Here is a 42490-nt window from a genome sequence, read left to right as displayed (position 1 = left end):
ACGACTTCTACTCGTCGGACTTCTACACCGACAAGCTGTTGCAGTACCTGCGCGAACGGGCGCCCGGCGACGACCGGCCCTTCTTCGCGTATCTGCCCTTCCAGGCGCCGCACTGGCCGCTGCACGCGCCGGACGAATCGATCGCGAAATACCGTGGCCGCTACGACGCCGGTCCGGACGCGCTTCGCGAAGAGCGGCTCGCGGCCCTCAAGCGGCTGGGTCTGTGCCCGCCCGACGTCGAGGCGCATCCGGTCGTCGCCGGGCGCCCGTTCGCGCAGGTACTGCAACAGCTTGTCGGTGTAGAAGTCCGACGAGTAGAAGTCGTCCCCGACCGTGACGAACTGGTCATCCTCGGTGTAAAGCGTTGGAATGGGCGAGAAGCCGTCTGCCGCCCGCCCCCCGTAATGGCTGGCCCCCGCGGGCAGCAGGGCAAACGAGCGCTCGAATCCGCGCGCCCACGGCGACGTCTCGATGGTTGCGCCCAGGTGCCACTTGCCCGACATGAGCGTCAGGTATCTGGCGTCGCGCAGCAGCTCGGGCAACGCCACCACCCGGTCGTTCAGATAGCCCTCATAGCCGGGAGCGCCGCGGAACGCCGGCCCGGCGACCTCCAGCATGGTGCCGATCCCGGCGATGTGGTGGTCCGTTCCCGTCAGCAGCATCGCCCGGGTGGGCGAGCAGGCCGGCGCGGAGTGGAAATCGGTGAACCGGATCCCCGCCTGGGCGAGCCGATCGAGATTGGGTGTCTCGATCTCGCCGCCGAACGCGCCGATATCAGAAAACCCGAGGTCGTCCGCCACGATCACGAGGAAGTTGGGCCTCTTCACGTTGAAGCATCCTGCCAGGTGCCGCCCCCGGGCGGAATGCTGACGCAACGGCACGTCGTTATTGTCGAGGCAGCGCTCCGCGCCTGCGACACTGCGACACCGGAAGGGCTTTGAGATGCTGGCACAGTTCGGGATGTCCATTCCGCTGGTCGCCGCCCCGATGGCGGGGGGCCCGACCACCCCTGCGATGGTGTCGGCCGCGACGCGCGCGGGCGGGCTGGGCATGCTCGCCGCGGGCTACAAGACCGTGGAGGCCGTCGAGGCCGAGCTCAAGCATGTTCGCGCCGAGGGAATCCCGTTTGGTATCAACCTCTTTGCGCCCAATCCCCTACCGGTCGATCCCGAGGCCTATCGGGCCTACGCCGCTATCGTTCAGCGGGACGCCGACCAGTTCGGTTTGACGCTGCCCCAGGAGCCCGCCGAGGACACCGACAAGTTCGACGAGAAGGTCGCGTTGCTGCTCGACGACCCGGTCCCCATGGTGTCGTTCACGTTCGGCATCCCGTCGGGCAGCGTGATCTCGGCGCTGCGCAAGGCGGGGACCATCGTCGTGCAGACGGTGACCACGCCCGAGGAGGCGGCACAGGCGCGCGACGCCGGGGCGGACATGCTCGCCGTTCAGGCGGCGGCCGCCGGCGGTCACTCGGGCACGCTCTCGCCGCGGAAGCCGCTGACGCCGGTACCGATCGCCGAGCTGGTCGAACGTATCGTCGCGACGGTGCCGCTGCCGGTGATCGCCGCCGGCGGGCTCGCCACGCCCGCCGCCGTAGCCGAGGTGATCCGCGCGGGGGCCGCGGCGGCCGCGGTCGGGACGGTCCTGCTGCGCGCCGACGAAAGCGGCGCATCGGCCACGCACCGGGCTGCCCTGACCGATCCCGCCTACAGCGAGACGGTGCTCACGCACGCCTTCACCGGCCGGCCCGCCCGCGGGCTGCGCAACTCGTTCATCGATGCCCACGAGGCCGAGGCGCCGCTGGGCTATCCCGCCATCCACTACCTCACCAGCCCGCTGCGCAAAGCCGCGGCCGCGGCGGGCAAGCCCGAGTATGTCCATCTGTGGGCGGGCACCGGGTACCGCAGTGCCACCGCCGAACCGACGTCCGACATCCTGCGGCGGCTGGCTTCCGACTTGTGACGCCGTCAGAACTCGAAGCGGTTCAGCACGTCGTACTTGCCGCCGGGTGATGCACACGTCAGCTTGTACATCCACCGCACCGGCGTCGATTCGATTTTCCGGTAGCCCGCGAGTGCGGGCGCCTGCTCGACCAACCGCAGCCTCGGGTTCCACGTCTCTAGCTGCCGCGCGTCGCGGATGCCCCACTTGATGATCCCCCTGGTGAAAAGCTTCGACAGCAGCGGCGCCAGAGCGGAGAGCGTGTCGAATTGCATTTCGCCACAATCGAATCGATCGGTCAGCCGCTGGAGCAGCTGTCGCACCTGTTGCTCGGTCAGATACATCAGCAGGCCCTCGGCGACCACCAGCGTGGGCCGGCCGGTCGGGATCTGCTCCAGCCACGTTGGATCGGTCACCGATGAGCCGATCATCCGGTAGCGCTCGGTGTCCTCGTAGAGTCGCCGCCGCAGTTCGATGACACCGGGTTGGTCGATGTCGAACCACGAAACGGAATGCGGCATGGCGAGCCGGAAGGCGCGGCCGTCCAGGCCGCAACCCAGGTGCAGGACCACCGCGTCGGGGTGGCGGCGCAAAAAGTCCGCGCACCAGTCGTCGAGCGCCTTGGCCCGCAACGCGACCAGGTATTGGTTCGACACCGGGAGCGAGCTGCGATGGATCCTCTTGAAGTCGTAGTCAATCCGGTCCACCGCATCCGCGGCCGCTTTGTCGCCCAAAACTGGTCGGTGGGAGCGGCTTTCGTAGGCGCGCAGGTACAGCGTGACGAGGTTCGTCCATTCCACGGAGCCCCAACGAACAGAGCTGAAGTCGACTTTGGCCGTAGTCATGGTTCAGAACGCCTCGGGATTGCGCTGCACTTCTTCCGGAACCGGGTGGCGGTAGAGGCGAGAGGCGTTCTCCCAAGTGAACTTGCGAATCACGTCCTCGGGCAGGCCACCGATTTGTTCGTGGACCGTCTGCTGGGTGTGTGGCCAGGTTGAGTCGCAATGCGGGTAGTCGGCTTCCAGCATGATGTTGTCCACGCCGATCCGGTCGCGCTGCACGAACGACGATTTGTCCTCCACCGCGCAGAACCAGAAGTTTCGCGTGAATACTTCGGCGGGAGTGAGGCTTTCGCCGAGCGCCTGCCACGTGCCGTACATCGCGTGGTAACTGAGCATGTGGTCGAGGCGATCCAGCAGGCCGGCGACCCAGCCTATTCCGCCTTCCGACAGACAGATCTTCAGGTTGGGAAACCTGCTGGGCAGCCCGGAATACAGCCAGTCGACCGCCGCCGAGATGGCGTAGGCGAAGAACAGCACCCCCTGCACGTCCGGCGGCGCATCGTCGGTGGTGGACGGCGAGGAGCCCGACGAGCCGATGTGCAGGTTCACGACGGTGTCCGTCTCGGCGCATGCCGCCATCATCGGGTCCCAATGCTTGGAGTGAATGCTCGGCAGTCCCAGCATCGCCGGGTTCTCGCTGAAGGTGATGGCGTGGAATCCACGCTCGGCGTTCTCGTAGATCATCTTCGCGCCCAGCTCGGGGTCCAGCAACCACGGCAGCTGGCATCCGATGATGCGCTCGGGATAAGAGCCCGCCCAGACCTCGAGGTGCCAATCGTTCCATGCGCGCACCGACGCCAGCGCCAGGTCGCGGTCGTTGGTCACCTGCTGCAGCCGCTGGCCGGCGAACCCGGGCAGGAAGGACGGGAAATTGAGCGAAGCGTAGATGCCGTTCAGGTCCATGTCCTTGACACGCTCGTGGATATCCCAAGCGCCCCTGCGCATTTCGTCGAAACGGACCGGCTCGAAGCCGTACTCCGCCACCGGTCGGCCCACCACGGCGTTGAACCCGACGTTGGGCAGTTCCCGACCGTCGTAGACCCAGGTCTGGCCCCCGCTCTCGGTCTCCACGACTCTGGGTGCGCGGTCGGCGAACCTGCGCGGCAGACGTCCGGCGAAGGTGTCCGGCGGCTCGACGATGTGGTCGTCGACCGAGATCAGCGTGTAGCGCCGGGGCGCGCGGGGCGGGTCCGGCAGGAACGTGACCGAGCGCTGCTCGCCGGTCTTCGCGGTGGTGAAGCTCAGATTGCCGGCCAGCTCGTCGATCGATTTCACTCGTCAATCTCCTTGCGCGGCTGTGTCGTTGAATGTCCGGTGACGGCTTTCATCGCGGACGCACACGCGACGACGCGGTTCACGTGAGCACGTCGCGGTCGGCCTTGATGGTCATCCTGGCCGCGCCCGCCCAGTACACGTCGGCGGCGCGTTCGACGAGCGAGCGCTGCATGCCCGCCATGTCGGACCACTTCATGGCCACAGGCTGGATGCCGGTGAGCAGCACGTCGTAGGCCAGCTTGCAGACCCGTTCGATCGACGCCGCTCGGTACACGGCCTCGGGCAGGTTGCGGCCCGTGGCGATCACCCCGTGGTTGGCAAGGATGGTCAGGTTCGCGGACCCGATGCGGGCCGCCAGTTCGGCCGCGCGGGCGGGGCTGTCGATCTCGCCGTCGTAGGTGTCCACCAGGCAAAGGTCATCGAGGAACAGCGAACCGGTCTGGTGCACCAATTCGGGCAGCCTGCCCAGCGCCGCGAGCACGCAGACGTAGTACGGATGATTGTGGATGACCACCCGGGCATCGTCGCGGACGCGGTGCAGCTCGGTGTGGATGTGGATGGCCGGAGTGACATCCCAACGACCGCGCAACACTTGGGCGTCGGCGTCGACCACGCAGATGTCGGACGCGGTGATCTCCTGCCACCACAACCCCCACGGATTGACGAACATCTCCATCCGTCCGTCCGGTTGCCAGGTGATGTGTCCCGCCATGTTCTCGGCGAACCCGATACCGGCCAGGTGGCGGAAGGCCACGGCGAGCGCCTGCTCCTCGGACAGCTCAACTCCGATCGGGGGGACCACCGATGGCGCCCAGACTTCCAGGCCGCCCCGGCGCGGGTGAGGAGCATTCGTCATCGGGCCTCCATTCTGGCTCGAATATCCTCGCGGAGCCGGCCTTTGGCAACCTTCCCGCCGGAAGATCGAGGCAGCTCGTCGACGACGATGAGCCGTTCGGGCAGCAGCTCCTTGGACACTCCCAGCGAGAGCAGGTGTTCGACCAGCTCGGACAGGTCCAGGGTGGCCGCGTCGACGAGTTCGACGTAAAGGCAGACCTTTTCGCCGAACACCGGATCGGGCATCGCCACGGCCGCGGCAACCGCGATGGCGGGGTGGGTCGTGACAGCGTCCTCGACCTGCGTCGCGCTGATGTTCTTGCCGCCCCGCAGGATGAAGTCGGAGGTTCGCCCGGTGACGGTCAGATAGCCGTCCGCGTCGATCTCGCAGATGTCACCCATCCGCATCCAGCCGTCCGGGGTGAACAACTTGTCGTGATCGGTCCCGCCCAGGTAGCCGAGGCTGGTTGCCGGGCCGCGGCAGGCCGGTTGGCCCTTGCCCGTCGCGGTCACGTCCCGGTCCCCGTCGAAGAGCCGGACCGCCATTTCGGGCACGATCCGCCCGCCGGTGCGCAGTCGGCGTTCCCGCGTGTCGTCGACGGTGGTGGCGCTCAGCATCCCGGTTTCGTTGGAGCCGTAGAACTGGAGGATCTTGGCGCCGGTGAGTTCCTCGAACTCTGCCGCCGGTCGGTACGGCAGCGCCTCACCACCGGTGAACACGACGCGCAGCGAACTCAGGTCGTGGTCGCGGGTCGCGGGGTCTGCCATCAGCATCGTCAATTGCGTACTGACACAGCATAATACGGTGGCACGATGCCTGGATATCGCCTCGCAAGTCGCCCCGGTGGTGAACCGGCCCAAGATGACCGCGGTGGCACCGAGGTAGATCGGCGTAGTGTGGCTGGTCCAAAGCCCGAAGCCGAACGGCGTCGGGATCACCGGCAAGAAAACGTCTTCCGGCGTCAGCAGCCCGTTGGCGACGGCCTTCTGGTGGAAGTAGTACCAGCGATTCTGAGTGTGCACCACGCACTTGGGCAGCCCGGTGGTCCCGGATGTTGAGTTGATGAGGAACACATCGTCGGGGCCGAGCCGGGACTCGCCGGTCAGCGCCCTGGGCGGCACCCGAACGTTCAGTCGTGGCGTTCCGGCTTCGGAGTCCACCACGAGGGTGGGCAATAAAAGCTCGTGGGCCACGGTCGCCGCTTCCCCGCCGCGCTGCTGGTCGCTGATCAGCATTTTCGGCTGGGCGCTGCTCACTATCGCCGCGACCTCACGAATGCCGGCGCGCGCGCCGACGCCGACGACGACCGCCCCGCACCGCTCGATCGCGACGAACAGCACGTGCAGGGCCGCGGAATCGCCGTGCCACACCGCTACCCGGTCGCCGGGCTCGACCCCCGCGCCGGCCAGCCTCCCGGCCAGCGCGCTTGCGGCACCGTCGAATTGGCGCCAGGTCAGCGACTCCCCCGGATAGTCGACATAGGCCAGCCGATCCGGTGACTGTTCGGCGTTGCGGCGCACCGCGTCCGACAACGTCGTGTCCGACCAGAACCCCGCGGCTCGAAACCGGGCCGAGTCCTCGGCAGCGAACGCCGGCGAGAACTCGATCTCCATCAGCCGATGATAGGAAAGCGGTCGGCGGCCTCGTCGGCTATGTCCCGCTAGGGGTTCTCCGGGGCCGGTGCGGGCGCGTCGTGTTGCGGATCGCTAACGGGACCCGGAGGACGGGGCCGCGGCTTATGGCAGTTGCGCGTGCAACCGCAGTTGAGGCCGATGATGCAGCCGCCCCCGCCGGCGGGTTGCACCGGCAGGGCGCCGCCCGGGGCCGGCGGGGGCGCCGGCGTCGTGTTGGACGAAGTAGTTGGTTTTGCCGCCCGGGTGACCGTGCCGGCGTCCGACCAGCCGAACGCCAAAACGAGTGCTGCGAAGACGCCGCAAACCGCGGCCACGGGCTGGGCTCGTCGAATCTTCACAATTTCTCCAGTGTGCTTTTTCCGCGGAGCAGGCGATTACCCGGTCGGACTAGGGATTTGGTGGCGTGGACGCGGGCGGGGCATGCTGTGGATCGCCCGCTACGGCCGGCGGACGTGGGTGTGGGGGCGATTGGCAGTGTTGAACACATCCGCAGTTGAGGCCGATGAAGCAGGGCGAGCTGGGCAGCCCGAGCGCACCAACGGTTCTTGTCATCGCCATCGCCGGGGTGACGCCGAATGGCGTGAAGACAAGCGCGGCCAGGCAGGCGCACAACGCCGTCGCCGTCCCGGTCCGCTTGTTTTTCATGCTTACCAGAGTAGTTAGTCGCCCCGCAACCCGCAGAACACGCGCGGGTTTCAAAGAACACTCCAAGAAGTCACCAAGAATCCTTCAAGCGTGGCCGTGGACGGTGAACGCGCTGAGCTCCCTTGGGATCGGTAGCAACCGGCCCGGGTTGCACTTGCCACACCACCGCTGCGCCCCGCAGCGACCGACACGGAGGTTCATGGCGGATGAAAAGCAAGGCCGTGGTGCTGCTGGCCGGCGGGATGCTTGCGCTGGTCCTGCTGACGCGTTATTTCGCGCTGAGCCGGGCCGGCGTGCCGTTGGGGTGGATGCTCTACCTCGGCCTGCCCATCACCGGCGCCGGCGTGCTGTTCGCCCTGCGGCTCATTGACCTGAGCTCGGGATGGACCGCCAAGGGCGGCTCGATGCCGCATACCGGCGGCATCCACGCTCACCCGGTCCCGCTCCCACGGCCCGAGCCGCCGCTCTACGACCGCCTCAAACAACTCGAGGACCTGCATGCCAGGGGCGCCATCACCGACACCGAATACAGCGCCCAGCGCCTACAGATCATCGCCAACATGTAGGTCGGGTGCCGCCCCGGTGCGTCTGGGCGCAGTCACCACGCGGACCGCGTAGATCGCGGCGCTGGCCCCGAACATCGCGGCGGTCAGCAGGAGCCAGCGGCCAAGAAAGGGATCCTGCGTCTGGCCGGTCGCGGCCGAATACGTGGCGGCACCCTGCTTGATGATGCCGGGCAGGAAGACCAGCAGCGTCAGGCCGGCGCCCAGCGCGGGCACCCGGATGTGATTGATGACGGGCACACCCCGCGGTGCGAGCCGGACGACGGACCGCGACAGCAGCCGGTCAAACAATGCGTAGATCGGAAACAACACCAGGTCGTGGGCGACGATGGCCGCCGCGAACCACACGATGATCGACTGCCACCACACCTGGGGGTTCCACAGCGCGACCGGTTTGATGGTGGCCACGACATACGCCAACAGCGCGAGCCCGGCGATCAAGGTCAGCAGATGCCACGGGCGAGAGCCATAGAGCCGTACGAAAGCCGCTCGGGCGCTACGCATTTGCGGCCGACCGGAAGGCTATCGACTCCACCCATTTGGTGTTGTGCACCCCAGGCAGCGCCGGCACGATGATCCGCGCCGGGAAGCCGTGGTCCGGCGACAGGTCGGCGCCGTTGACACGCAAAGCCAGCAGCGCATCGGGGTGCAGCACCTGGCTCCCCTGCAAGGTCGCGCTGCCGAATGCGCCGAAGCGCTCCAGCGACGAGACATGCGCCGACTCCGGCGCGGGAACGCCGGCGAGCCGGGCCAGGTCCGCCAGCCGCACCCCTGTCCAGGTCTGGGTGGTGGACCAGCCTTCCACGCAGGCGATCGGCAGCGTGGCGGTGTGCTGCGGCAAGGCCAGGAGGGCGGAGCGATCGAGCACGACGGCGTGGGATCCTCCACTCAGCGTGAGCCGCCAGCGTTCGCCGGTGTTTTCGGAGGAAATGCCGGCCACCGCCGCGGTCCGGTTGACCTCGAAGTCGGATGGTCCGTCGCCGCGGCTGCGCCCGCGCGGAAGCAGCAGGGCCGCGGGACGCGCGTGGCCACCGAGCGTCTGCCCCGCGGTGATGACCGCCATGAACACCGCGCCACCGCCCACCAGCGCGAGGGCACCGCGGCGGCTCATCGTCGCGGGCTCCGGGTCCGCGGCGACCAGCCCGTCCGGCTCCCACGGTTGCGCGCGAGTCTCGGCGCGCCCGGTGCGCAGCACCTCACGCGCCGAGATCGAGCGCAGGCCGGACCACATGGTCGGGATCTTGATCGCGATATGCACGACGAATCCGGCGATGAACACCCAGGCGCCGAAGTAATGCGCGGTGTAGAAGCTGAAACCGAAGATGTAGTCGTACTGGATGTTCAGCACGCCCGTGACGATCTCGAACAGGACGCCGCCGACCAGCATCAGCAACGAAAGCCGTTCCAGCAGTTGGGCTATCGATCGGGCGGGCGGCCACGCGAACAGTCGCGGGATCACCGACCACAGCTTGGCCAGCACCACCGGGATCAGGACCAGCCCGAGCCCGACGTGCAACCCCTGGGTCAGCCGGTACAACCATGACGGGTTGGTGGGCCAATCGAACGTCGGCAGCTTGAGCCAACCGACGTCACCCGGGATGGCTTGGCCGAACCGAGGTCCGTAGGCGATGTAGGAGAGCAGGCCGGTGATGATGACGATCGGCAGCGTGACCAGCAGCACCGAACCGAACACGGAGGTCAGCCACGGACCCCGAAGCGGGCTGCGCCACCGTTGTGCCTGCCTGACACCAGGCGGCGGGTGCTCGTCCAGCGACCTCCACAGCCGCGCGGGAAATCCGAAACCGGCGGAATCGGTCGCCGGCTCGGTCTCTTCGCTGTCGGACCCGCGGATGCCCTGCACCATCGATGATCATCCACGATCGGCCGACGGAACTGGTTCATATCGCGGATCAGCGCCGAGCGCGGGCCCTACACCCGGCGCCGCGCGTCAGTCCTTGCCGCGGGGTGGCGGCTGCACCTCGACGCCGCTGGAGTCGTGTTCGGGGCCCGCGGCCGGGTGTTCGGCCGGGACACGGTCGCGGAACCGGGTGCCTTCGCTGGGCCGCTCGGGGTCGGGCCGGTGCACGTTGCCGTGGTACGGGCCCGGCTTCGGCCGGGGCTTACCGCCCGGGAAGGCGAGCCGGAATATGCTGCGGTGCACCATTGCCCACTGCTTGCCGAACCGGCCGGAGTTGTACGGCAACTCGTAGCGCTCGCAGATCTCCTTGACCTGCGGGGCGATCTCCGAGTACCGACTGCTCGGCATGTCCGGGTAGAGGTGGTGCTCGACCTGATAACCGAGATTGCCGCTGATGATGTGGAACAGCGGGCTGCCATCGATGTTCGCGGCGCCGAGCAATTGGCGTACATACCAACCGCCGCGGCTTTCGTTCTCGACCTCTTCCTGCGTGAACGTGTACGTCTGATCGGGGAAGTGGCCGCAGAAGATGATCGCGTGCGCCCACACATTGCGGATGACGTTGGCCAGCGCGTCGGCGGTCAGGGTGCGCAGGTAGGTGCTTTCGACGCCGGGCGCGACTTTGTCGAGGAACTTCGCCGCGGCGCCGACGCGGCGGCCGCTGGACACCCTGCGGAGCCGCTTGGCGACGCGGGATTGCGCCGGCTGTTCGAGCCGTCCGCGCAGCGCCAGTTGGGTGAGTGCGAAGGCCCCGGCGCTGATGGCCGGCCACCCGAGGTAATCCTTGTAGATCTGGGCACGCGCTTTGACGCCGATGCCTCTGAGGTCCTTGCGCACCTCCGACCACGGCTTCTCGCGTTTGCGTATCGCGTCGATGTCCATGTCGTGGACGGCGACGCCCCACTCGAACAGCAGCGTCAGCAGCAGGTTGTAGATCGGTTGGCCCAGGTACCGCGGGGCCCACTTCTGGTTGGGGTCGATGCGCATGATCTCGTAGCCGAGATCCTTGTCCTTGCCTAGGATGTTCGTGAAGGTGTGGTGGATGTAGTTGTGGGAGTGCTTCCACGACTCGGCGGTCGACGCCGTGTCCCAGTCCCACACCGAGGAGTGGATGTCGGGATCGTTCATCCAATCCCACTGCCCGTGCATCACGTTGTGACCGATCTCCATGTTCTCCAAGATCTTGGCCATGGAGAGACAGGCGGTGCCCAGCAACCACGCGGTCTTCGAGCGTGAAGCCAGCAACAGCACCCGGCCGGCCACGACGATCTGACGTTGTGCCGAGATGACGTTCTTGATGTAACGCCGGTCGCGGTCGCCGAGATCGGCGAACACGTCGTCGTGGATCGCGTCGAATTCCTTCGCGAGCTTTTCGAGTTCTTGTTCCCCCAGTCGGGACAGCGGGCTCTCCCCGGCCTTCTGCACGGCAGTTGTCACGAGCCGCTCCTTTCGATCAGAGTTCGAGTTCGACGTCGCCCTCGGCGGTATTGATGCAGATCCGGACGTCCTGTTCGGTCGGTTCGATCACGTCGCCCGAGCGCAGGTCGCGCAGCTTGCCCGACTTCAGCGTGCCGACGCAGGTGTGGCAGATGCCGATCCGGCAACCGAACGCGAGGTTGAGGCCGGCCTTCTCCCCCGCCTCGAGAATCGATGTGCCGCCGTCACATTCGACTTCCTTGTCGCTGTCGAGGAAGCAGACCGTGCCGCCCTCGCCGGCGTTGGCGTCGCCGCCGATCTTCGGTTGGAACCGCTCGAAGTGCAGGCGTTCGCGATCCCCGTTCTCTTCCCAGTGCTCGATCAGGGCGTCGAGCATCTCGCCGGGACCCGAACAGAACGCCTCGCGCTCGCGCCAGTCGGGGCACAGGTCGTCGAGGTCCTCGGGGGTCAGTCGCCCCTGTTCGGAGGTGAGGCGCAGGTCCAGCCGCATCCCGTCGTGGCGGCCGGCGAGCTCTTCGAGCGCCTCGAGGAACATGGTCTGCTCACGAGTGCGCGCGGAGTGAATGACCACCACGTCGCCCATCTCGTTGCGGCTATCGAGGCTGCGCAGCATGCTGATGATCGGCGTGATGCCGCTGCCGGCGCTGATGAACAGCATCTTGTCCGGCACGGGCTCCGGCAGCGTGAAAACACCCTCGATCTCGCCGAGCCGCACCAGGTCGCCGGGCTGAATCTTGTGCACCAGATACGGCGACACGGCGCCGCCGTCGACCCGCTTGGGCGTGACACTGATAAGGCCGTCTTTGGGCACGGGATCCGAAGTCAGCGAGTACGCGCGCCAGTGGTAGACACCGTCGATGACCACGCCGAGCCGCACGTACTGACCGGGCTTGTGGCCCGGCCATTCGTATCCCGGGCGGATCAGAACGCTTGCCGCTTCCGAGCCCTGCTGCTCGATGGCTTCGACCTTCCCGCGCAGTTCCTTGGTGGTCCACAGCGGGTTGATCATCTCGAGGTAGTCGTCGGGCTGAAGCGGGCTGAACAAGCGCCGCACCGCCCGCAGGAACAACCGTCGTCCCCGCGGAACCTGGGGCTGGGCGCCTCGTTCAGCCATGCCGTCAGAGTACACAGTTGTACACTCACTTTAAACATCTGCTTCGAATTGCCTTGTAGTGCATTGTTCGACAGACATTCAATGGCCATAGATAGAACGCACGGCTGTTCACTATCACCGATCGCGGGATATCCGGAGCTGACGCCATGCGTACGTGTGACGTGCCCGGACCGCACGCCGCCCAAACATTTGTTCAGAGAATTCTCAGCCAGCCGCTCGGCAGCACCGCTCTTCGCCGACGCCTATTGTTCGAGGTGTGCTGATCGGCTTCCTCCTGGCGTTGGGTTGCTCGGTCTGTTACGGCACCGCATCGGTGTTGCAGGCGGCGGCGACGCGATCGGTGGAAGCCGGCAGCGGCTCGGGCGTCGATACCGTGCTGTTGATGCGCGCCGCCCGGCAGTGGCGATACCTCGTCGGCGTCGGCCTGGACGGCGTCGGCTTCCTCCTGCAAGTGGCGGCGTTGCGCCTGGTGCCGATCTACGTGGTCGCCGCGGCGTTGGCCGCCTCGATCGCCGTCACCGGGATCGCATCCGCCTGGCTGCTGTCGGCGCGGCTGTCTCCGTCCGAATGGACCGCGGTGGGCGTGGTCTGTGCGAGCCTCGTCGTGCTCGCACTCGCGGCCGGGCCCGGGCACTTTCGGCATGCCCCGGCCGGTCTCGGGTGGGCCCTGCTGGGCGTGGTGGCCGCGATATTCATCGCCGGCGCGGTGACGGGCCGGCTGCCGGACCGCCCGCGCGCGCTGTCGCTGGGGCTGGCGGCCGGGACCGGCTTCGGGGTCATTGAGGTCGGCGTGCGGTTGATCGACGTCATCGATCCGACCAAACGCGCCTTCTACACCAATCCGGCGCTCTACGCGGCGGCCGCGGGCGGGGCGGCCGGTTTCCTGCTGCTCACCTCCGCCCTGCACCGCGGGTCCGTGACCACCGCGGTCGCCGGGATGGTCGTCGGCGAAACCATCGCGCCCGCGTTCGTCGGGGCGGTGTGGCTGGGCGACAGCGCGCGCGACGGGCTCGGCTGGCTGGTCATCGCGGGCTTCGCGGTGGCCGTGTCGGCGACTCTCGTGCTGGCGCGGTTCGGGGAAGCGCCGCAGGAGGTTCCCGAATCGGCTCAGGCCGACGAAGCCGTCAGCTGACGGTAGGCCGTCCCCCGCGCCGGGCGCGCCCACAACACGCCACCCTCGGCGCTGATGCCCGCGGCCGCCAGTGCGCGCTTGAGGATCTTGTTCGTCGCCGTCGTCGGCAGCTCGGCGTTGATGCGCACGTACCGCGGCCAGGCCTTGGGCGACAGGTCTGGTTGCGCGGCGAGGAAGCTGGCGAAGGCGTCGGGCTCCAACCGTGCCTCGCCGCGCAGCACCAGCGCGGCCATCACCTGGTCACCCACCCGTTCGTCGGGCACCGCGTAGACCGCGACCTGGCTCACCTCCGGCAGGCGTTCCAGTATCCGCTCGATCGGCCCCGACGCGAGGTTCTCGCCGTCCACCCGCATCCAATCGGCGGTGCGGCCGGCCAGGTAGATCCAGCCCTCGGCGTCGCGGTAGGCCAGGTCGCCCGACCAGTACATGCCGTGCCGCATCCGCTGAGCGGTGGCGGCCGGGTCGTTGTAGTAGCCGACGAACGGGCCGGCGCCCTGGGTGTTGACGAGCTCGCCGACCGCGTCGTCGAAGTTCGTCAGCGCCCCGTGCTCGTCGAATTCCGCGACCGCGCACTCCCGCAACGTCGTCGGGTTGTAGATGCTTACTCCCGCATACGGTTTGCCGATCGATCCGGGCGGGGTGCCGTCCTCGCGGACGACGATGACCGCGAACTCGCTGGAACCGAAGCTGTCCACCACCCGGCAACCGAAACGCCTTGCGAATTCGGCGATGTCGCGGTCCGTCGCCTCGTTGCCGAACGCCACGCGCAGCGTGTTGTCGGCATCGTCCGGCCGCTCTGGGGTGGACAGGATCAACGCGAGGGGCTTGCCGACGTAGTTGAGGTAGGTCACGCGGTGGCGGCGCACGTCGTCGAGAAAGCGTGACGGCGAGAACCGGGCCGGGACCATGGTGGCGCCCGCACCGATCGCGACCGCCCACCCGGCGGCGATGCCGTTGGAGTGAAAGAGCGGCATCGACAGGTAGCAGACGTCGTCGGCGGTTATGTCGTACTGGAAGATCAGGCTGGCACCGCACATGACCGCCATCGCGTGCGCGAGCCGGACGACCTTCGGATCACCACTGGTCCCCGAGGTGAAGATCATCATGAAGGTGTCCCCGCCGGTGACCTCGCGGTGCGGAACCAGGGGCGGCGCGACGGCCACCAGTTCGGCGTAGCGCCGGCCCGTCACGTCCAGCACCTGAATCCCGTTGAGGTCCAGGCCATCCAGCAGTTCGCGGTGTTCCGGGTCGATGAGTAACAGTTGGCAGTCGGAGCGCCGGATGTCGGCGAGCAGCCCGGCCCCGCGCCGCGTGGTGTTGATCCCGCACAGCACATAGCCGCCCAGCGCGGCGGCGGCCATGGCGCGCAGCATCGCCGGGGAATTGGGCAGCAGGGCACCGACGTGCAGTGGACGCGCCGGGTCGGCGATCCCGATCAGCGCGGCGGCCTCCGCCTCGGCCTCGGCGAGGTGGTCGCGCCACGTCCAGGTGCGCTCGCCGGCGGCGACGGCCGGGGTGTCGTCGTCGCGACGTTGCCGCAGCAGCTGCTGAACGGTCTCGATCATCGCGTGGTCAGCACCAGCCCGGCGTAGTGGCGACGCGCCACATCTTCGCAGTGGCGCCGGTAGGTGCCGAACCCACCGGCGTACGGCATGAAAATCCGTTTCTTGCCTTCGATATTGGCGCCCAGGTACCACGACGATGCCGCTTTCGGGAAGAGCGTCCCCTCGGCCGCCTGCGCGACATGGTCGGTCCAGGCCTCGGCGGCGTCGCGGCGCGGCTCCACCTCCGTCACGCCGAGGCGGCGGGCCGTCAGCACCAGGCCGATGACCCAGTCGACCTGCACCTCGGCGTGCAGCACCATGTTGGCGAGCACCGAGGGGCTGCCAGGGCCGCTGATGGTGAACAGGTTCGGCAGGCCGGGCACCATGAGGCCGAGGAACGTCAGGGGTCCGTCGGCCCAGACGTCGCGCAGTCGGACCCCCGTGGGCCCCGCCGGGTCGATGCGGGTCAGCGCGCCGGTCAGCGCGTCGAAGCCGGTGGCGAAGATCAGCACATCGCAGGGATAGGTCGCCGCGCTGGTGCGCACGCCGTCGGCGGTGATCGCCTCGATGGGCTCGCGGCGCAGGTTCACCAGCGTGACGTTGTCGCGGTTGAACGCGGCGTAGTAGCCCCCGTCGGTGCAGATTCGCTTCGTCCCGATCGGGTGGTCGACGGGGATGAGGTCGGTAGCCACGACGGGGTCCGCGACGATTTCGCGGATGCGCTCCTCGGCGAACTCCCGGGCGATGTGGTTCGCGGCGAGGTCGGAATTCTGATCGGGAAACGTCTTCGCGAACAGCACGCCGCCCTCGCGCCAGCGGCGCCACAGCGCCTCGGCGCGTTCCTGCGGTTCGGTGTCGACCGCGTTCTTGTGGTACGTGCCGTGCGGGGTGCCCGAGGCCGCGTAGGCCGAGGCGCGGCGGCGCTCGGGATATTCCTCCCTGATCCGTTGCTGCTCCTGCGGAGTCCAGGGGCGGTTGGGCATCGGGATGCTGTAGTTCGCGGACCGCTGGAATACCACCAGCCGATCCGCCTGCGCGGCGACGATCGGGACCGCTTGAATACCAGAGGATCCCGTGCCGATCAGGCCCACCCGCTTGCCACGCAGGTCTGGGTCGTCGCGCGGCCACGCGGCGGTGAAGTACACCTCGCCCGCGAAATCGTCGACGCCGGGGATGTCGGGGCGGTTGACGGCCGACAGACAGCCCGTCGCGCAAATGAGGAATTGGGCGGTGTAGGTCTGTCCGTCCCGGGCGCGGACCCGCCACTGGCCTTCCTCGAATGCGGCGCCGACGACGTCGACGCCGAATCGGTAGTGGCGACGCAGATCGAACCGGTCCGCGACGTGTCGCAGGTAGGCGAGGATCTCCGGTTGGGCGGCGAAGCGTTCGGTCCACGTCCAGCTCTGTTGCAGGTCCTCGTCGAACGAGTAGGAATAGTCGACACTTTCGACGTCGCACCGGGCGCCCGGGTACCGGTTCCAGTACCAGGTGCCGCCCACGTCGGGCGCCGCCTCCAGGCCGATCACCGACAGGCCCGCCGACGCGGCCCGGTGCACGGCGTAGAGCCCGGCGAACCCCGCGCCGATGACCACCATGTCGGCTTGCGTCATGTCGACTCGCAGAGCGTGGGCTGGAGTAACTCCCGCAGGTCGGCGCAGATCAGGTCGCGCGCGGAGGCCGCCGGCGGGAAAGACGGGATGGTCAGGAAGCCGTGGAACAGGTCCGGGAAGTCGCGGTGCACCACGCGCACCCCCGCATCGCGCAACCGGCGCGCGTAGCCGCAACCTTCGCTGTGTAACGGATCGAGGCCCGCGGTGACGATCACCGCGGGCGGCAGGTCGGCATGCGACTCCGCGCGGGCCGGCGCCACCAGGTGCGGCTCGCCCAAAAGCGTTTGGGCGCCGAGGTATTGGCCCCAATACCACTGCATGGCGGCGCTGGTGAGGAAGTAGCCGGTGGCGCAGCGTCGATAGCTGTCGGTGTCAAAAGACGGATCGATGACCGGATAGATCAAGAGCTGCGCGGCCGGCCCGGCGACGGCACGTTCACGGCACAGGATGGCGGTTACCGCGGCGAGGTTGCCGCCGGCGCTGTCACCGGCGATGGCGGTCCGCGCCGGGTCGATGCCGAGCTCGGCCGCGTGGTCGACCACCCAGCAGAACGCCGCGAAGGCGTCCAGCGCGGCCGCGGGGGCCGGGTGTTCGGGCGCGAGGCGGTAGCCGACCGACACGACGACGGCCTGGGCGCCGCGGGCCAGTGCCCGGCAGAAGCCATCGTGGGACTCGATGTCGCACAAGACGAATCCACCGCCGTGGCAGAACACGACCGCGGCGCGGTCGTCCTGCGGCCCGCCGTGCGGGTAGTAGACCCGCGCGGGGATGGTGCCGGCGGGGCCCGGGATCGCCCGGTCCTCGGTGCGGTGGACGTCGTCGAGGTTGCCGACGGGCTGACGTCGCTGGGCGACCGCGGAGCGGGCCTGTTCGGCGGTCATCGTCTCGACGGGCGGGAATCCCGCGTCCAACTCACGCAGCATCGCCTGGACGCCGTCAAACGGATCGTCCATCTACACCTCCCGAGCTCCTCGTTGAGTCGGTCACGCCGGCCGGTACTTCAATAGGGTGATCCCGTCTTCGGGCAGATCGTAGAACACCGGCTCGACCCGCATGCCGATCTGGACATCGGCAGGGTCGACCTCCACCAGCTCGGTGCTGAACTTCGGTCCCGCGTCCCACCGCACGACGGCGAGCAGCTGCGGTAGCGAATCGGCCCAGGGCGGTCCGGTGGGCCTGCGCGCGACCGTGAACGTGTACAGCGTTCCGGCGCCGTCGATTTCGCGCCATTCCAGGTCGTCGGCCAATGTTCCCGGCGCAAGGGTGCGCGGGTAGAACACGTAGCGCCCCAGCGAGGGTGAGTACTGCACCAGGATGCGGTGCTGGGCCAGGGCGTCCCAGAACGGCCGCGACACCGGCGTCGGCTCGGGAACGGGGATGCTCATCGCTAGTCCCCCCGCATCAGCAGGGCGACCTGCTCGCTCATGATGCCGCCGTTGCCGGTGACGAAAGCGGTGTGGCAGTCGCACACCTGCGCATCGCCGGCCCGGCCCATCACCTGCCGGGCACCGTCGACGACGTGGTGCATGCCGCCGGCCATGCCGGCCTGGCCGAACGACAGTTGGCCGCCGGCGGTGTTGAGCGGAAAGTCGCCGCGGTAGGTCAGGTCGTGGCCGGCGATCCAGGACATCCCTTCGCCCTTGGCGCAGAAGCCGGCGTCCTCGAGGCTCATCAGCACGGTGATGGTGTAGCAGTCGTAGATCGACGCCATGTCCACCTCGGACCGGTTCAGGCCGGCCATCGCGAACGCCCGGTCGGCGGCGCGGGAGATCGGGGTGCGCAGCAAGTCCTCGGCATAGGTCGGGGTCTTGAAGGCGATGTGTTCGCCGAAGCCCTTGATCCACACCGGGCGGTGGCGGCCGCGCCGGGCGATGTCGGCGTTGGCGATGAGCACGCCCGCTCCCCCGTGCACCCGCATCACGGTTTCCAGCATGTGGATGGGGTCGGCGATCATCGGGCTGGCGAGAACGTCGTCGACCGTGATCGGGGTCCCGTGGAAGACGGCACCCGGGTGGGCGCACGCGTTGGTGCGCTGGTCGACGGCGATCTTGGCCACCGCGGCAGGGTCGTAACCGAACTCGGCCGCATAGCGCTGGGCGATCTGCGCATACGGCGCGTTCTGGCCGACGTTGCCGTACGGGATCTCGAATTCCGCTTGCGGCGATCCGTAGTTGTTCGATGACGCGCCATACCAGTTTGGTGTGGGTGGTGGCCGCTTTAATGATTGCGGCTGCGAAGCCGATCCGGGAACCACGGCAAGGGCCGCGTCGCAGATGCCGAGCTCCACGGCGGCCGCGGCCCGCCAGATCATGCCCGCCGCCGTGGCTCCGCCCAGGTCGACGCGCTCACCGAAATCGAGTGGCAGGCCGAGGTATTCGCACAGGGTGGCGGGCGCGAACATCGCCGACTCGGCGATGCCGTGGGTCAGCAGGCCGTTGACGCACGCGGCGTCCACGCCGGCGTCCTCGATCACCAATTTGGCCAGCAGCGCGTACTGGTCGAGGGTGAACAGCGGCGGGCCGGTGGGCCGCCGCTGCGCCGGCAACTCGGCGATGCCGACGATCGCGGCCTCGCCCCGCAGACCGGTCACTGATCGGCTCCCCGAGGCGTGCCGCGGCGTGGTAGTTCGACCGTCGCCGTGCCCGGCATCAGCACCGTCGCCTCGCGGCGGCCGGCGATGTCGAGGTCCACCAACCCGGCGCCTTCGTCGGAGAGGCGTTTGGCGGTGACCGTGCCGCCGAAGCTCAGGGGCTGGCCGGGATGGGCGACCGCGCGGTTCTGGACGGAGAAGGACACCAGCCGGCCACGCCCGCCGATCCAGTCCCCGATCGCCCGGCCGAGTAGCGCGGCCTGCAGCGGACCATGGACCAGCACGTCGTCGTAGCCTTCGACCGTGCGCGCCCAGTCCTTGTCGTAATGGATGCGGTGGCCGTTGTAGGTGGCGGCGCTGAAGAAGAACAGCTGCGTCTCGTCGACGGTCACGGTGAGTTCGGGCATCGCGTCACCCACCTCGACGTCCTCATAGAAAACTTGGCCGGCCATGAAGCTCCTAGGGACGCGCGATCATCGAAGTCGACGCTTCGGCGAGCAGGTCTCGATGCTGGTTGCGGTACACCGTCTGCCAGGTGACCAACACGAATCTGCCGGAGCGGCCCTGCTTTTCGACGATGGACTCGATGCTGCGCACCATTTCGACGTCGTCGCGGTGGTAGGCGGGCAGGTGGAAGGTGAAGCTTTCGCCACCGGCCATCCGCTTGGGGGCGCGGGGGAACGCGAGGCTGCCCGAGACCGCGCCCGAGGAGCCGTCGGGCCGCAGCGCCTCGAGATGCGCGACGCCGAGCACGGCGTACTGCAGAAAAAGCGGAGGGCAGATGATGTCGCGAAAGCCGTTGGCCCTGGCGTACTCCGGGTCGAACCACAAGGGGTTGTGGTCGCCGACCGCCGCCGCCCAGCGTTGCCAGTCGCGCCGATTGACCTCCCCCGTCGCGGTGGCGGCAACGGTGCCGACGCGCGACGCCGATTCGGCGTCGATCAAGCTGTCCTCACTCACCGGCTCTCTCCTGATTCCAAGGTCTCCTCCAGCCACGATGCGGCGACGTCCGCCCCGCCGCCCCACGTCGAGCCAAACCGGGCCCGCTCGGTCCACAGGTGCAGGTCGGTTTCGGTGACATACCCCATGCCGCCGTGCAATTGGTGCGCGTCCAACGTGATCAGCCGGGCCGCGGTGGCGGCGTGCATGCGCGCGATCGCGGTCTCCCGCGTCCCCGTGCGGCCGCGCCCGATCCAGAAGACGGCCGCATGCGCGGCCAACCGCGCCGCCGCCAGCGCGATGTGCATGTCGGCGACCAAGTGCTGGGCGGCCTGGAAAGAGGCGATGGGCCGGCCGAATTGGTGGCGCAGGGTCGTGTAGTCGACGGTGCGGTCGATGACCGCCTGCCCGACTCCCACCAGGTCCAGCGATCCCAATGCCACCGCCGCATTGGCCACCCGGCGCAGTTCCAATTCGGACACCTCACAGAGCTGCGCCTCGGCCGCGACCATGACGTCGTCGAAGCGCACGGCGAACGCCCGGCTCCCGCCGGCCACGGCGAGCGGTTCCACGGCCACCCCCGTCGCGTGGGCATCGACGACGAAGACACACGTACGGTCTTGCGCCGCAGCCGAAATCACGATCACGTCGGCGACGTCGGCGTCGGCGACGTAGTCCACGGTGCCGTTCAACCGCCATTGCCCCGACACGGGGTCGGCGCGCAGCGGCGCCGACACCACGGCGGCGTCGCGGGCGCTCCAGAGCGCCGTGGCCCCGCGGATGGTGCCGCGCCCCAGGGGCGGCAGCCAGGTGTCCTTGGCTTTCGGGGAGCCGAGCTGGTCCACCGCGAGCGCCGCTTGAATGCTGCTGTAAACCGTCGTCGGGCACAGCGCGCGACCGGCCTCGGTGTAGAAGACGGCGAGATCGTCGAGCGAGCCGCCCGAGCCGCCGTATTCCTCGGCGATGGCCAGCCCGAGGACGCCCGCGTCGGTCAGTGCCTTCCACAGCGCCGGGGTGTGGCGGTCCGCGTCCGGGTCGTTCAGCGCGCGTACCGACGACACGGGGCTCTCGGCCGCCAGCAGGGCGCGCAAGGAGGAGGCGAACTCGCGCTGTTCGGCGGTGGGTATCGCTTTCATGCGTCAGCGCCCATAGCTGGGCATCTTGTGCCCGCGCTGGGCGATGACGTCGCGGAGCACCTCGTTGGTGCCGCCGCCGAACCGCATCAGCGGCGCGGCCCGGTAGAGCCGCTCGAACTTGCCGCCCAGCGGGGACCCTTGGCTGCGGTGCGCCAACAAACCGTCCGGGCCAAGCAAATCGAGCGCGAGCAACGCGATGCGCTGGCGCAGTTCACTGGTGAAGACTTTCTCGACACTGACCTCCACCGAAGGGATGACGCCGCTGTCGAGCATGGACGCGGCCTCGTAACCCATCAGCGTGGCCACCGCCACGTCGGCCTCGGCCTCCGCGAGCCGGCGCCGCAGCGACGGGCTGTCGGCGGGCACCGTGCCGTCGCGACGCGGCGTTCGCGCCAGCTCACGCAGCTCCTCGACGGCGCGGCGCAGGTCGCCGGCGTTGGTCAGCGCCCCGCGTTCCAGGTCGAGCGCGCCGGTGATGTACGTCCAGCCGCGGTTGACCTCGCCCACCAGGTTGGTGACCGGCACCCGGACGTCGCGGAAGTGCACCTCGTTGGTGCGGTACCCCGACCACGCGTAGAGGGGGCGGATAGTCACGCCGGGGCTGTCGATTCCGACGATGATGACCGAGATGCCGCGGTGCCGAACGCCGTTGGGGTCGGTACGCACGCAGAGCCACTCGTGGGTGGCGCGCTGCGCGCCGCTGTTCCAGGTCTTCGTGCCGTTGATGACCCAGTCGTCGCCGTCGCGCACCGCGCTGGTGCGCAGGCTGGCCAGGTCGGTGCCGGCGTCGGGCTCGGAATAGCCCACGGCGCAGATCATTTCGCCCTTGGCGATCAGCGGCAGCCATTCGGACTTGTTCCGTTCGGTGCCGTGCCGCATGATCATCGGCGCGACGGACGTGACCGTCAGGTCGGGCCCGGGCACGCCCCAGTACTCGAACTCGCTCATCAGCAGATGCAGGTGGATGGCGCTCAGGCCAAGTCCGCCGTACTCGGCCGGCCAGTTCAGACCGAACCAGCCCTTCTCCCCGATCCTGCGGCGGAACCGCGCGACCTCGCCGTCGGGGAACTCCAGGTCGTGCTCGGCGAGTTCGGCCCGCAGCTCCGCGGTGACGTTGGCCTGGAGGAACTCGCGGACCTCGGCGAGCCAGGCGCGCTGCCCGCCGTCGAGTTCGAAATCCATTCCGGCGCCTGTGCCTTTCTGGGAAGCCTTTCCACCAAGCAGCGCCAGCGTAACTCCACGGCGAGATCGCGCCGGGGGTTTCGCGATCGGCGCGAGGCGCGATCGGGACGCTCCGGCTGTAAAGACGCTGTCAAACTCCCGTTAATTCGCGTCGTCGCCCTCGCAGATATGCGGAGGGGCTGCCAAGCTTTTTACATCGGCCGGTCGACGCTGACCAGGCACTCTGCCCAGCCGCAGCCTGAGGGAGAAGTCATGCCCACTGTTGAAACCCGCCTCCGCGAAGACATGCGCAACTATGCCGTCGAATTGCGGCAACTGGCGTACACCCTGCCGCTGGGTGTTGGCGAGCATGCGCTCCTGGAATTGTCCGACCGCATGCGGACCGCAGCGGAGCAGGTGATCCGCAAGGGAGCCTGATCGGGCCTCAGCCGGCGGAGCCTCAGCCGCCCTTGAGCCGGATCTTCCAGCGAACGAAGCTCAGATAGAACACGCTGATGACCACCAGCATGGCGATGTCGAACCACCATGCACCCGGCGTGTGCCGCCAGTGGGCATCTTTCGGGCTGAGCGGACCGGGCACCAATTTGGTCAGGTCGGCGGTGGAGGCCGACGCCGCGAAACCCCAGCGCGCCGGGGTCGCCCAGGACATCTGATCCAGCCCGAGCCGCCCGGTTACCGGGATCATGCCGCCGGAGAAAACCAGCTGCGACATGACCGCCACCACGAGGAGCGGCATGATCTGTTCGTTCGACTTGGCGATGGCCGACAGCGCCAGCCCGAGCATCGCCGAGGCCACGCACGTCAACGCGACGTCGGCGAACAGTTCCAGACCCGGCCGGCCCAGCGCCACCGCCCCCTGGGTCGGACCGCCCTTGCCGAGCAACACGATGATGGTCACGATCGCCGATTGGATGACCGCGAAAATCGTGTAAACGCAGACCTTCGCCATCAGGTAGGCACTGGTCGACAGGCCAACCGCCTGTTCGCGCAGGAAGATCGGGCGTTCGCCGATCAGGTCGCGAATGGTGAGCGCGGTCCCCATGAACACCGCGCCGACGTTGAGCAGCACCAGGATCTGGCCGGGCTCGTTGGGGGCCGCCCCCATCGGATTGGGGATGCCGAACCCGACGGTGCCGGGCACCGACATGGACAGCGAGCCCATGATGAACGGCAGCACGGCCAGGAAGACGAAGTAGCCGCGGTCGGAGAAGATCAGCCGGACCTGCCGCCTGGCGATCGTGGAGAACTGCCGGAACAGGCTGGTGTGCGACGGGTCGCCGAGATCGGCGGGCTGCTGCGCAGGGGGCGGTGGGGGCTGGGGGCCCGTGCGGGCGAGGTAGCGCGCCTTCGCCCCGTCGGGGTCGCCCGCGACCGTGCTGAAGATGTCGGCCCAATTCGTCGTGCCCATGGCCGACCCGATCTGGCTTGGCGGCCCGCAGAAGGCGGTCTTGCCTCCGGGCGCCAGCAGTAGGACCTGATCGCAGACGTCGAGATAGGTCAGCGAGTGGGTGACCACGAGCACGACACGTCCGGCGTCCGCGAGCTGCCGCAGCATGGTCATCACCTGGCGGTCCAGCGCCGGGTCCAGCCCCGAGGTCGGCTCGTCGAGGATCAGCAGCGACGGTCCGGTCAGCAGCTCGAGGGCGACCGAGGCTCGCTTGCGCTGGCCACCGGAGAGCTTGTCGACCCGAGTGTGCAGGTGCTGGGTCATCTCGAGTTCCTCGAGGACCCGGGCCACCACCTGAGCCCGGTCGTCCTTCGTGGTGTCCGGGGGCAGCCGCAGCTCGGCGGCGTACATCAACGCCTGCTGCACCGTCAGCTGCCCGTGCACCACGTCGTCCTGGGGGACCATGCCGATCCTGCTGCGCAGCGAGGCGTACTCGGCATGCACGTTGTGGCCCTCGAACGCGACCGTGCCCCTGGTCGGGTGCGTGTATCCCGCGACCAGCCTCGCGAACGTCGACTTGCCCGCACCCGAGGGGCCGATGACGGCCGTGAGCGTTCCGGGCTGCGCGCCCAGCGAGATGTCGTCCAGCAGCGTCTTGTTGTTCTCGATCGTCCAGCTCACGCCGCGCACGTCCAGACCCCCCGTGGGCGTGGCGGTCGCGCTCTCGTCGCGGCGGGCCAGCGTTCCGCCGGCGAAGACCAGGTCGATGTTGCCGATCGTGACGACGTCGCCGTCGCGAAGCACCGCCGAGTCGACCCGTGCGCCGTTGACGAAGGTGCCGTTGATGCTGCGGTTGTCGTGGATCTCGGTGCCGTGCGGCGTCGGGATCAGGGTGGCGTGGTGGCGGGACGCCAGAACTTCGGGAATGACGATGTCGTTGTCGTTCGCCCGGCCGATCTTGATCGCACCCGGCGTCGACTCCACCGCGGCTTTGCCGGGACGCAGGATCTTCATCATCGATGTCGCAAGGTTCGACGCATCCGCGCCGACGCGGCCGGTCTCCGGCCCCGCCGGGGGCTGGGCGTGGGCCGGGGGGACGTTCACCGGCGACGAGCGGTAAATGTGCGGGGCCTGTTGCGGTCCGCTGGGTGGTGCCGCGGGGTGGCCACCGGTCGGGTATCGGGGCTGCGGGGCGGACGGATAGCTCGGCATGGAACCGCTCGGCGGGTGGACCTGCTGCGGTCCGCTGGGCTGGTGCGTGGGCTGGCGGAAAGAGGCGGACGGCGACTGCTGGGGCTGGCCGGGCCAGTGCGCACCGGGCGGCTGGGTCTGGGACGCCCGGGGGTTCGCCACGCTGGCCGGGTTGACGATCGGTATCGACGTCGTCAGCGGGGGCCGCCCGGCCGAGCCCTGGTGGCGGCCGACCTCGAAGGTCAGCGCCGGACCGTCCGGATTGCCGATGTTGACACGCGTGCCGTCCTGGATGTCGACCATGGGCACGCGGTGATGGTTGACGAACAACCCGTTCAGGCTGCCGTTGTCGACGGCGATCCATCGGCCCTGGTCGAATCGGACGATCAGGTGGGTGCGGGAGATCAGGGGATGTGCCACGCGTACGTCGGCCCGAAGGTCACGCCCGATCGCAACATCGTTGCCTGCGGCGAACGTGCGCTCGGATCCCTCGTACCGCACGGTCAACACGGGCGGGGCTGGTCGGCTCATCAGGACCAACTGTATCGGCAGCCGCAAGAATCAGGACGCCGAATTTTGGCCGGGCCCCGGCACCAGCCACGACGCGACGTGTCGGCCTTCGTTTTCGCCCGGTGGGCGGCGGGTGACGCCGCGCCCAATCGCGAGAGCGACGATGGTATTCGGGTTGATGTTCCCGTCGCCGATGCCGCGGAGCAGCTGCGCGCCACGGCCGACGTTCCGCCCGCCGACGGTCCCTGGAGTCGCGTGCCGCTCGAGACGCCCTCGCCCGACTCCGAGGAGCAGCGCGAGACGCTGCTGATGGAGCCCGGCCCGAGGGCGCCGACAAGCAGGTGGGCGTGGCGCGCCATCGCCGAATCGGCCTGTGCCGCAGTTGATTTCGGGATTCTGCTAACCCGCCGCGGCGGTGGCCGTGTACAGGTTACGCCGCCACGGCTCCCGCACTGCGGTGACGTCCTTGATGAAATCCCCGATGTAGCGGATGGCCCGTCGCCCCTCGGGCAGGATGTCCGCCGCTAGCGGGAAATCGTGGATCTGTCCATCCCATAGGTGCAGATCGCACGGGATTCCGCTGGCTTCCAAGCGCTTTGCCATGACTTCGGCATCCGGCAGGAGCAGCTCGTCCGAGCTGGCGTGGATGGTCACCGGCGGCAACGACGAGAGATCGGCGTCGACCGGTGAGGCGACGGTGGAATCGCCGCGCCCCTCCAAAAGCTGCGCCTGGCTCAGGTATTGAGCGAACATCGACAAAGCCCCGCGGGTGAACATCGAACATTTACGCGCGTTGCGGTGCTTCAACTTTCGCACCGGGTCGGCGTCGGTGAACGGTGAGATCGTCGCGATCCCCGCCGGTCTCATCAGCTCACTGCTGATGGCCAGCAGCGTGGTCATGAACGCGAGATACCCCCCGGCGGAATCGCCGGCAACCACTACCTGGTCACCGTCGAAGCCGCGATCCTGCAGCCAGCGCAGACCGCTCATTCCATCGTCGATCGCATCGGTTATCTGATGCGTGGGCAGCTTTCGGTATCCGACCGTCAGCACCGCGGCGTCCGCGGCTTTCGAAAGACGCGTAACCACGGAGCGATGCGTGTTTAGTCCGCAGGTCAGGAACGCACCGCCATGCAGATAGAGGATCGCCCGATCGGTCGACGCGCCGGGTGCGCAAACCCACTCGGCGGCACAGTTTTCCAGCCGGACCGGTTCGATGTCCGCCGAGATGCCAAGACGCGGCGCCAATCCCGCCAGCCCGTCCACGTATTCGAACGGCCAGTGCAGGTTCGGCGTGAATGCCCACGCGCGCACGGTGTTCTTCACGATCAGCCGGCTGGCCAGCGAGACCGCAACCGACTGCGGACTGTGGCGATGGTGGACTCGCCTCTTCATTGCGCGACTTGGTAATACGCGACGTGGATCGGCGGTGCTAACCATGCAATCCCTCCTAAGTGGGGAGGGAGTACCCCTCCACGGCCCGGGAAAACTGCGGGTGAAGGGGGCGCGAATGTTGGGTACATCACGGTTTATCGGCGCGGCTGGATGGGTATAGGACAGACTTTCCGGCGGCTTGCCGCCCCTGGCCTGGTCGATTTCCGGCCGATATCCGCCCCGTCCGCCAAGATATGAGTGATGAGCGACGAAACGCGCGCTGAGCCGCTGCTCGGCGGCCGGGTGGCGGTGGTGACGGGCGGTGGCGGCGGCATCGGCGCGGCCACCGCGCGGGTGTTCGCTCGGCATGGCGCACACGTGGTCATCGTCGACATCGACGGCGAACTTGCCGCGGGCGCCGTCGACGACATCGCGGCCTCGGGTGGATCGGCCGTGGCGGTGGTCACCGACGTCCGTGATGCGGACGCGGTCGACGACCTGGCGCGATCGGTGTTGGACCGCTATGGCCGGGTGGACGTTCTGGTCAACAACGTTGGCCACTGGCTGCGCCATCCGGGAGATTTCGTCGACACCGACGCCCAGTTCTGGGACGAGCTGTACCGGATCAACCTGCACCACGTCTTCCTGGTCACCCACGCGTTCCTGCCGTCGATGGTGGCCCGGCGGGCCGGCGCGATCGTCAACGTTTCCTCCGTCGAGGGCCTGCGCGGCTACCCGGAGGATCCGGTCTATGCCGCTTTCAAGGCCGCCGTCATCCAGTTCACCCGCAGCCTTGCGGTTCAGGTGGGCCGGCACGGGGTGCGGGTCAACGCGATCGCTCCTGACGTCACCGAATCCCTCCAGGTGCCCTACTCCCGGTGGCTGTCGGCCGACGAGCAGACCCGGTGGCCGCAGTGGGTCCCGGTCGGCCGGATGGGTGTGCCCGAGGATCAGGCGCACGCCATCCTGTTTCTGGCTTCCGACCTGTCGGCCTTCGTCACCGGCCACACCATTCCGACCGACGGCGGTACCGGCGCGGCGGGCGGTTGGTTCCGCTCGTCGCGCCGGCCCGACCGCGAGTGGACGAATCGCCCCATCGCGCCCTGATATCGCGGGCGGTCCTCAGACCAGGCCCAGCGCGGCGTTCTCCGCCCGGATGCGCACCCTCAGCACGAGCGCGTTCGCGATGGTGAACGCGATTGCGGTCAGCCACGCCGAGTGAACCAGCGGCAGCGCCGCCACCTCCGCCGTCACGGCCGTGTAGTTGGGGTGGCGAACCCACCGATAGAGCCCGTCGCGAACCAGCGGAGCATCCGGGATCACGATGAGCCTTGGGTTCCAACGCCTGCCGAGGACGCTCACGCAGCGCCACCGCACCACTGTGCTGACAACTACGACCGCGAGCATGGGCCAGCCCAGCCACGCAATGAACGGCCGGTGGAGCGCCCAGGTTTCCACGACGCACGAAACCAGCAGCAGCGCATGCATGCTGACCATCGCCGGGTAGTGGTCCCGGCCGAACTCCTTGCCCCCGTGCGCGAGTGACCATTGGGTGTTTCGCTGCGATACCGCCAGCTCGACCAGGCGTTCGCCGCCGATCGCCAGAATCAACAGGTAGTAGTACACGGCCTCGCCCCTCACCATTGCAGCAGCAGCAGCTCGAAGCTGAAACCGGGACCCATCGCCAGCATGACCCCGAAGCTTCCTTCGGCCGGCGGCTCCGCGACCGTTCGGCGCAGCACGTCGAGCACGGATGCCGAGGAGATGTTGCCGTTGTCGCGCATGGAGTTTCGGCTGTGAATCAACGCCTCCGGCGGTAGCTCCAGCGCGTCCTCGATCGAGTCGAGGACTTTCGGACCGCCGGGATGACACACCCAGGCCGAGATGTCCGCGAGCGACAAGCCGTGGTCGGAAAGGAAACCGTCGACCTCTTCCCGTAAGTAGGTGTCGGCCATCTTCGGCACGTCGCGCGACATCACCAGTTGGAACCCGCTCGATCCCACGTTCCAACCCATGACGTCAACCGTCTCCGGAACCACGGCACTGCGGGTCCCGAGGACGCGCGGGGCTCGGCGGCCGTTGTGGCCCGCGGGAATCCGGTCGGCGCCCGTGGCGACCACGGCGGCGGCGCCGTCGCCGAACAACGACACACCGATGAGGGCGGGAATCGAGGTGTCGTCGCGCTGCAGCGTGAGGGAACACAACTCAACCGACAGGAGCACGGCCACGTGCCCGGGGTAGCCACGCAGATAGTCGTGCACGCGCGCCATCCCGGCGGCCCCGGCAACACAACCGAGGCCGAACAGCGGGACCCGTTTGATGTTGGGCCGCAGACCGATTCGGGTCATCAGTCGCGCGTCGATGGTGGGCACCGCGATGCCGGTGCTGGAAACCATCACGATGGTGTCCACCTCGTGCGGTTCGATGTCCGCCTCGGCCAACGCCGAACGAATCGCCCGTTCACCGAGGTCGACGGCGACCTCGAGATAGGCGTCGTTCGCTTCGGTGAAGCCACTCAGTCGTGGGTAACGCGAGAGCGGCAGCGCGAGGCTGCGGTGATCGACCCCCGTCGTCTGCGCGAAGCGCATAAACCGCGGGTCGGTGAATTCGGTTAGCTCGCGGGCGACTTCGTCCTGGTTGTAACGGTGCGAGGTGAAGGCCACCGCGGCGCCGGCGATGTGCGGCGCGCCGTGCCCACGCTGGACGGCCCGCGACGGGGATGTGAGATGCGATGTTGCAGTCATGCCTATGCCGACGACGGGCTCCGCTCGACGGTTCATCGGAGTGTCGCCCAGGTGAGATGAACCACAGTCCTGCGCTTAGCGTTAACCAACCGAGAGGGGGCCGGCGGCAGTGCGACTAGATTGTCTGCGCGGACCGGAATCGGGCTTGATCGTCGATGATCGTCACCGGGATGCCGTTGAGTGCGCCGTTGCCGGACGGTTCGTCGATAAACGTCGGCGGCGAAAGCACATTCGTGTTGGCGCCCGGCGAGTTGTTGGCCACCGCCATGCGGGTGCCCGGTTTGCCATGTCCCCACCCGTGCGGCATCGACACCACACCGGGTTTGATCGCGTCGGTGACCTCGACCGGCACTTTGATTTCTCCGGCGGCCGATTTCACGGTGACGACATCGCCGTCCTCGATGGCGCAGCGGGCCGCATCATCGGGGTGAATCAGCAACGTGCACCGGTCCTTTCCCTTCATCAGCGCGGGCACGTTGTGCAGCCAGGTGTTGTTCGAGCGCAGGTGTCGGCGGCTCACCAGAACGAGCGGCTCGGCCGGCCGCTCCATCCGGGCGGCCAGCCTGGGCAGGTCGTCGAGCAGGTACTGCGGGGCGAGCCGAATCTTCTTGTCGGGGGTGCCCAGGATGTCGGGCAGCTGCGGCACCATCGGGCCGAAGTCGATGCCGTTCGGGTTGGCCTTCAGTAGGTCCAGCGTGAGCCCGCCCGGGCTTTTCCCGTACTGGTCCCCGAACGGTCCGGTTCGCAGCGTGAGGTCCAGCATCCGCTCGGGCCCACCGTGGTCGTAGCGCTTGCGGATCTCCGCCCCGTCGAGGCCCTGGGTGAAGGCCAGGTAATCGAAGAACCCGTCGTCGATCGCGGCGACGTCGACATCTTCGGCCGGCGTGCCGGTGCACAGGCCGGTCAGCCGGATCAGGATCTCCCATTCGTGCGGGCGGTCTCCGGGATCGAACACGGGCGGCGAGTAATTGGCGATGCTGTGGATCGCGAACAGCAGGATGAGATCGTCGTGGTGCGGCTGCTCGAGTGGGGACAGCCCGGGCAGGATCACGTCGGCGTGCCGCGTCGTCTCGTTGAGCCAGAGGTCAACGGAGATCATCGCTTCCAGCATGGGCAGGACTTCGTCAAGCTTGTCGCCGCCGGGGGTGGACAACACCGGGTTGCCGGCGACGGTGATCAGGGCCTTGAGCTGCCCCTCGCCCGGGGTGGCGATCTCCTCGGCCATGCAGGACACCGGCGCCTGGCCGAGCACTTCCTTCGCCCCACGCACGCGGGTATGCCAGCGGCCGAACTCCGGGAGGCCACCCTCCAGGCCGGGCAGCGGCTGCGTGGTGATCGACCACGCCGCCGGCTTGGGGAACATCGCTCCCCCGGGAACGTCGAAATGACCGGTCAAGATGTTGATGACGTCGACCAGCCAGCTGGCTAGGCTCCCAAATTCTTGATTGCACAACCCGATTCGGCCGTACACCACCGACTTCTCGGTCCCGGCGAGTTCGCGGGCCAAGAGCCGGATGCGGTCCTCGTCGATGCCCGTGACCGCGCTGACACGCTCCGGCGGCCAATCCGCGGCGACCCGGCGCATGGTGTCGACACCGTCCACGTGCGGTCCGGGCCGGATGAGATCTTCGTCAAACAGCGTGTGCGCCACGGCCAATAGCAGCGCGGCGTCGGTGCCGGGCACGATGGGAAGCCACTCGTCGGCGCGCGCTGCCGTCTGTGTGCGCACCGGGTCGATCACGATCACCTTGCCTCGCTCGCGGATCGCCTCGATCAGACCCATCACGTCGGGAGCGGCCAGCAATGACCCCTGCGACGCGGCGGGGTTGGCGCCCATGATCACCATCAGGTCGGTGCGTTCGATGTCGGGCACCGGGAAGTTCCACCAGAGGCCATACATCAGGTGCGACGACAGGTTCTTGGGCCACTGGTCGACCGTCCCCGGCGAATACGTGATCGGCATGCCGGACATGCCCATCAGCACACCCGCATAGCGGGCCAGTGAGAACGAGTGCGCCAGTGGGTTGCCGGTATAGGCGGTGACCGCGCCGATTCCATACTTCTCGATCACCGGCGTCAGCAATTCGGTGCACCGGCGGAACGCCGCGTCCCAGCTGACCTCCTGCCACTGGCCGTCGACCTTGATCATGGGTCGGCGGATGCGGTCCGGGTCGTCGTGGAGCGCCGCAAGTGAGACACCCTTGGGGCAGATGTGTCCGCGGCTCCACACGTCGTCGCGATTTCCCCGGATGCTGGTGACCCTGCCGCCGTCGACCTGAATCTCCAAGCCGCACATGGCTTCACACAGGGGGCAGGTGCGCAGATGCCTGCCGTCTTCGCCCGTCGTCACCCCCCCACTGTATTCCGCTACCAGCCGTCGCGGAAGTGGCGATCCCGCTCTGGACGCCCGGCCGGGTTGACCGAGCGTAGGCGTCCCTTGAAACACATTTGAGTTTGACCAGTCAGCTGTACAAGCGCGACGCCGCGGCCCTAGCGTCGACGCAGTAGGTCTTCGGGAAGGGAGCTGGCTCGTTGAGCGACCCACGGCACCCGTCGGGCATCGATCATCTGCGCGATGAAGTCCTCAGCCGACTGGACGCGCAACCGTTCGAGGACTGGTCCCCCGCCCTGCTGCGGGCCCTGATCGCCGTCTTCGACCTGAACGGCGTGGTACCCGCCGTCCCCCAAGGCTTCCGGCCTTACATCGTGAGGTGACTTCTCGGAGCCGCTACCACAGGGTCACCAGCTGATCGACCGAATCCTTGGGCAGCTCTCCGTCCACCACCGCGGTGACGGTCGCGTTGTTCAACGTGATGGCCCCCTTGTGGTTGTCCAGGAACGCCGTGTCGGCGGCATCACGACCGGTGGCGATCCGCACCATCGACTGCCGCGGCGACAGGCACGTCGCGTCCACCACGCGCCAGGCGCCGTCGACGAACGCCTCGGCCACCGCGTGGAAATCCATCGGCTGACATCCCGGGGCGTAAACCGCCACGAGCCGGGCGGGGACGTTCAGCGCGCGCAGCAATGCGATCACCAGATGGGCGTAGTCACGGCATACACCGGCGCCCGCCAGCAACGTGTCGGTGGCGCCATCGATCGGATCGCTGGAGCCGGGAACGTAATTCAGCCGCGTGCCCACCCACGACGAGACCCTCTCGAGCAGCGTCTCCGAGGTCGCATATTGCTGGAATTCTGTGGCGGCGAAACCGAAGAACTTGTCGGCCTCTGCATACCGGCTCGGGCGCAGATAGGTGATCAAGTCGACGTCGCGGACCGGCGGGGGCTCAGCTTGTCCGGCCACCGTTGCCGAGTACGAAAGCGCGACGATCCCGCCTTCCGCCTCAATGGAATGGATCCGGGTGCCGTGCTCACCGACGATCTCGCGCGGCTCAATTGGCTTGCCGTCCAACGTGATCGCCAGCGATTCGGTCACGTCGATACCCGGCTGCCGGGCCACGGTGACCTGGAATTCCAGGGTCGTCGGCGCCGTCACCTCAAGTTCGATGTCCGCGCCGACGACACGTTTGAGATCGCGTGTTGTAATCAGTGCCCCCTGCATGCTCGCCACCTGCCTACGCTAGTCATCCAACACAAAGATCCGGCGATGCGCAGCGCGAGAGCGCTCCTGGCGAGGAGTCACGACGGTGCAGATGTGGGAATTGGTCGCCCGCGAGCGAATCCGCGACACTTTGGCCAGATACAACTGGTCCGGTGACGCGGGCCGCCTCGAGGATCTCGCGGAGACCTTCTGCGCAGACGGTGTCCTCGAGATCCGCGGCGTCGAGCCGCTGCGCGGCCGATCCGCGATCGTCGCGTTCCTCGGTGGCATCACCGGGAACGTCGCCGCCGGGGCCCGCGTCAAGCCCGTCGTCCGCCACAACGTCACCAACGTGCTGTTCACCGCGCTCCACGCCGATCGGGCGGAGGTCTCGTCCTACTTCACCGTGTACACCAACGCCGGCCTCGACCATTTCGGTCGTTATCGCGACACCCTGGTGCCCGACGGTGATGCCTGGCTGATCAGGCATCGCAAGGTGTCGACCGACTGGGCGGCGCCCGGGTCGACCATGGCAGGGCGGTCTCGCGAGGACTGAGCCCAGCGCCGAGATGAACGTCGGTGGCGATTTCGTTAAATGTCTCGCTCGAATGTTTGCCGCTGGGCGCTCAACGGCTACAGATAGAAACTAGACCTAGAGATCGCCGTCAACCGTGATTGCGTTCCCCCGTTGGGCCCGGGGCTGACCGCAGGTCACGTGACCAGCGGTCATGGCCGCACAATCGAGACGAGCGAAAATGCAGCGACTCAGTGGATTAGACGCGTTCTTTCTGTACCTGGAATCGCCGACGCAGCCGTTGAATGTTTGCTGCGTGCTGGAGTTGGACCCCGGTGACATGCCGGGCGGCTACACCTTCGGCCAATTTCGCGAGGCGCTGTCAGCGCGGGTGGACGCGGTGCCCGAATTCCGTCTCAAGCTGGCCGACAACCAGCTGAACTTCGACCACCCGGTGTGGGTGGACGACGACCGTTTCGACCTGGCGCGGCACCTGCATCGGGTTGCCCTCCCGGCGCCGGGGGGATCCCGGGAGTTAGCGGAGATCTGCGGACACGTCGCCGGGCTGGCGCTGGATCGCGATAGGCCGCTGTGGGAGATGTGGGTGATCGAGGGTCTGCAGGGCGGCGCGCTGTCGGTCGTCCTGAAGGCCCACCACGCCGTCGTCGACGGGATCGGCGGAGCGAACCTGTTGGCCCAGTTGTGCAGCACCGAGCCGGACGCTCCGCCCCCGGAACCCGCCGCCCGGGCGGGCGCGGCACATCCCCTTCAGATCGCGGCATCCGGCCTCATCGGGGCCGGGCTGCGGCCCTGGCGCCTGGCCAAAGTGGTGCCGGCAACCGCCCTGACATTGGCGCAGACGATTCTCCGCGCCCGCGGCGGCGGCCACACGATGGCCGCCCCATTCGCCGCACCGCCCACGGCGTTCAACGGTCCGTTCACCCGGCGCCGCAACGTCGCGTTCACGTCGCTTGACCTCGAGGACGTCAAGAAGGTCAAAAACAGGTTTGGAGTCACCATCAACGACGTGGTGACGGCGCTGTGCGCCGGGGCACTGCGACAGTTCTTCCTGGACCGCAACGAACTATCGGACAGCCCGATGGTGGCCAGCGTGCCGGTTTCGGTGCGAGGCAAATCCGACCGGCCGGGCCGCAACCAGACCACCTGGATGCTCTGCCGCCTCGAAACCCACATCGACGATCCGGCCGAGCGGCTGACCAGCATCGCGGAGCGCAACGCGGCGGCCAAGGACCACGCCGCCGCCATGGGGTCCAGCCTGCTGCAGGACTGGACGCAGGTGGCAGGCCAGACCATGTTCGGCGCGGCGATGAAGCTGCTGCCCCGTATCCCGTTGCCCGACAAGCCGCCGCACAACCTGGTGCTGTCCAACGTGCCCGGGCCGCAGGAACAGCTCTACTTCATGGGCTGCCGGGTCGACGCCATGTATCCGCTCGGCCCGATCATCGCCGGCGCGGGCCTCAACATCACCGTCATGTCCCTCAACGGCCGGCTCGGCGTCGGCCTCATCTCCTGCCCCGACCTGGTTGGCGATCTCTGGGACCTCGCCGACACGTTTCCGGCGGCGCTCAAAGAGCTGCTGAATTGCAGCGAATCGAGCCACCAGCAGAGCTGACCGCCACGGCATGGCAAGGTGGCACCCGTGGCAAACACCGTTACGCAGCAGGACCTGCGCGAAATCAGCACTCCCAAGGGCGCTTTGCGCTACTACGACTGCGGCCCGGAATCCGCTCCGGTGTTGCTGTTCCTGCACGGGTCGGGACCGGGCGTCACGGGGTGGCGCAACTTCCGCGGCATCCTGCCCGCTTTCGCCGAGCGGTTCCGCTGCCTGATCCTGGAGTTTCCCGGGTTCGGCGTCAGTGACGATTTCGGCGGCCACCCGATGGTCACCGCGTTCGGCACCGTCTCCCCGTTCCTGGAAGCGCTCGCTGTCCAGCGGGTGCACATCGTCGGGAACTCGATGGGTGGCGGCGTCGGCATCAACTTCGCCACCCATAACCCCGACCGCGTCGGCCGGTTGGTGACCATCGGCGGCATCGGGACCAACATCTTCAGCCCCAGCCCCAGCGAGGGCATCCGGCTGCTGCAGGAGTTCGTTGAGGACCCCACGCGCCAGCGGCTGGTGGACTGGCTCAAGTCGATGGTCTACGACCAGGCGCTGATCACCGAGGAACTCGTCGAGGAACGCTGGGGGCTCGCCACCGACCCGGACACGTTGGCCGCCGCGCGCCGGATGTACGGGAAGGCGGCCTTCTCCGCCATGAACGCGGCGATGGCCGCCTCCGACCGCCCGCTGCCCTGGGCCGTCATGCACAAACTGACCGCGCCGACCCTGCTGACGTGGGGACGCGACGACCGGGTGAGCCCGCCCGACATGGCGCTCATCCCGATGCGCACCATCCCCAATGCGGAGCTGCACATCTTCCCCAACTCCGGGCACTGGGCGATGATCGAGGCCCGCGAGGCCTTCGAGAGCACGGTGCTGGCGTTCCTGTCCCGGGGCTAGCGATCGCCGTCGGGCTCGGCCAGCCCCGTCAGGCCCGCGGTGAGCAGCGCGTGGGCGGCGGGATTGCCGTTCAGGACACGGGTGGTGCGCACGCCGATCCGCCATTGACCGTCTATCCGCTGCAGCGTGAAATGATTTGCGGCGCAACGCCATACGCGATATCCGTCACCGTCGCGAACCAGCACCAAGGACTCACACACCGCCACCGCCGAGTCGCCGGTGACCGTGACGACGCAGGGCCCGAGGAAATGGCCGCAGCCCTTGGCCACCAGGTTCTGGTGGGCCGACGAGCTCACCATGGCGTGCACGTCCGCCCGGCCCTCCATGCGCCAGCCGTCGACGTCGTAGATTCCGTCGTGTGCCCACAACCGCGCCGCCGCATCGGCATCCCCGGCGTCGACCGCCGGACCGTATGAGGCGATCAGCCGCGCGATATCGCGCTCGTCCTCGAGCCGGCGCAGCCGCGCGGACAGCTCGTCGATGTCGCTCATGATTGCTCCTCATCGTCGGAATCGCGGCAGCGGACCATTATCGATCCCCACACGTTAGGACGGCCGGCCTGCGCTTCGAGGGCTGACCGGGTTCGACCCGGGCGGGCCATAACCACAACGGCCCATTTGGGTTTGCTCAATCCATGAATCAGCCGACCCGAAGATTTTGATCGAGGGCCCCTAACAGCCGCGATCACTTTTTACATGTTCTTTACGTGCGCCGTTCTCAAGTTGCTGGGCCCTTGACCTCGGGTTAGGTTGGTCGGGTTTGCGGTCGCGGCCAGCGTCGTCGGCGGCCTCCCTCGCGGGAAAACCGCGAAGCCACCATTCGTCATGTGCGTGAAAGGGGTTGCGCGTGCGACAGCTTTCGGCGCTGCGGGTGATGTCTGCGGGGCTCGGCGACGCCGTCGGCCGGTTGGCCACCGCCGGTCTCGATGTTGTCGCGCTGCCGGTCCGGGTGGGCGCACAGGTGCTCTCCGGCGAGGTGTCCCGTTCCACCCTGACCCGGCGATGCGGGCACGGCGACGGCCGCCTGTGGATCGAGGTGCGCGGCCTCGACGGCACGGGCGGGGCGGAACGCGGCCGCGCCGCCGTCGACGCGCTGCGGGCCCAACCAGGCGTCACGAGGGTCAGCCTGAACCGTCCGCTGTCGCGCGTGGTTGTCGAGGTCGACGACGGCGAAGCGTCCCTCAATGCGCTCTGCTCCGCGCTCGACAATGTTGAAAAAGGTTACGGTGCAGCCGATTCCACGCGCGGCGGCAGCCTCCCCGGCGACGGCCTGTTGTTGGCCACCCGCGGCGCGATGGTGGCCGTCAACGCCGCCGGGTTCGCGGTCGCGGTTGCGGGGCGCGCGTTGCGGTTGCCGGCGGCGCCGATCGCCGTCGAGGCGGCGTCCGCGATCGCGAATCATCAACCGTGGCTGCGTCGCTTGCTCGAGGGCGGAATCGGCCCCGGCGCAACGGATACCGCGTTATCGATGTTCGGCACCGCCGCGCATGTCGTCACGCTGTCGCCGGCGAAGCTCTCGGTCGACGTGGCGATGCACGCTTTCAAGGCCGCCGAAAGCCGCGCCGCGGCAAGGGCGTGGGCCCGTTATGAGCCGGAATTGGCCCGGCATGCCGACTCCTCGGAGGCGCACGGTTCACCGCGCCCGGTTCCCGCACCGGCCGGCCCGATCGAACGTCATGGGAACCGCGTGGCGTGGGTGCAGATGATCGGCGTCGGCCTGACCGGGGCCCTCACCCGCAACGTCACCATGGCGTCGAACGCCGCGCTGGCGGCCTCGCCGAAGGCGATGCGCACGACGCACGAGGCGTTCGCAGCCACGCTCGGCCGCGGCCTGGCAGACCGTCACGCGGTGCTGGTGCTGCGGCCGGAAAGTCTGCGCCGACTCGACAAGGTCGATGCCCTGCTGATCGATCCGCGCGTGCTGTGTGGCGCTCAGATGCGGGTGGTCAGCGTCCGCGGCGCCCGCGACGATGACATGCCGGCGGCCTGGGCCCACGCACAGGAGCTGCTCGACGAAGGCCCGCTCCCCGGCTGGCACTCGATTCCCTCCACATCCCAGGACAACGCAGTTGGCGGCGATGCGGTCGAGGCGCTCATCGCCCCGGCCCCGCACCCTCTGGCGTCGGCGCTGATCGCCCGCGCGCGCGACTCTGGCGTGCGCCTGGTGTCCGTTGACACCGACCTGCTCGGTGACCTGCGCCCCGCGTTCGACGACGTCCACCCGGTCGACGCCGGCGACGTCGACGGCGCGCTCGCCGATGCGGTGTCCGTGCTGCAACGGGATGGGCACACCGTCGCGGTTCTTTCATCCTTTGGCGCGCAAGCCCTTTCCGGGGCCGACGTGGCGCTGGGCATCAGGCCGGACCCGGACGCCCCGCCGCCCTGGACCGCCGACCTGATGCTCGACGACCTGGCCGGGGCGTGGCGCGTGCTGCACGCGTTACCGGCGGCCAGGAGGGCGAGCCAGCAGAGCATCGCCATCTCGGTGGGCGCATCGACGCTGGGCGCGTTGTTCATGGTGCCCGGGGTGCGCAGGTTGCGCGGCCCCGGCCCGGTGACCATCGGTGCCGTCGCGGGGCTGCTGTCGGGATACCTGTTGGCGCTCGGCACAATTCGCACACCCGTCCCCCGGCCGGCCCCGGCGTTCGAGTGGCACGCGATGTCGGCAGAGCGGGTCGGTGAACTGCTGGCCGCGCTGCGTGACCCCGACGAGCCCTCCGCCGCAACGGATTCCGAACGAGACAGCACACGGTTGCCCGCCGCGGCGTGGGAGTTCGCCAGGGCCGCCGTCGCCGAGCTGACCGGTGACCCGTTGACGCCGATCCTCGGGTTGTGCTCGGCGGCCACCGCGGTGCTGGGGTCACCGACCGACGCGGTACTGGTCGGCACCGTGCTGACCGGGAACGCGCTGCTGTCGACGGCCCAACAGCTTCGGGCCGAGAATCGGCTGAACCGCCTGCTCGCACAGCAGACCCCGCCGGCCCGCGTCCTCACCCAGGGGCCCGACGGCGCGCGCGGCTACCGAGAAGTCGTCATCGAGCAGCTGCGGCCCGGCGACCTGATCGAAGTACGCAGCGACGAGGTGGTGCCCGCCGACGCTCGGGTGATCGAGTCGCACGACCTTGAGGTCGACGAATCATCGCTGACCGGTGAATCCCTGTCGGTCCAGAAGCAGGTCGAGGCCACGCCCGGGGCCGAACTGGCCGAGCGCCGCTGCATGATCTACGCCGGCACCACCGTGGTGGCCGGCACCGCGGTCGCGCTGGTCACCGCCGTCGGGGCCGATACCCAGAGCCGACGCGCGGCCGAACTGGCGTCCGGCGAGCTGCCGACCGTCGGCCTGCACCATCAACTCAGCCAGCTGATGAGCCGCGCGTTCCCGTTCAGCGCGGGCGGCGGCGTCCTGGTCGGAGCGCTCGGCCTGCTGCGCGCCGGCGGCCTGCGCCAAGCCCTCGGCAGCGCCATCGCCGTCGCCGTGGCGGCCGTTCCGGAGGGCATGCCCCTGATGGCCACGCTCGCCCAATCCGCGTCGGCCCAGCGGCTGGGCGAATGCGGGGCGCTGGTGCGGGTGCCGCGCGCGGCCGAGGCGCTGGGTCGCGTCGAGGTGGTCTGCTTCGACAAGACCGGAACGCTGAGCGAGAACCGTCTCCGCGTCGCCGAGGTGCGCCCGGCGGAGGGACATTCCCACGACGACGTCCTGCGGTGCGCGGCCCAGGCCGCGCCGGCCGACGACGGCAATCCGCACGTCCACGCCACCGACGAAGCCATCGTCAAGGCGGCGGACGCGGCAGCCGGATCCGGTCCACGACCCGAGCCCGACGCGCACCTGCCGTTCCGGTCCGGCAGGGCGTTCTCGGCCTCGGTGACGGGCACGCAATTGTCCGTCAAAGGCGCCCCGGAAGTGGTCCTGGCGGCGTGCCGGGAGGCGGGCCGGGACGTGGACGACGCTGTCGCGGCCCTCACGACGGCGGGGCTGCGGACCATCGCGGTGGCCCAGCGCCGCCTGAGCGCGGCACAGGCGCGAGCGTTGCGAAAAGACCCCGACCGCATCACCGGACTGTGCGAGACGGGATTGACGCTCACCGGGTTCCTGGGCCTCTCGGACACCCCGCGCCCTCAGGCGCCGCAGTTGCTGGCGGGCCTCGCCCAGCGGGGCGTGGCCATCCGGCTGATCACCGGCGACCACCCCGTCACCGCGACCGCGATCGCCCGCGAACTCGGGGTGTCGGTGAACGCCGACCAGGTGATCACCGGGTCGGAATGGAACGCGCTGTCACGCCACGATCAGCAGCGGGCGGTCTCCGAGCGGTTGATCTTCGCCCGGATGTCACCGGAGAACAAGGTGCAGGTCGTCCAGACGCTCGAGCGCACCGGGCGGGTGTGCGCCATGGTCGGCGACGGCGCCAACGACGCCGCCGCGATCCGGGCGGCAAGCGTCGGCGTCGGTGTGGTCGCCCGCGGCAGCGACTCCGCCCACACGACCGCCGACCTGGTCCTGACCGACGGACGCATCGAGACGCTGGTGGCCGCCATCGACGAGGGACGCCGACTGTGGCGCGGCGTCCAGGCGGCCGTCGCGGGCCTGCTCGGCGGCAACGCCGGCGAGGTGATTTTCTCGGTCATCGGCACTGCGCTCACCGGGACCTCGCCGCTGAACACCCGGCAGTTGCTGCTGATCAACATGCTCACCGACGCGTTGCCCGCGACCGCGGTCGCCGTCAGCGCCCCGGCGGGGCGGGTGGAACGCGTCGGGCGCGGCATCGACGAACGCGCGCTACGCCGGACGGTGGCCGCACGCGGAGCGCTCACCGCCACCGCCGCCACGACCGCCTGGGCGATGGCCTCGGTCACCGGGCTACCGGCGCGGGCCTCCACCGTCGCGCTGATCTCGTTGGTCGCGGTCGAGCTGGGCCAGACCGTGGTCGACTCGCACGCGCCCCTGGTGCTGCTCACCGCCGCCGGGTCCTTCGCGGCATTCACCGCGATGATCAGCACCCCGGGGATCAGCCAACTCCTGGGGTGCACGCCGGTCGGCCCCCTGGGCTGGGCGCAGGGGCTGGGCACCGCCACGGCCGCCGTCCTCGCCGTGGCCGCCGCGAACCGGTTGCGGCCGGGCCGCCGGAGCGAAGAGCCACCGCTCACCGATGATTCCGAGCTCGACGAGCCCGCACAGTCCACCCCATCAGCACCGCGGCACAACGCATCCCGGGCGCCGCATACCGCGGTCCTCGCGGCTCCCGCCAAGGCCGCCCGCGCACTGAAGTTGGTGGACCGATACCAGCATCGGATTTCGGCGGAGGCCGTCACCGATAGCCCGTGAGGCCATCAGTCGCCGGCACCGCGCGGCTTGATGAACACGCCTTCCGCGCCGACCGTGAGTCCTTGGCTATCGGTGATCTGTCCCTTCGCGAAGGTCTTCACACCGTCGACGCGCTCGACCCACGCTTCTGCCCGCACCAGACCTAACGGGGTCCCCCGGACATAGCGCAGCGTGAGCGTGCCGGTGTAGGCCGGTCGACCGGGTTCGTGCGCGGTCGCCCCCAGGACGTGGTCGAGGACCAACGCGCACACTCCGCCATGGACATGTCCCGGAGGCCCTTCGTAGGCGGCGCCGAGGGTGATCTCGGTCCACACGGCACCACCGGCGTCGCGGTGAATGACCAGCGGAGGCGCGAGCGGGTTGCGTACGCCGATCATGACGTTGCCGGAAGCCACGGGTTGGTCGTCGGACGGATGGCGAACACCGAACGAGCCCGGCATCAGGCTTTCGCTCAATTGCTCTATCGCGCAATCGATGTGCTTCTTGGCCGCCGCAACGGTACCGGCGCCGGCCTCGGTGCGGATGGTGGCGTCGATCAGCCGGCGAACGGACTGGGTGAGCGCTTCATACGCCGGTGCGCCGCTCATGTCGCCTTCTGCGTCAGCCCGGCGTCGACGACGAGCTGGGTGCCCGTGATGTAGCGGGCCTCCTCGGAGGCCAGGAACACCGCCACATTGGCGACGTCGACGGGCTCCACCCACGGCACCGGCAGCAGGTTGCGCGCCCGCAGCACTTCCGCGGCGTCCGCGGCGGTCGGGTTCTCCAGATCCGGGCGTAAGCGTCGAATCGTTCCCTCGTTGAGGATCATCGGGGTCGCGACCGGCCCGGGATGAACGGTGTTGACCCGGATGCTCGACGGCCCGAGCTCGTTCGCGAGGGTGCGCGCCATCGTGATCATCAGTTCGACCAACGGTCTTCGCGGGACGCCGAATTCCGCGGCGTACACCGCGAGTAAGCACGCGGTGGTGGGGCTGGCGCGCACCCTCGCGAACGAGCTCGGGCCGTCGAGCATCCGGGTCAACACCGTTCATCCCGGCCCGGTCGCGACC

The 42490-nt window shown here is 68.5% G+C and carries 36 protein-coding genes and 3 pseudogenes; 12 read left to right on the top strand and 27 right to left on the bottom strand.

What is annotated here, in order from left to right; translation table 11 throughout:
• Positions 1–38: 38 nt before the first annotated feature.
• A pseudogene (locus A5697_RS28215) lies at positions 39–137 on the top strand (hypothetical protein); the annotation flags it as partial.
• 111 nt (positions 138–248) lie between these two features.
• Here the strand turns inward: A5697_RS28215 and A5697_RS00205 are convergent.
• Positions 249–968: pseudogene (locus tag A5697_RS00205) on the bottom strand (sulfatase-like hydrolase/transferase); the annotation flags it as partial.
• Between A5697_RS00205 and A5697_RS00200 the strand changes: the two are divergent.
• Positions 943–1962: a nitronate monooxygenase family protein gene (locus A5697_RS00200; protein WP_067945417.1), complete on the top strand. Its 1020-nt coding sequence runs from the start codon at positions 943–945 to the stop codon at positions 1960–1962. The pseudogene A5697_RS00205 and the gene A5697_RS00200 overlap by 26 nt on opposite strands.
• Positions 1963–1967: 5 nt before the next feature.
• On the opposite strand, the gene A5697_RS00195 is transcribed toward A5697_RS00200, so the two are convergent.
• From A5697_RS00195 to A5697_RS00180, 4 genes are all read right to left on the bottom strand, one after another.
• On the bottom strand, positions 1968–2786 hold the full coding sequence (locus tag A5697_RS00195) for a class I SAM-dependent methyltransferase (RefSeq protein ID WP_068006926.1): 819 nt from the start codon (positions 2784–2786) through the stop codon (positions 1968–1970).
• A gap of 3 nt (positions 2787–2789) precedes the next feature.
• Entirely contained in the window at positions 2790–4058 is a 1269-nt protein-coding gene (locus tag A5697_RS00190) for an amidohydrolase family protein (RefSeq protein ID WP_068006922.1), read from the bottom strand.
• 79 nt (positions 4059–4137) lie between these two features.
• Positions 4138–4914 carry a class II aldolase/adducin family protein gene (locus tag A5697_RS00185; RefSeq protein ID WP_197500865.1) on the bottom strand — a complete coding sequence of 259 codons (777 nt, stop codon included), beginning with the start codon at positions 4912–4914 and terminating at the stop codon, positions 4138–4140.
• Complete coding sequence (locus tag A5697_RS00180; protein ID WP_068006921.1) at positions 4911–6506, bottom strand: class I adenylate-forming enzyme family protein; 1596 nt, start codon at positions 6504–6506, stop codon at positions 4911–4913. Before A5697_RS00180 ends, A5697_RS00185 begins: the two co-directional genes overlap by 4 nt.
• Before the next feature lie 872 nt (positions 6507–7378).
• Between A5697_RS00180 and A5697_RS00175 the strand changes: the two genes are divergently transcribed.
• Positions 7379–7738, top strand: a complete 360-nt coding sequence (locus A5697_RS00175) for an SHOCT domain-containing protein (RefSeq protein WP_067945409.1) — start codon at positions 7379–7381, stop codon at positions 7736–7738.
• On the opposite strand, the gene A5697_RS00170 is transcribed toward A5697_RS00175, so the two are convergent.
• The 4 genes from A5697_RS00170 to A5697_RS00155 all read right to left on the bottom strand — a co-directional run bounded on the left by A5697_RS00170 (position 7715) and on the right by A5697_RS00155 (position 12204).
• Positions 7715–8239, bottom strand: coding sequence for a hypothetical protein (locus A5697_RS00170; RefSeq protein ID WP_067945407.1), 525 nt, complete (start codon positions 8237–8239; stop codon positions 7715–7717). The two genes, A5697_RS00175 and A5697_RS00170, sit on opposite strands and share 24 nt — an antisense overlap.
• Entirely contained in the window at positions 8232–9599 is a 1368-nt protein-coding gene (locus A5697_RS00165; protein ID WP_231971925.1) for a molybdopterin-dependent oxidoreductase, read from the bottom strand. Before A5697_RS00165 ends, A5697_RS00170 begins: the two co-directional genes overlap by 8 nt.
• Before the next feature lie 84 nt (positions 9600–9683).
• On the bottom strand, positions 9684–11090 hold the full coding sequence (locus A5697_RS00160) for an acyl-CoA desaturase (protein ID WP_068006918.1): 1407 nt from the start codon (positions 11088–11090) through the stop codon (positions 9684–9686).
• Positions 11091–11106: 16 nt separating this feature from the next.
• Complete coding sequence (locus A5697_RS00155; protein WP_068006915.1) at positions 11107–12204, bottom strand: ferredoxin reductase; 1098 nt, start codon at positions 12202–12204, stop codon at positions 11107–11109.
• Between the two features lie 256 nt (positions 12205–12460).
• Between A5697_RS00155 and A5697_RS00150 the strand changes: the two genes are divergently transcribed.
• Positions 12461–13336: a DMT family transporter gene (locus A5697_RS00150; RefSeq protein ID WP_231971924.1), complete on the top strand. Its 876-nt coding sequence runs from the start codon at positions 12461–12463 to the stop codon at positions 13334–13336.
• On the opposite strand, the gene fadD1 is transcribed toward A5697_RS00150, so the two are convergent.
• From fadD1 to A5697_RS00105, 9 genes are read right to left on the bottom strand one after another with little or no spacing between them, the layout of a single operon-like run.
• On the bottom strand, positions 13312–14901 hold the full coding sequence (gene fadD1, locus A5697_RS00145; RefSeq protein WP_067945399.1) for a fatty-acid--CoA ligase FadD1: 1590 nt from the start codon (positions 14899–14901) through the stop codon (positions 13312–13314). The two genes, A5697_RS00150 and fadD1, sit on opposite strands and share 25 nt — an antisense overlap.
• Positions 14898–16490 carry an NAD(P)/FAD-dependent oxidoreductase gene (locus tag A5697_RS00140; RefSeq protein WP_067945397.1) on the bottom strand — a complete coding sequence of 531 codons (1593 nt, stop codon included), beginning with the start codon at positions 16488–16490 and terminating at the stop codon, positions 14898–14900. The genes fadD1 and A5697_RS00140 overlap by 4 nt, the downstream gene beginning before the upstream one ends.
• Positions 16487–17443 carry an alpha/beta hydrolase gene (locus A5697_RS00135; protein ID WP_067945395.1) on the bottom strand — a complete coding sequence of 319 codons (957 nt, stop codon included), beginning with the start codon at positions 17441–17443 and terminating at the stop codon, positions 16487–16489. The genes A5697_RS00140 and A5697_RS00135 overlap by 4 nt, the downstream gene beginning before the upstream one ends.
• 30 nt (positions 17444–17473) lie before the next feature.
• Entirely contained in the window at positions 17474–17875 is a 402-nt protein-coding gene (locus A5697_RS00130; RefSeq protein ID WP_068006906.1) for a Zn-ribbon domain-containing OB-fold protein, read from the bottom strand.
• 2 nt (positions 17876–17877) lie between these two features.
• Positions 17878–19080, bottom strand: coding sequence for a thiolase family protein (locus A5697_RS00125; protein WP_067945391.1), 1203 nt, complete (start codon positions 19078–19080; stop codon positions 17878–17880).
• Positions 19077–19532: a MaoC family dehydratase gene (locus A5697_RS00120; protein ID WP_068006904.1), complete on the bottom strand. Its 456-nt coding sequence runs from the start codon at positions 19530–19532 to the stop codon at positions 19077–19079. Before A5697_RS00120 ends, A5697_RS00125 begins: the two co-directional genes overlap by 4 nt.
• Positions 19533–19539: 7 nt before the next feature.
• Positions 19540–20040, bottom strand: a complete 501-nt coding sequence (locus tag A5697_RS00115) for a MaoC family dehydratase N-terminal domain-containing protein (RefSeq protein ID WP_068006902.1) — start codon at positions 20038–20040, stop codon at positions 19540–19542.
• Positions 20037–21155, bottom strand: a complete 1119-nt coding sequence (locus A5697_RS00110) for an acyl-CoA dehydrogenase family protein (protein WP_067945385.1) — start codon at positions 21153–21155, stop codon at positions 20037–20039. Before A5697_RS00110 ends, A5697_RS00115 begins: the two co-directional genes overlap by 4 nt.
• A 3-nt stretch (positions 21156–21158) precedes the next feature.
• Complete coding sequence (locus A5697_RS00105; protein WP_067945383.1) at positions 21159–22337, bottom strand: acyl-CoA dehydrogenase family protein; 1179 nt, start codon at positions 22335–22337, stop codon at positions 21159–21161.
• A 252-nt stretch (positions 22338–22589) separates the two neighbouring features.
• Here A5697_RS00105 and A5697_RS27930 point away from each other — a divergent pair, with 252 nt between their 5' ends.
• The gene (locus tag A5697_RS27930; RefSeq protein WP_197500864.1) at positions 22590–22754 is read left to right on the top strand and encodes a hypothetical protein; all 165 of its coding nucleotides are present in this window, start codon (positions 22590–22592) and stop codon (positions 22752–22754) included.
• Between the two features lie 22 nt (positions 22755–22776).
• Here the strand turns inward: A5697_RS27930 and A5697_RS00100 are convergent, their stop codons facing one another.
• On the bottom strand, positions 22777–25446 hold the full coding sequence (locus A5697_RS00100) for an FHA domain-containing protein (RefSeq protein WP_197500863.1): 2670 nt from the start codon (positions 25444–25446) through the stop codon (positions 22777–22779).
• 378 nt (positions 25447–25824) lie between these two features.
• Positions 25825–26865 (bottom strand): alpha/beta hydrolase, encoded by a 1041-nt coding sequence (locus A5697_RS00095; RefSeq protein ID WP_067949305.1) that lies wholly within the window; start codon positions 26863–26865, stop codon positions 25825–25827.
• 195 nt (positions 26866–27060) lie between these two features.
• Here A5697_RS00095 and A5697_RS00090 point away from each other — a divergent pair, with 195 nt between their 5' ends.
• Positions 27061–27906 carry an SDR family NAD(P)-dependent oxidoreductase gene (locus A5697_RS00090; RefSeq protein ID WP_067949307.1) on the top strand — a complete coding sequence of 282 codons (846 nt, stop codon included), beginning with the start codon at positions 27061–27063 and terminating at the stop codon, positions 27904–27906.
• Between the two features lie 15 nt (positions 27907–27921).
• Here the strand turns inward: A5697_RS00090 and A5697_RS00085 are convergent, their stop codons facing one another.
• The 3 genes from A5697_RS00085 to A5697_RS00075 all read right to left on the bottom strand — a co-directional run bounded on the left by A5697_RS00085 (position 27922) and on the right by A5697_RS00075 (position 31893).
• A complete protein-coding gene (locus tag A5697_RS00085; protein WP_067949309.1) occupies positions 27922–28443 on the bottom strand; it encodes an isoprenylcysteine carboxyl methyltransferase family protein in 522 nt (173 codons plus the stop codon).
• Entirely contained in the window at positions 28437–29543 is a 1107-nt protein-coding gene (locus tag A5697_RS00080) for a type III polyketide synthase (protein ID WP_082953166.1), read from the bottom strand. The genes A5697_RS00085 and A5697_RS00080 overlap by 7 nt, the downstream gene beginning before the upstream one ends.
• Positions 29544–29658: 115 nt before the next feature.
• Positions 29659–31893, bottom strand: a complete 2235-nt coding sequence (locus A5697_RS00075; RefSeq protein ID WP_082953165.1) for a molybdopterin-dependent oxidoreductase — start codon at positions 31891–31893, stop codon at positions 29659–29661.
• Positions 31894–32075: 182 nt separating this feature from the next.
• Here A5697_RS00075 and A5697_RS00070 point away from each other — a divergent pair, with 182 nt between their 5' ends.
• Positions 32076–32258 carry a hypothetical protein gene (locus tag A5697_RS00070; protein WP_067949313.1) on the top strand — a complete coding sequence of 61 codons (183 nt, stop codon included), beginning with the start codon at positions 32076–32078 and terminating at the stop codon, positions 32256–32258.
• 13 nt (positions 32259–32271) lie between these two features.
• Here the strand turns inward: A5697_RS00070 and A5697_RS00065 are convergent, their stop codons facing one another.
• Positions 32272–33105, bottom strand: a complete 834-nt coding sequence (locus tag A5697_RS00065; RefSeq protein ID WP_067949355.1) for a transglutaminase family protein — start codon at positions 33103–33105, stop codon at positions 32272–32274.
• 85 nt (positions 33106–33190) lie between these two features.
• Here A5697_RS00065 and A5697_RS00060 point away from each other — a divergent pair, with 85 nt between their 5' ends.
• The 3 genes from A5697_RS00060 (at position 33191) to A5697_RS00050 (ending at position 36122) form a co-directional block, all read left to right on the top strand.
• Positions 33191–33640 carry a nuclear transport factor 2 family protein gene (locus A5697_RS00060; protein ID WP_067949315.1) on the top strand — a complete coding sequence of 150 codons (450 nt, stop codon included), beginning with the start codon at positions 33191–33193 and terminating at the stop codon, positions 33638–33640.
• A 199-nt stretch (positions 33641–33839) separates the two neighbouring features.
• Positions 33840–35231, top strand: coding sequence for a wax ester/triacylglycerol synthase family O-acyltransferase (locus A5697_RS00055; protein WP_067949318.1), 1392 nt, complete (start codon positions 33840–33842; stop codon positions 35229–35231).
• A 27-nt stretch (positions 35232–35258) separates the two neighbouring features.
• The gene (locus A5697_RS00050; protein WP_067949320.1) at positions 35259–36122 is read left to right on the top strand and encodes an alpha/beta fold hydrolase; all 864 of its coding nucleotides are present in this window, start codon (positions 35259–35261) and stop codon (positions 36120–36122) included.
• Here A5697_RS00050 and A5697_RS00045 read toward each other — a convergent pair.
• Entirely contained in the window at positions 36119–36613 is a 495-nt protein-coding gene (locus A5697_RS00045; protein WP_067949322.1) for a nuclear transport factor 2 family protein, read from the bottom strand. The genes A5697_RS00050 and A5697_RS00045 overlap by 4 nt on opposite strands.
• A 382-nt stretch (positions 36614–36995) precedes the next feature.
• Here A5697_RS00045 and A5697_RS00040 point away from each other — a divergent pair, with 382 nt between their 5' ends.
• Positions 36996–41441 (top strand): cation-translocating P-type ATPase, encoded by a 4446-nt coding sequence (locus A5697_RS00040; protein WP_082953167.1) that lies wholly within the window; start codon positions 36996–36998, stop codon positions 41439–41441.
• A 5-nt stretch (positions 41442–41446) separates the two neighbouring features.
• On the opposite strand, the gene A5697_RS00035 is transcribed toward A5697_RS00040, so the two are convergent.
• Positions 41447–42028: a PaaI family thioesterase gene (locus A5697_RS00035; RefSeq protein ID WP_068006875.1), complete on the bottom strand. Its 582-nt coding sequence runs from the start codon at positions 42026–42028 to the stop codon at positions 41447–41449.
• Positions 42025–42339 (bottom strand): annotated as a pseudogene (locus tag A5697_RS00030) (SDR family oxidoreductase); the annotation flags it as partial. The pseudogene A5697_RS00030 and the gene A5697_RS00035, both read right to left, overlap by 4 nt.
• Here A5697_RS00030 and A5697_RS00025 point away from each other — a divergent pair.
• Positions 42290–42490, top strand: a 201-nt coding sequence (locus A5697_RS00025; protein ID WP_369806021.1) for an SDR family oxidoreductase, incomplete at its 3' end; no start/stop codon positions are given. The pseudogene A5697_RS00030 and the gene A5697_RS00025 overlap by 50 nt on opposite strands.

The sequence above is a fragment of the Mycobacterium sp. E3251 genome (assembly GCF_001666835.1).
Lineage (GTDB): Bacteria > Actinomycetota > Actinomycetes > Mycobacteriales > Mycobacteriaceae > Mycobacterium.
Note: the sequence above shows the minus strand (reverse complement) of the source record. Positions and strands in the feature narration are given on the sequence as shown.

Coding starts and splice junctions, on each gene's coding strand:
- A5697_RS00200 (WP_067945417.1), top strand. CDS start 943: ATGCTGGCACAGTTCGGGATGTCCATTCCGCTGGTCGCCGCCCCGATG.
- A5697_RS00195 (WP_068006926.1), bottom strand. CDS start 2,786: ATGACTACGGCCAAAGTCGACTTCAGCTCTGTTCGTTGGGGCTCCGTG.
- A5697_RS00185 (WP_197500865.1), bottom strand. CDS start 4,914: ATGACGAATGCTCCTCACCCGCGCCGGGGCGGCCTGGAAGTCTGGGCG.
- A5697_RS00180 (WP_068006921.1), bottom strand. CDS start 6,506: ATGGAGATCGAGTTCTCGCCGGCGTTCGCTGCCGAGGACTCGGCCCGG.
- A5697_RS00175 (WP_067945409.1), top strand. CDS start 7,379: ATGAAAAGCAAGGCCGTGGTGCTGCTGGCCGGCGGGATGCTTGCGCTG.
- A5697_RS00170 (WP_067945407.1), bottom strand. CDS start 8,239: ATGCGTAGCGCCCGAGCGGCTTTCGTACGGCTCTATGGCTCTCGCCCG.
- A5697_RS00165 (WP_231971925.1), bottom strand. CDS start 9,599: ATGGTGCAGGGCATCCGCGGGTCCGACAGCGAAGAGACCGAGCCGGCG.
- A5697_RS00155 (WP_068006915.1), bottom strand. CDS start 12,204: ATGGCTGAACGAGGCGCCCAGCCCCAGGTTCCGCGGGGACGACGGTTG.
- fadD1 (WP_067945399.1), bottom strand. CDS start 14,901: ATGATCGAGACCGTTCAGCAGCTGCTGCGGCAACGTCGCGACGACGAC.
- A5697_RS00140 (WP_067945397.1), bottom strand. CDS start 16,490: ATGACGCAAGCCGACATGGTGGTCATCGGCGCGGGGTTCGCCGGGCTC.
- A5697_RS00135 (WP_067945395.1), bottom strand. CDS start 17,443: ATGGACGATCCGTTTGACGGCGTCCAGGCGATGCTGCGTGAGTTGGAC.
- A5697_RS00130 (WP_068006906.1), bottom strand. CDS start 17,875: ATGAGCATCCCCGTTCCCGAGCCGACGCCGGTGTCGCGGCCGTTCTGG.
- A5697_RS00120 (WP_068006904.1), bottom strand. CDS start 19,532: ATGGCCGGCCAAGTTTTCTATGAGGACGTCGAGGTGGGTGACGCGATG.
- A5697_RS00110 (WP_067945385.1), bottom strand. CDS start 21,155: ATGAAAGCGATACCCACCGCCGAACAGCGCGAGTTCGCCTCCTCCTTG.
- A5697_RS00105 (WP_067945383.1), bottom strand. CDS start 22,337: ATGGATTTCGAACTCGACGGCGGGCAGCGCGCCTGGCTCGCCGAGGTC.
- A5697_RS27930 (WP_197500864.1), top strand. CDS start 22,590: ATGCCCACTGTTGAAACCCGCCTCCGCGAAGACATGCGCAACTATGCC.
- A5697_RS00100 (WP_197500863.1), bottom strand. CDS start 25,446: ATGAGCCGACCAGCCCCGCCCGTGTTGACCGTGCGGTACGAGGGATCC.
- A5697_RS00095 (WP_067949305.1), bottom strand. CDS start 26,865: ATGGTTAGCACCGCCGATCCACGTCGCGTATTACCAAGTCGCGCAATG.
- A5697_RS00090 (WP_067949307.1), top strand. CDS start 27,061: ATGAGCGACGAAACGCGCGCTGAGCCGCTGCTCGGCGGCCGGGTGGCG.
- A5697_RS00085 (WP_067949309.1), bottom strand. CDS start 28,443: ATGGTGAGGGGCGAGGCCGTGTACTACTACCTGTTGATTCTGGCGATC.
- A5697_RS00080 (WP_082953166.1), bottom strand. CDS start 29,543: ATGACTGCAACATCGCATCTCACATCCCCGTCGCGGGCCGTCCAGCGT.
- A5697_RS00065 (WP_067949355.1), bottom strand. CDS start 33,105: ATGCAGGGGGCACTGATTACAACACGCGATCTCAAACGTGTCGTCGGC.
- A5697_RS00055 (WP_067949318.1), top strand. CDS start 33,840: ATGCAGCGACTCAGTGGATTAGACGCGTTCTTTCTGTACCTGGAATCG.
- A5697_RS00045 (WP_067949322.1), bottom strand. CDS start 36,613: ATGAGCGACATCGACGAGCTGTCCGCGCGGCTGCGCCGGCTCGAGGAC.
- A5697_RS00040 (WP_082953167.1), top strand. CDS start 36,996: ATGTCTGCGGGGCTCGGCGACGCCGTCGGCCGGTTGGCCACCGCCGGT.
- A5697_RS00035 (WP_068006875.1), bottom strand. CDS start 42,028: ATGAGCGGCGCACCGGCGTATGAAGCGCTCACCCAGTCCGTTCGCCGG.